This window comes from Wolbachia endosymbiont of Laodelphax striatellus, assembly GCF_007115015.1.
Lineage (GTDB): Bacteria > Pseudomonadota > Alphaproteobacteria > Rickettsiales > Anaplasmataceae > Wolbachia.
In genome coordinates this window covers 1533961-1591631 of sequence record NZ_MUIX01000001.1, presented here as the reverse complement: position 1 = coordinate 1591631, position 57671 = coordinate 1533961, and the positions used below count along the sequence as shown (strand labels likewise).

At 35.0% G+C, this 57671-nt stretch carries 45 protein-coding genes and 4 pseudogenes (2 of these 49 only partly in view); 25 read left to right on the top strand and 24 right to left on the bottom strand.

The annotated features are described in order from the left end of the window. From ltrA (BVG17_RS07670) to BVG17_RS07615, 11 genes are all read left to right on the top strand, one after another. Nucleotides 1-370, top strand: the final stretch of a protein-coding gene (gene ltrA / locus BVG17_RS07670; protein ID WP_143688863.1) for a group II intron reverse transcriptase/maturase. 872 nt of this gene lie to the left of the window's left edge; the window shows 370 of its 1242 coding nt (coding positions 873-1242); the start codon falls outside the window, past its left edge; its stop codon occupies nt 368-370. A gap of 100 nt (nt 371-470) precedes the next feature. Then, complete coding sequence (locus BVG17_RS07665) at nt 471-977, top strand: phage major tail tube protein (RefSeq protein ID WP_143688738.1); 507 nt, start codon at nt 471-473, stop codon at nt 975-977. An 82-nt stretch (nt 978-1059) separates the two neighbouring features. Further along, nucleotides 1060-1317, top strand: a complete 258-nt coding sequence (locus tag BVG17_RS07660; RefSeq protein ID WP_143688737.1) for a phage tail assembly protein — start codon at nt 1060-1062, stop codon at nt 1315-1317. A 109-nt stretch (nt 1318-1426) separates the two neighbouring features. Further along, nucleotides 1427-3733: a phage tail tape measure protein gene (locus tag BVG17_RS07655; RefSeq protein WP_143688736.1), complete on the top strand. Its 2307-nt coding sequence runs from the start codon at nt 1427-1429 to the stop codon at nt 3731-3733. A 1-nt stretch (nt 3734) separates the two neighbouring features. Then, entirely contained in the window at nt 3735-4082 is a 348-nt protein-coding gene (locus tag BVG17_RS07650) for a phage tail protein (RefSeq protein WP_143688735.1), read from the top strand. Beyond that, nucleotides 4079-4288 carry a tail protein X gene (locus tag BVG17_RS07645; protein ID WP_096676762.1) on the top strand — a complete coding sequence of 70 codons (210 nt, stop codon included), beginning with the start codon at nt 4079-4081 and terminating at the stop codon, nt 4286-4288. The genes BVG17_RS07650 and BVG17_RS07645 overlap by 4 nt, the downstream gene beginning before the upstream one ends. Beyond that, on the top strand, nt 4289-4966 hold the full coding sequence (locus BVG17_RS07640; protein WP_241654211.1) for a hypothetical protein: 678 nt from the start codon (nt 4289-4291) through the stop codon (nt 4964-4966). 473 nt (nt 4967-5439) lie between these two features. Continuing rightward, nucleotides 5440-6753: a group II intron reverse transcriptase/maturase gene (gene ltrA / locus BVG17_RS07630; RefSeq protein ID WP_143688734.1), complete on the top strand. Its 1314-nt coding sequence runs from the start codon at nt 5440-5442 to the stop codon at nt 6751-6753. Between the two features lie 242 nt (nt 6754-6995). Then, the gene (locus BVG17_RS09780) at nt 6996-7157 is read left to right on the top strand and encodes a hypothetical protein (RefSeq protein ID WP_241654210.1); all 162 of its coding nucleotides are present in this window, start codon (nt 6996-6998) and stop codon (nt 7155-7157) included. A 12-nt stretch (nt 7158-7169) separates the two neighbouring features. Beyond that, nucleotides 7170-7706 (top strand): ankyrin repeat domain-containing protein, encoded by a 537-nt coding sequence (locus BVG17_RS07620; RefSeq protein ID WP_143688911.1) that lies wholly within the window; start codon nt 7170-7172, stop codon nt 7704-7706. Nucleotides 7707-7920: 214 nt separating this feature from the next. Then, nucleotides 7921-8142: a hypothetical protein gene (locus tag BVG17_RS07615; protein WP_143688910.1), complete on the top strand. Its 222-nt coding sequence runs from the start codon at nt 7921-7923 to the stop codon at nt 8140-8142. On the opposite strand, the pseudogene BVG17_RS07610 reads toward BVG17_RS07615, so the two are convergent. Then, nucleotides 8143-8427: pseudogene (locus tag BVG17_RS07610) on the bottom strand (phospholipase D-like domain-containing protein); the annotation flags it as partial. 346 nt (nt 8428-8773) lie between these two features. On the opposite strand from BVG17_RS07610, the gene BVG17_RS10055 reads away from it, so the two are divergent. Both BVG17_RS10055 and ltrA (BVG17_RS07605) read left to right on the top strand, forming a co-directional pair. Next, complete coding sequence (locus BVG17_RS10055) at nt 8774-8905, top strand: hypothetical protein (RefSeq protein ID WP_255447030.1); 132 nt, start codon at nt 8774-8776, stop codon at nt 8903-8905. Nucleotides 8906-8939: 34 nt separating this feature from the next. Next, nucleotides 8940-10181 (top strand): group II intron reverse transcriptase/maturase, encoded by a 1242-nt coding sequence (ltrA, locus tag BVG17_RS07605; RefSeq protein WP_143688863.1) that lies wholly within the window; start codon nt 8940-8942, stop codon nt 10179-10181. Between the two features lie 28 nt (nt 10182-10209). On the opposite strand, the gene BVG17_RS07600 is transcribed toward ltrA (BVG17_RS07605), so the two are convergent. Beyond that, the gene (locus BVG17_RS07600) at nt 10210-10497 is read right to left on the bottom strand and encodes a phospholipase D-like domain-containing protein (RefSeq protein WP_410543280.1); all 288 of its coding nucleotides are present in this window, start codon (nt 10495-10497) and stop codon (nt 10210-10212) included. On the opposite strand from BVG17_RS07600, the gene BVG17_RS07595 reads away from it, so the two are divergent. Beyond that, the gene (locus BVG17_RS07595) at nt 10496-11410 is read left to right on the top strand and encodes a patatin-like phospholipase family protein (protein ID WP_143688909.1); all 915 of its coding nucleotides are present in this window, start codon (nt 10496-10498) and stop codon (nt 11408-11410) included. The two genes, BVG17_RS07600 and BVG17_RS07595, sit on opposite strands and share 2 nt — an antisense overlap. Before the next feature lie 78 nt (nt 11411-11488). On the opposite strand, the gene BVG17_RS07590 is transcribed toward BVG17_RS07595, so the two are convergent. The 10 genes and pseudogenes from BVG17_RS07590 to rnhA all read right to left on the bottom strand — a co-directional run. Further along, the gene (locus BVG17_RS07590) at nt 11489-11821 is read right to left on the bottom strand and encodes a WD_0736 family protein (protein WP_143688908.1); all 333 of its coding nucleotides are present in this window, start codon (nt 11819-11821) and stop codon (nt 11489-11491) included. Between the two features lie 428 nt (nt 11822-12249). Beyond that, nucleotides 12250-13176, bottom strand: a complete 927-nt coding sequence (gene wmk / locus BVG17_RS07585) for a WO male-killing family protein Wmk (RefSeq protein WP_143688907.1) — start codon at nt 13174-13176, stop codon at nt 12250-12252. A gap of 89 nt (nt 13177-13265) precedes the next feature. Beyond that, nucleotides 13266-14168, bottom strand: a complete 903-nt coding sequence (gene wmk, locus BVG17_RS07580; RefSeq protein ID WP_143688906.1) for a WO male-killing family protein Wmk — start codon at nt 14166-14168, stop codon at nt 13266-13268. A 117-nt stretch (nt 14169-14285) separates the two neighbouring features. Beyond that, complete coding sequence (ltrA, locus tag BVG17_RS07575; protein WP_143688811.1) at nt 14286-15557, bottom strand: group II intron reverse transcriptase/maturase; 1272 nt, start codon at nt 15555-15557, stop codon at nt 14286-14288. 43 nt (nt 15558-15600) lie between these two features. Continuing rightward, nucleotides 15601-15723 carry a hypothetical protein gene (locus BVG17_RS10050; RefSeq protein WP_255446080.1) on the bottom strand — a complete coding sequence of 41 codons (123 nt, stop codon included), beginning with the start codon at nt 15721-15723 and terminating at the stop codon, nt 15601-15603. Between the two features lie 406 nt (nt 15724-16129). Next, nucleotides 16130-17326 (bottom strand): hypothetical protein, encoded by a 1197-nt coding sequence (locus tag BVG17_RS07570; protein ID WP_177429435.1) that lies wholly within the window; start codon nt 17324-17326, stop codon nt 16130-16132. Between the two features lie 170 nt (nt 17327-17496). After that, entirely contained in the window at nt 17497-18162 is a 666-nt protein-coding gene (locus BVG17_RS07565; protein WP_143688905.1) for a JAB domain-containing protein, read from the bottom strand. A gap of 170 nt (nt 18163-18332) precedes the next feature. After that, nucleotides 18333-19271, bottom strand: a complete 939-nt coding sequence (gene wmk, locus BVG17_RS07560; RefSeq protein ID WP_143688904.1) for a WO male-killing family protein Wmk — start codon at nt 19269-19271, stop codon at nt 18333-18335. Nucleotides 19272-19338: 67 nt separating this feature from the next. Continuing rightward, a complete protein-coding gene (gene mutL, locus BVG17_RS07555) occupies nt 19339-21183 on the bottom strand; it encodes a DNA mismatch repair endonuclease MutL (protein ID WP_143688903.1) in 1845 nt (614 codons plus the stop codon). An 88-nt stretch (nt 21184-21271) separates the two neighbouring features. Beyond that, nucleotides 21272-21701, bottom strand: a pseudogene (rnhA, locus tag BVG17_RS07550) (ribonuclease HI); the annotation flags it as partial. 1079 nt (nt 21702-22780) lie between these two features. Between rnhA and ltrA (BVG17_RS07545) the strand changes: the two are divergent. Both ltrA (BVG17_RS07545) and BVG17_RS07540 read left to right on the top strand, forming a co-directional pair. Beyond that, a complete protein-coding gene (gene ltrA, locus BVG17_RS07545) occupies nt 22781-24262 on the top strand; it encodes a group II intron reverse transcriptase/maturase (protein WP_143688845.1) in 1482 nt (493 codons plus the stop codon). Next, complete coding sequence (locus BVG17_RS07540; RefSeq protein ID WP_241654209.1) at nt 24259-25287, top strand: Rpn family recombination-promoting nuclease/putative transposase; 1029 nt, start codon at nt 24259-24261, stop codon at nt 25285-25287. The genes ltrA (BVG17_RS07545) and BVG17_RS07540 overlap by 4 nt, the downstream gene beginning before the upstream one ends. Nucleotides 25288-25609: 322 nt before the next feature. Here BVG17_RS07540 and BVG17_RS07535 read toward each other — a convergent pair whose 3' ends face one another. From BVG17_RS07535 to BVG17_RS07515, 4 genes are all read right to left on the bottom strand, one after another. Further along, entirely contained in the window at nt 25610-28696 is a 3087-nt protein-coding gene (locus BVG17_RS07535; protein ID WP_143688902.1) for an ankyrin repeat domain-containing protein, read from the bottom strand. 341 nt (nt 28697-29037) lie between these two features. Beyond that, complete coding sequence (ltrA, locus tag BVG17_RS07530; RefSeq protein WP_143688734.1) at nt 29038-30351, bottom strand: group II intron reverse transcriptase/maturase; 1314 nt, start codon at nt 30349-30351, stop codon at nt 29038-29040. A gap of 473 nt (nt 30352-30824) precedes the next feature. After that, nucleotides 30825-35192 (bottom strand): hypothetical protein, encoded by a 4368-nt coding sequence (locus BVG17_RS07520; protein ID WP_143688901.1) that lies wholly within the window; start codon nt 35190-35192, stop codon nt 30825-30827. 11 nt (nt 35193-35203) lie between these two features. Continuing rightward, the gene (locus tag BVG17_RS07515; RefSeq protein WP_143688900.1) at nt 35204-36685 is read right to left on the bottom strand and encodes a hypothetical protein; all 1482 of its coding nucleotides are present in this window, start codon (nt 36683-36685) and stop codon (nt 35204-35206) included. Between the two features lie 808 nt (nt 36686-37493). Here BVG17_RS07515 and BVG17_RS07510 point away from each other — a divergent pair. The 3 genes and pseudogenes from BVG17_RS07510 to BVG17_RS07500 form a co-directional block, all read left to right on the top strand. Then, nucleotides 37494-38930: a hypothetical protein gene (locus BVG17_RS07510; RefSeq protein WP_143688899.1), complete on the top strand. Its 1437-nt coding sequence runs from the start codon at nt 37494-37496 to the stop codon at nt 38928-38930. 35 nt (nt 38931-38965) lie between these two features. Next, nucleotides 38966-40585 (top strand): annotated as a pseudogene (locus BVG17_RS07505) (ankyrin repeat domain-containing protein); the annotation flags it as partial. A gap of 45 nt (nt 40586-40630) precedes the next feature. Then, a pseudogene (locus tag BVG17_RS07500) lies at nt 40631-40756 on the top strand (IS256 family transposase); the annotation flags it as partial. Nucleotides 40757-40862: 106 nt separating this feature from the next. Here the strand turns inward: BVG17_RS07500 and ltrA (BVG17_RS07495) are convergent. Continuing rightward, on the bottom strand, nt 40863-42134 hold the full coding sequence (ltrA, locus tag BVG17_RS07495) for a group II intron reverse transcriptase/maturase (protein WP_143688811.1): 1272 nt from the start codon (nt 42132-42134) through the stop codon (nt 40863-40865). A gap of 43 nt (nt 42135-42177) precedes the next feature. Continuing rightward, nucleotides 42178-42300, bottom strand: a complete 123-nt coding sequence (locus BVG17_RS10045; protein ID WP_255446080.1) for a hypothetical protein — start codon at nt 42298-42300, stop codon at nt 42178-42180. 420 nt (nt 42301-42720) lie between these two features. Between BVG17_RS10045 and BVG17_RS07490 the strand changes: the two genes are divergently transcribed. Next, nucleotides 42721-43593, top strand: a complete 873-nt coding sequence (locus BVG17_RS07490) for an IS982 family transposase (protein ID WP_143688897.1) — start codon at nt 42721-42723, stop codon at nt 43591-43593. 45 nt (nt 43594-43638) lie between these two features. Beyond that, entirely contained in the window at nt 43639-44352 is a 714-nt protein-coding gene (locus BVG17_RS07485) for a hypothetical protein (protein ID WP_063630455.1), read from the top strand. Nucleotides 44353-44675: 323 nt separating this feature from the next. On the opposite strand, the gene BVG17_RS07480 is transcribed toward BVG17_RS07485, so the two are convergent. After that, nucleotides 44676-46265 (bottom strand): hypothetical protein, encoded by a 1590-nt coding sequence (locus tag BVG17_RS07480; protein ID WP_063630457.1) that lies wholly within the window; start codon nt 46263-46265, stop codon nt 44676-44678. A gap of 179 nt (nt 46266-46444) precedes the next feature. On the opposite strand from BVG17_RS07480, the gene BVG17_RS07475 reads away from it, so the two are divergent. From BVG17_RS07475 to BVG17_RS07460, 4 genes are all read left to right on the top strand, one after another. Further along, nucleotides 46445-47722: an adenylosuccinate synthase gene (locus BVG17_RS07475; protein ID WP_063630458.1), complete on the top strand. Its 1278-nt coding sequence runs from the start codon at nt 46445-46447 to the stop codon at nt 47720-47722. Between the two features lie 158 nt (nt 47723-47880). Next, on the top strand, nt 47881-49818 hold the full coding sequence (locus BVG17_RS07470; protein ID WP_143688896.1) for a hypothetical protein: 1938 nt from the start codon (nt 47881-47883) through the stop codon (nt 49816-49818). A 102-nt stretch (nt 49819-49920) separates the two neighbouring features. After that, nucleotides 49921-50157: a translation initiation factor IF-1 gene (gene infA / locus BVG17_RS07465; RefSeq protein WP_007302820.1), complete on the top strand. Its 237-nt coding sequence runs from the start codon at nt 49921-49923 to the stop codon at nt 50155-50157. Then, nucleotides 50154-50744, top strand: a complete 591-nt coding sequence (locus BVG17_RS07460) for a Maf family nucleotide pyrophosphatase (protein WP_063630460.1) — start codon at nt 50154-50156, stop codon at nt 50742-50744. Before infA ends, BVG17_RS07460 begins: the two co-directional genes overlap by 4 nt. On the opposite strand, the gene BVG17_RS07455 is transcribed toward BVG17_RS07460, so the two are convergent. The 5 genes from BVG17_RS07455 to BVG17_RS07435 all read right to left on the bottom strand — a co-directional run. Then, nucleotides 50731-52977, bottom strand: a complete 2247-nt coding sequence (locus tag BVG17_RS07455) for a hypothetical protein (RefSeq protein WP_063630462.1) — start codon at nt 52975-52977, stop codon at nt 50731-50733. The two genes, BVG17_RS07460 and BVG17_RS07455, sit on opposite strands and share 14 nt — an antisense overlap. Before the next feature lie 380 nt (nt 52978-53357). Beyond that, on the bottom strand, nt 53358-54695 hold the full coding sequence (locus tag BVG17_RS07450; RefSeq protein WP_063630464.1) for an alanine:cation symporter family protein: 1338 nt from the start codon (nt 54693-54695) through the stop codon (nt 53358-53360). Between the two features lie 259 nt (nt 54696-54954). Next, the gene (locus tag BVG17_RS07445) at nt 54955-55458 is read right to left on the bottom strand and encodes a protein-disulfide reductase DsbD domain-containing protein (RefSeq protein ID WP_063630466.1); all 504 of its coding nucleotides are present in this window, start codon (nt 55456-55458) and stop codon (nt 54955-54957) included. Between the two features lie 287 nt (nt 55459-55745). Continuing rightward, nucleotides 55746-57404 carry a chaperonin GroEL gene (gene groL, locus BVG17_RS07440; protein WP_063630470.1) on the bottom strand — a complete coding sequence of 553 codons (1659 nt, stop codon included), beginning with the start codon at nt 57402-57404 and terminating at the stop codon, nt 55746-55748. 89 nt (nt 57405-57493) lie between these two features. Next, nucleotides 57494-57671 carry the 3' portion of a co-chaperone GroES gene (locus BVG17_RS07435; protein WP_007302813.1) on the bottom strand. The gene runs 113 nt beyond the window's last position, so 178 of the gene's 291 nt are visible here — the last part of the coding sequence; its start codon lies off the right edge, out of view; its stop codon occupies nt 57494-57496.

Sequence of the window (57671 nt, the reverse complement as noted above, 5' to 3'; positions counted from 1 at the left end):
TAGACTAGCAAAGAACAATAAGCTAACAGTCTCATTTTTACCGGCAATTAGCAATAAAGCCAAGAAAAAGATTACTAAAACGATAAGGTCGTGGAGAATACACCGGATTGTATATACAACACTGGAGGAGATATCGAAGAAGATAGATCCAATAGTCAGAGGCTGGTTTCAGTACTATGGCAGGTTTTATAAATCAGAGATGTATCCATCTCTCAGGAATATAGAGAGATACCTAATAAAATGGGCCAGGACAAAATATAAGAGACTTCGAAAACACGGAAGACTAGCAAGGCAATTTCTAGGAAAAGTGAGAAAGAGGTCTCCAAATATTTTCCATCATTGGACGCTTGGGTTAGGGTCAAAAGGCTAAATAATGGAAGCTGTATAAACCGAGAGGTTTACGTGCAGTTTTGCGAGAGACTGGTGGGGAAGTTCCGCCGGTCTACTCTCCCANAAAATGGGAGAAAGAGATGTTACCGAAGATTTTAAAGAATTTTAATGTATTCGTAGATGGTCGGGGTTATGCAGGAAAAATAGATGAAATAACCTTACCGAAGCTTACCATAAAAACTGAAGAATATAGAGCTGGTGGTATGGATATTCCAATAAATATTGACATGGGCATGGAAAAGCTTGAAGCAGATTTTACTTTTGCAGAATATGATTCAGAACTTTTTAGACTTTTTGGTTTGATAGATGGAAATTCAGTAGCTTTGACGCTAAGGGGCGGATTACAAGGCAGTGGCAGCAATGAGGTTGAAGGAGTAATTATCAACCTTAGAGGCATATTCAAAGAATTTGACTTTGGTAGCTGGAAACCTGCTGAAAAAGCCACTCTCAAATGCACTGTCGCTGCTCATTACTATAAACTTACTATAGGTGGTAATGAGTTAATAGAAATCGATGCTGAAAATATGATTAGAAAGATAAATGGTGTTGATCAGATGGCACTACTTCAAACGGTGCTTGGAATATGAAGATTTTTAGAATTCTATTTTTTAGATGTTGATCAAATAGTTACAACATTTTACAAGATTTTATTTTTTATAGGAAAATTTTATGCAAACTATAACACTAAACAACCCAATAACAGTTGATGGTATTTCTGTCTCAGAACTTACCGTTAGACGTCCAAAAGTTAGAGATTATCTAGCTATTGAGAGACTTAATGGTAGTGATCTAAGTAAGGAAGTAACTTTGACTGCCAATTTGACATCAGTTGCAAAAGAAGCGATTGAAGAGTTAGATATTGCTGATTATGTGAAAGTGCAAGAGGTATTAAAGGATTTTTTTTCACCAATTATCCAAAAAACTTGAGATTAGAAATACTAGTGCTTGGCTCTATCATAGGTGGTGGAGTTGAGCACATTCTTGATATGGAGATTAGTGAGTTTATTTTATGGAGCAAATTAGCTAGGGAGTTCAAATGTCAGTATTATCGATAAAAATAGGTGCGGTACTTGATGGCAGTTTTAATACTGTAATAAAGGGAAGCAGTAGTCAACTTACTCGTCTTGGTGAGAATATAAGAAAGCTTGACTCATCTTTAAAATCAGTATCAAAGTTTAAGCAGTTAGGTCATGATGTTTTGACTAGCAAGAGGTCATGGAAAGGCTTTGAAGATCAGGTAAAATCTTTAGCTAAACAAATGAAAGCGATAGAGAAACCAAGCAAAACTTTAAAAGCAGAATTTGACAAGGCTAAAACCTCCGCAATAAAAGCAAAAGAAGCATATTTGAAAAAGAGAGATGCTTTGCATTCATTTAATGAAGAAGTAAGGAAAAGTGGCAGAAATATTAAGTCATTAGTAAGTGACCAATATAAACTTGGTTCATCTGTTGAAGCGCTAAAAGGTAAGTATGGTAAACTTGGGTCTGCAATACGTAGTCACCAAAGTTTTTTAGCAACCAAAGCACATTTTAAGTCACAAATTATAGAGACTATTGGGCTAGGGCTAACGCTTGCAGCGCCAATTAAAGTTGCTGTTGATTTTGAATCGGCTATGGCTGATGTTGCAAAAGTAGTTGAGTTTAACAAAGAAACAAAGGAAGCTGATAAATTTGTTAAGAAGTTAAAAGAGATGTCACGTACTGTACCATTATTTGCTGCAGAATTAGCACAAATAGCTGCAAGCGGTGGTCAACTTGGTATCAAAAAAGAAGATCTTTTCAAATTTACAGAAACGGTGGCAAAAATGTCTACAGCATTTGATATGTCTGCAGAGCAAGCAGGTGATTCCATAGCTAAACTCTCTAACGTTTATGGAATTGATGTTAGTGAAATGGAGCATGTTGGTAATGTAATCAACCACTTATCAGATAACACTGCTGCTAAAGCAAAAGATATGGTTGAAGCTCTAGCAATAGTTGGTGGTACTGCAAAGCAGTTTGGATTAAAGTTTGAACAAACCAGCAGCTTAGTAAATGCTTTTATTAGTTTAGGTAAACAACCAGCAAAAGCTGCAACTGCTATAAATGCACTGCTTAGCAAACTTCAAACTGCTGAAGGTCAAGGAAAAGAATTCAAAGCAGCACTAGAAGAAATGGGCATAACCGCGGAAGAAATGGTACAAAGGATCAGTGAAAGCGGAGAAGAAACACTACTTCACTTTTTTCAAACTCTAAAGAAAATGGATAATCAGGAACGTTCTACAATCCTTATGAAACTTTTCGGTCAGGAATATCAAGATGATATTGCATTATTAGCTGGAAGTTTTAATAAGTATGAGGATGCAATAAAGTTATTGGCTAATACAGAAAAGTACGGAAGCTCTCTGCAAAAAGAATTCAAAAATCGTGCAGACACTACAGCCAATAAATTAAGACTCCTTCGAAATGCAATAGCTGAAGTTGGTATGAACCTGGGCTCGGTGATGCTGCCTACTTTAAAATTTATAGCTGAATTTTTACAAGAAAAAACTAGATATATAGCAGAGTTTGCAGAAAAATATCCAACCTTAACTACAGCAATCATGGGAACTATAGCAGCTTTAATAAGTTTAAAAATTGTAGCAGTAGGACTAGGATACGGATTTACATTGCTAGGAAGTACGATTTTTAGTCTGAAAGCAAACCTACTTGGAGTATTTTCATTTTTATCAGCTACAGTTTTTCCTGCAGTAGTAACAGGACTAAGAGCAATAACACTCGCTATAATGAGTAACCCGATTGGATTTTTAATAGCAAGTCTTGTTACTGGTGCAGCTCTTGTTGTGACTAACTGGCAAAAGGTGAAAGACTTTTTTTCTAGCTTTTTGGAATACATAAAATCACTCATTAAACCTATAGGAGAAGCCTTTTCATGGATAGAAAATACAGTTAGTAGCATATTTGCTAAAAATAGTCCACTGAAAGAATTTGAAAAAAGAAAAAGTATTGTTACTGAAATAAAAGCAGTACATAGTCCCCTAAAGAGTAATATTCTCAACAGTGGAAATCCTTTGCTAGGTAACAGTATAATTAAAGAATTTTCCAATAGAAATCAGAATAGCTTCAGAATCAAAAGCCTTATTGAGGAGAAAAAGTTTACAGAGAGTGATAATGATAAGATATTTGCAAAGAGTAAATTTGAAAATAAAGAACAAAATAAAACTCAGAACATCACTAATAATTATACTATCAGCATTAAAGCAGAGCCAAATCAAGATGTTCATAGTCTTGCAGATGAAGTAATAAAAAGGATAAGAGAAAAGTCACGTGATGTTTTATTTGATACCATAGACTCCGTTTATTAAAATGTTGTCTCTTGGCCCTTATAAATTTGCTCCAACAAGTTTAAAGTATAATAGAGAAAATCGTTGGAGTACAATTGAGTGTATTGAAAATATACCACTATTACAAAATATCGGTCAAGGTACAGAAAATATAGATTTAGAAGGAACGATTTATCTACATAATCTCAACGGGCTAAATCAATTAAAGAATATGAAAGAAGCTGAAAACCCACATGTTTTAGTAGATAGTTTAGGTAATATTTTAGGACAATTCGTAATTACCAAGTTAGAAGAAAAGCAGATGTATTTTTTACCTAATGGACTACCAAGAAAAGTTGAATTTAGTTTGAGTTTGAAGAGCTATAGATGACTATATATTATTTAGCCAAAGAAGGAGAAATGCTAGATCTGATTTGCTGGAAACATTACGGATTTACGGATGGAGTAGTGGAATTAGTACTAGCAGAGAACTTAGGTTTGGCAGAATACGGAAGCTTTTTACCGGCAGGATTAAAGATAAAGCTCCCTACTATTCAAAAAACAATACAAAAGTCAAAATTGAAGATCTGGGAATAAATGCAGCCAGATTTTATAATAGATAAATGTGAATCAATTAAAGATAGAGTTATATCATTACGCCTTACCGATGAATCTGGGACAATAGACGATGTAGTTGAAGTGTGTGTTGATTACAGAGATGAAAACTTAAATATCCCAGATGAATTGGATATTTCTTTAGGGTATAGGGAAATCGGAGTGACGCCCATGGGTATATATACAGTTAATGAAATTACGGTACAGAGTCCACCTAAAACCTTACTAATAAAGGCTCATGCAACAAATTTAAGACTATCATTAAAGGAGAAAGTATCTAAAGAATGGCATCAAATTACTCTAGGTAACTTGGTTAAGGAAATAGCAGAAAAGCACGGATATGGATGCAAAGTTGCAGAAGAATTTGAAAATGTGTTGATTCCACATATTAACCAAACAGAAGAAAGTGATATAAGTTTATTAACAAAAATAGCAATAGAACGTGAGGCAATGGCAAAGTTAGCTGGCGGATACATACTTTTTATTCCAAAAGGCAGAGCAAAGTCGGCAACTGGAAAAGCTTTAGGAACAACAGCTATTAGACCTCAAGACACGATAAATTGGAAAGTGCATTTTACTGTGAGTAGGTACAACTCAGTGGTTGCAAAATGGCATAGCTATGAAAGAGGTGAAACTATGTGTGCGCCAAGAAGTGCGTAAGGAACAGTTGGTGAAAATCCAACACGGGTAAAGCTTAGCCAGCAGCCTGGAACAAACCATTATGCTGCGTAAGGTAACGAGCGTAGTAAAGCTAATGGAATGGACAACATAGGGTGCAACGAAAGTGAAGGTATTGAGTCCCGTAATTCACGCGTCATGGGGGCCGACACTTTACATTTGGTGGAAGGCAGCATGGGTAATAACGCTAAGGCAAGGTATTACTCACCCCGTCGGGATCGAAGGCCGCGTCATGTGTTGAGAGGGACCTTACGTGAACTTGGGAGATCCTTTGTATTCCTGTAAGGGTACTCTGGAACAAGTCAATAAAGGCGAGGACTGGAGGAAGATGCAAAGGAAGTCGGACTAACTGATAGTACTCGGAGTGTGGGAAAGCCACATACAAGGGGAAGCGGTTAGCAATATAGTGACTGGTATAGGGATTGCTATACCAATACAACAGAGATTGGAGGAGTATGCAAGGAAAACTAAACCAGATAGCAGTAAGGGCTAAGCAAGATAAGCGAGTAAAATTTACATCGCTAGTTCATTTGATTAATGAAGAGAATCTTGCAGAGTGTTACAAGGAACTAAAACGCAACAAGGCTTGTGGTATAGATCGTGTGACAGTGGAAGCTTATGGAGAAAATCTAGAAGAGAAACTTAAAACACTAGTGGATAGTATGAAGAGAAAACAATATCAACCGCAACCAGTGAAAAGGGTATACATACCCAAAGCCGGGAGCAAAGAGAAGCGCGGCCTCGGAATACCATCAACTGAAGATAAGTTGGTACAGGTAATGCTAAAGAAGATATTAGAAAATATTTATGAAGCAAACTTTATGGACAGCTCGTATGGATTTCGACCAGGAAGAAATTGTCATCAGGCGATAAACGCTCTAGATAAAGCAGTTATGCACAAACCAATTAACTATATTGTAGAAGTGGATATCAAGAAGTTCTTTGATAATGTTCAACATAAATGGCTAATGAATTGTCTAAGGGAACGAATAGCTGACCCAAATTTATTGTGGTTAATAAAACGATTTCTAAAGGCAGGAATAGTCGAAGTTGGATGTTATAAAGCAACCGATCAAGGCACACCACAAGGTGGTATAGTAAGTCCTGTATTAGCTAATATATACTTACACTATGTGCTGGACTTATGGTTTGAAAAGAAATTTAAGCCAAAAGCCAGAGGATATATACAGCTAATAAGGTTTTGCGACGATTTTGTAGTTGGCTGCGAGAGGGAAGAAGACACAAAAGAATTTCTAGAATTACTGAAACAAAGACTAAGTAAATTTGGGTTGGAAATAGCTGAAAATAAAACAAAAATAGTAAAGTTTGGTAAGAAAGAATGGTATCAAGCAGAAAGAGAGAAACGTAGGACGGCTAGCTTCAACTTTCTAGGATTTACACATTATTGTGGAAAAAGTCGTAATGGTAAACTTATGATGAAGCAGAAAACTTCAAAAATAAGCCTAGCCAGAAAGATTAAAGAAATCAAAGAGTGGTTGAAGATGGTACGAAGTCGTATCTGTCTCAAAGATTGGTGGCAGAAACTTAAAGCCAAAGTAACAGGACACTATAGCTACTTCGGAGTTAGCGGAAATTATCGGTGTTTGATTCAATTCTATCGACCGATAACAAAGCTAGCATTTAAGTGGATAAACCGACGTAGTCACAAGAAAAGTATGGATTGGGAACAGTTTACATACTATTTAAAAATAAATCCACTACCAAAGCCAAAGATATATGCTTCTTTGTACACAGGAGCACTAGTGTGAACGCTGTATTGTGGAGCCGTGTGCGGGAAATCCGCAAGCACGGTTCTTTTGGGGGGACTATGATTAAGAGACCAAATCGCTGGTTTTCAAGGTCATAAGTCTCTACCAGACCAGAAACAGTTGGCTTTGGTAGCCCAAGTTATACTATACAAACGCTTTACTCTAATGTAGAATCAGCACTAAGTGCAGCAAATGCTAAGTTAAAACAATTAAAGCGAAATAATGCAGTATTGGATGTTACTATGCCTGGTAATCCAGAACTATTTGCAGAGGCAAAACTCAGTTTATTAGGGTTTCATCAAGATATAGACGGTGAATGGATAATTGACAGAGCGGAACATGTGTTAAATAGTTCAGGTTATCGCACTGTGTTGTCAGCATCAACGTTAAAGGAAAATCAGTAAAACAAATGTTTAATGTTGAAAAAAGTATTGAATATGAATAGAGACTCAAGAAATAAGCTACATTTTTGGTGGTTTATAGTAACAGTAGTATGTGTTATTATTACCTATTGCTATACGAAAGCAAAAGCTACAGATAATTATAAAACAATATTGCGGATTGCATCTGAAAATTGTAACTTAGAAATTGCGAAGTTTTCAGTAAAAAATTTATTAGATATAGATACGCAAATTTTTAAACTTACTACACTACATTATGCTGCAGGAGAAGGATGCTTAGAAGTTGTCAAATTTCTGATAGACGAAGGAATTAATGTAAATATTATCAACGGGTATGGAAGTACAGCACTTCACAATGCTGCGTATCGAGGGGATTTAGAAATCATAAGGTTTTTATTGGAGAAAGGTGCAAATCCTACAATCAGAAATAAAGATGGAAAAAACCCAAGAGATGTAGCTGTGCTAAGATCACGGCACAATAAAGATAAACCATACGATGAAATTATACACTTGCTCTATAATGCTGAAAAGGAACACAAATCTGAGCAGTAATATTTCGTAACTGGGAAACAATAGGAAATATTTATACATGTCAAGTTTAAGATAATTTTTTTAGATTGATCCATAAATTACTAACCTTATTACTCAATTTCTAAAATAGTTTTTTCCATTTTCCTTCTTATGCCGCTTGCACTTAACTTGACGCTTATGAACACTACCAAACAAGAAATAATTGAAAGTCTTTTATTATACAATCAGGAAAAGCATGCAAAAACAAAAAATCCCAATCACAGTAATAATAACGATGGTAATACAGACCATAGCAACAATTTGGTGGCTCGCCAAGCTAGACTTACGGGTACACATGCATGATAAATTTATAGAGCAGAACAATGGATTGGCCGTTACGGTATATCGTCTGGAAGAACGGGTAAAGAATCTTTCTGAGGAATTAGATGAATTCAAAGCTAATTTGAAGTACAAGTAATTATTCTTCTACTTTTGGTGTGTAAGCATCAGATTGAGATTGACGATCCTTCCAGTTTTTGATGTATTGCTCGACTAATGGAGGATCTCCTGTTATAATTAGTAGATTCTCAGCGTTTTTTTTCTGTGCGGCGTCAGAGAAATTGAAAGACCCAGTTATGATTTTTTGGTTATCAATAACCATGACTTTATTGTGAGCGATTGCTGGTTTGAAATCAATATAAATCTTAATACCTTGCTCGAATAACTCATTGATGACACTATATTTTGAATGAATTTGCGACTTATGTGTGCCGTAGAAACAAAAGCTACGCAATAGATGAGGGTGGGCCCCTCGGAGCCGGTTTACAAGAGCAGGCTTCAAACAACCATAAGCTGCTTTGGTAAAGAGCCAAGGTAGTGAGCGTTATGGAAAAGGCGCAATTATGCGTCATGTGTGAAACAGAGAGATGAACGTAAGTGAACCATTGAGAAAGTGTCGAAAGGATTTGAAGATGTCAAAACCAGGGACTATGAGTTGACCTGGGAAGAATCTATCGGGAGCTTGTTTACTGGATAGATGGCATCCGGCATAGAGATGGCATGAAGCTGTTTTAGGCTATTGTGTGGAACTACGGGAACCTGTCATTTCGATGATAAGGGAAAAGTTCAAGGAGCTGATCTCTGAGGATGAAAGTACCGATGCGGAAAACAGGGGCGGACCAGCTCGTAGTAGTAAGGAAATTTCTGTAATGGAAATGGAGCGAAGGGGCTGGATTATTTAGTTTTAATTATTTATCAACCGAAAGGGAGGAGTTAATGAATAAAACAAAGTCTTTTGATATACCAAAGCAACTTATTTGGAGAGCTTATAAACAAGTATCGAAAAATAAAGGAGCTGCTGGTGTAGATGATATTTCGATAACAAAGTTTCAAGAGAATCTAAAAGATAATCTGTATAAATTATGGAATCGAATGTCATCCGGAAGTTATTTTCCGGAGTCTGTAAAGACTGTTGCAATACCAAAAGGTACTGAAGGAGGACAAAGAATTTTAGGCATTCCTTCAGTATTTGATAGGATAGCGCAAACAGCCGTTACAATGTATCTTGAACCGTTAGTAGAACCGTATTTTCATAAAGATTCATATGGTTATAGACCAAACAAATCTGCACTGGATGCGGTAGAAACGGCACGAAAAAGATGCTGGTGGTATGACTGGACGATAGATCTTGACATATCAGGATTTTTCGACAATTTGGACCACGAGTTAGCATTGCAAGCTATCAAAAAGTATACAGACTGTAAATGGGTCATACTATACGTTGAAAGGTGGATGAAATCCCCTATACAACTTGCAGATGGCAGTAAGGTAGTTAGGGATAAGGGAGTTCCGCAAGGAGGTTCAGTTAGCCCAATCATTTCAAACATATTTATGCATCATGCATTTGATGAGTGGATGAGACAAAAACACCCAACAATACCATTTGAGAGGTATGTAGATGATGTGATAGTGCACTGCAAAACTAAGAAGCAGGCAGATTTTATGCGAATAGTAATTAAGGAAAGACTGGCACAATTTAAGCTAAGGTTGCATCCTGAAAAGACGCAAATTGTGTACTGTAAGGATGATAGTAGGAAAGGTGAGTTTTCAGCTCAAAGTTTTGATTTTCTAGGATATACGTTTAGACCTAGACTAGCAAAGAACAATAAGCTAACAGTCTCATTTTTACCGGCAATTAGCAATAAAGCCAAGAAAAAGATTACTAAAACGATAAGGTCGTGGAGAATACACCGGATTGTATATACAACACTGGAGGAGATATCGAAGAAGATAGATCCAATAGTCAGAGGCTGGTTTCAGTACTATGGCAGGTTTTATAAATCAGAGATGTATCCATCTCTCAGGAATATAGAGAGATACCTAATAAAATGGGCCAGGACAAAATATAAGAGACTTCGAAAACACGGAAGACTAGCAAGGCAATTTCTAGGAAAAGTGAGAAAGAGGTCTCCAAATATTTTCCATCATTGGACGCTTGGGTTAGGGTCAAAAGGCTAAATAATGGAAGCTGTATAAACCGAGAGGTTTACGTGCAGTTTTGCGAGAGACTGGTGGGGAAGTTCCGCCGGTCTACTCTCCCAAGAATTATCTTAACTTCTACACCTCGTTTTTTGGCTTGAATCAAGGACTCAGCAATAGGCTTTGAGGTAAATTGGTATGCTTGAACTAACACAGACCCTTTAGCATGCTCTACGGAATCAATTATTAGATTGGTGCAATTTTCCCCAGGAGTGAAACATACAGTAGTACTAGGACAAGAAACACAACCTGATAAAAGAGAACAAGTTAATAAAATTATTAAATATCTAAACATGATTAAATATATCCTTTCAGTTGATGGCGGAGGCATAAGGGGCATAATACCAGCCATCATTCTAGCAGAAATAGAAAAAAGAACAAGAAAGAGAGTAGCTGAAATCTTTGATCTTATGGCAGGAACCTCAACTGGTGGAATTGTTATAGCAGGATTATGTAAAAAAGATAAACCTCAATATTCTACTAATGATTTAGTCGAGTTCTATCGGGAATATGGACCATATATTTTTAAGTCTTCATTTTTTAGGCGATCAATACTATCTTGGTTTAACTGCGCACAATATCCACATAAAAATATTGAATCTGTACTGGATAAATATTTTGGAGAGGATATTCTAAAAAACACTTTAAGTAATGTGTTGATTACGAGTTACGATATTCAGAATAATTGCCCATTTTTCTTCAAAAGCTGGAAAGAAGGTAATATTAAGCTGAAAGATGCACTCAGAGCTACAACTGCAGCACCTACTTACTTTGCACCTAAATATCTTAAAATCAACCAAAAGAAAATGGTACTAGTGGATGGAGGGGTGTTTGCCAATAATCCAGCGGCTTGCGCATATGCAAGTGGTAAGAGGTTATTTCCAAATGATGATATTCTACTATTATCGATAGGTACTGGTAGAACAGATAGAAGCATAGAGTATGCCAATTCAAAGAGATTTGGAAAAATAGGCTGGATAAAACCACTATTACATGTGATGTTTGCTTCAAGTTTAGATGCAGTAAACTACCAACTTGATCAAGTTATAGCTGATAAATATATACGCATACAATCGCAATTAAAAATAGCATCACCCGACATGGATAATATTACATCAAAAAATATCAAATCTCTTCAGCAAGAGGCAAAGGCAATGGTAGAAGGCAATCAAAAAGTAATCGATAAATTTTGTGACATTGTATCTTAATTTACATCAAGTAAAATCTAAAGCTTTAGTTGAGCCAGAAAAGTAAAATAAGCAAATTTGCCTTGTTGAGAAATCTTATTATCTTTGTGTACTACTTTCTTTTTCACTACTAAAAAATCCACATAAATGGTTAAAAACCTTTTCAATAAAAAGCTCGCTTTCCTTTCCTGTAAAAGCTTCTTTTATTTCATGCAAACTACTTGTTGCCTTATTGCTATTTTTTATGACTGAGTAGCTTTCAATAGCTTGGCAAGCAGACAAAATAGTTATTGCCCCTATTATAGTTGAAACAATTATGGCAATTAAAGGTGCTATTGTTGTAAGTACTGCTGCAATTAATGAGATGCCAACACAAAACGCAATAGCTGAAATGCAAAATGCTACTGTATGTTTCTTTTCATGACTAACCATACACACCTTCTTAATAAATCTATTAAAAGGATAACTTATTTTTTTAGTACCGTCAATATTTTTAGAAAAATTGGCATACTCAAGATAATCATTTGTGATACCAATGAATTACATTAAGCAAATTTCTGGTACCTAATTTAGTTAATTCACTTCAATCTATTTGAACATTATATATTAAATACACAAGCACAAGAATTTCATTCAGTAATTTAGATATATTAAATATATAATTATTTTTTATTGATATTTTAATGTATTATTTATGAGTAAGTAAACTACTGAAATCTTTAATCCAGGTTAAGTTTTGAAAGCATGATTTTCAAGCTCCTCGATAGAAATGTCCAGCATAAGTAGATTATTTGCAACCTTTATCTATATTAAGTATATAACTACTTTTACTTGTATCTTAATATATTATTTAACACAATTCAATTTTCACACTCATCAGCAGTTAGGCCACTTGCTCGCACGATAATATCAATAGCAATACCTTCCTTAACTAGATCTTTTGCAATCTTGATTTTCTCTGCTTTTTTAACCTTTTCTTTACCAGTTTGCATTCCTTCAGATAAAGATCTAGCTACCGTATCCAGTAATTCTTGATCCTCAATTTTTTCGCATTTACCTACAAACCGCAAAATTGGCTCATTTTCATATTCTGTTAGTCCAAGAGCTTTAATGTTAACTGATAATGTCTTTGCTATCTTATATAATATTTCAATTGGAATGTCTGTATATCCTCGTTCATAGTCGTGTATTTCTTTAGGTGTTGAACCGATTTTATTTGCCAAGTCCTCCTGAGTGTATTCCCGTATTAATCTCTGCTCTTTTATCCTTTTCCCCACTTTGTAGAGTATAGAATCAGTACAAATTTCTTCCTCTATATCATCATATTCGTAAGTAGATAAGCGAGTCACTTGGGAAATAATATCAACTGAAACTCCTTCTTTCACTAGATTCTTTGCTACTTCTATTTTTGCTTCTTCTTGGCTAATTTTCTCGCTAATATATACAAACCTTACTAATGGATACAGCTTCTTGCGTAATTCCTGATCCTTAATTTCTCTATGTATTTTTGTTAGATAGACTATTTCTTTATCCTCATCTTCATACCAACTGTTTTCTCTTAGTACTGTTGGTCCTGGAAGTAGATCTACAACATTGACTGACAATGCTCCTGCTATTATATACGATTCTTTGATTGTGATAGCCTTGCACCCTAGTTCAAAGTTATGTATTTCCTTATGTGTTAAACCAATTTTGCTTGCTAATTTTGCCTGAGTATACCCTTGTACTATCCTATAACCTTCTATTTTTTTCCCTAGCTCGTAGCTCAATATGCTCTGAATTATCATAGATAAATCCTCTAAAAGCTGTTTTTCCTACAGAAGCAAACATATATTCTATCACAAAAAAATCCACTATTGGCTAAGTTTTTATGAAATCACAAAAATTTCTCAATCATATAATTTGATAAGCCTGTCGTTTGCAAGATAATATCAACAGAAATTCCTTCTTTCACTAAATTCCTTGCAACTTCAATCTTCTTTTCCTCTCTGACCTTTTCTCTACAAACATGTATACCTTTAAATAAAGACTTGATTAGCATATCGCGTAATTCCCGACTCTCAATCTTTTTGTATTCTTCTATCAAATTTGATAGCTTTTCTTCCACTTCTTCATCTGATTCGGGAAGTAGATCTATGATACTGATTGATAATACCTTTGCTATTTCATCTAACATTTCAAGTGAAACAGCAGCTCTCCCTTGTTCATACTCGTATATTCCTTGATTTGTTATACCAACTTTATTCGCTAAATCTTTTTGTGTATATCCTCGTATCAATCTCCACTCTTTTATCCTTTGCCCTACTTTGTATGGAACCGAAATTTTGTTCTCCTCATACTCACCAATAGATAGGTTAGTTGTTCGAGAGATAACATGAGCAGAAACTCCTACTTTCATCAAACCCCTTGCTACTTCTATTTTTACCGCTTTTCTGCTTCTTTCCTCATTCAAACGAATAAATTTGGTTAATAAATAAAATACCTCGCTTAATTCTTTATCTTTATATCCCTTTACTAAATTTAATATTTCTTCATCTTCAAAATATCTTTTTTCATTTGGTAGTGTCTCTCCACAAACTAGACCTTTAACATTCACTGATAATGCTTCTGCTATGGCATATAACTTCTTAATTGGAATTTTACGACTCCCTTTTTCATATTGCAGTATTGCCCAGTACTTTACACCAACCTTCTCCGCTAAATCCTTTTGAGTATACCCTCTCTCTAACCTCCAACTTTTCACTTTTTGCCCTACTTCACAGTCTAGACTTTTTTCCATACAAAGAACCATACATATAATATTTTCTACTATAGCTCAAAGGCTCCAGATATAATGGGGAGAGTAGACCAGTGGAACTTCCCCTACCAGTCTCTCGCAGAACTGTACATAAACCTCTCAGCTTATACAGCTCCCATTATTTAGCCTTTTTGACCCTAAACCTAGTGTCCAATGATAGAAAATATTTGGAGACCTATCTCTCACCTTTCCTAGAAATTGTCTTGCTAGTCTTCCGTGACTCCTGAGTCTCTTATATTTCCTTTTGACCCACTTTTCTAGATGCCGCTCTACATTCTTTAGAGATTTGTAGACCTCAGTTCTGTAAAATTTGCCATAGTACTGATACCAGCCTCTGACTATTGGATTTACTTTTCCTGATATCTCCTCTAATGTTATATGCGTATTTCGTAGCATTTTCCATGATCTTATGGTTGTAGTAATCTTTTTCTTGGCCTTGTTGCTAATTGCTGGGAGAAATGAAACAAAATGCTTCCCTATTTTATTTCTTGCTAACCTGGGTCTGAATGTGTAACCCAGAAAATCAAAACTTTGTTTAGGAAATTCATCTCTCCTATTGTCATCCTTACAGTACACTATCTGTGTCTTTTTAGGATGTAATTTCAACCTATACTCAGCCAATCTCTCTTCGATCATTACTTTCACAAATCCTGTCTGTTTCTCTGTTCTGCAGTGCACTATCGCATCGTCCACATATCTCTCAAATGGTACCGTCGGATAGTTCTTTTTCATCCATATATCAAACACATGATGCATGAATATATTAGAGATGATTGGGCTAACTGAACCTCCTTGCGGAACTCCTTTATCCCTAACTACTTTACTGCCATCTGCAAGTTGTATAGGGGATTTCATCCACCTTTCAACATATAGTATGACCCATTTGCAGTCTGTGTGTTTCTTGATAGCTTGCAAAACTAATTCGTGATCCAGATTGTCGAAGAACCCTGATATATCAAGGTCTACCACCCAATCGTACTTCCAGCATCTCTTACGCGCTGTATCTACCGCATCCAATGCTGATTTATTCGATCTATAACCATATGAATCCTCATGGAATTTTGGCTCCACTAACGGTTCGAGATACATTGTTGCTGCTGTTTGCGCTATCCTATCTGATACTGAAGGAACACATAAAATTCTTTGTCCTCCTCCCATATCTTTCGGTATTGCTACAGCTTTTACAGGCTCTGGAAAATAACTTCCGGATGACATACGATTCCATAGTTTGTATAGATTATCTTTTAGATTTTCCTCAAACTTTGTTATCGAAACCCCATCTACACCAGCAGCACCTCTATTTTTCGATACTTGTTTATAAGCTCTCCAAATAAGTTTCTTTGGTATATCACAAGACTTTGTTTTATTCATTAACTCCTCCCTTTCGGTTGATAAATAACTAAAACTAAATAACTCAGCTCCTTCGCTCCATTTCCATTACAGAAACTTCTTCACTACTACGAGCTGATCCGCCCCTGTTTTCCGCATCGGTACTCTCATCCTCAGAGATCAGCTCCTTGGATTTCTCCCTTATCATCGAAACGACAGGTTCCCGCAGTTCCACGCAATAGCCCAAAATAGATTCATGCCACCTCTATGCCGGACGCCATCTATCCAGTAAACAAGCTCCCGATAGATTTATCCCAGGTTAAGTCTAACCCCTGGTTTTGACATCATCCAATTCCTTTCGACACTTTATCAGTGGTTCATTTTCATTCATCTCTCTATTTTACACATGACGCATATTTGCGCCTTTTCCATAACGCTCACTACCTTAGCTTTTTACCAAAGCAGCTTATGGTTGTTTGAAGCCTGCTCTTGTAAGCCGGCTCCGAGGGGCCCACCCCCATCTATTGCGTAGCTTTTGCACTTAGTTTGCTCTTACTTGAACATTCCTTGTGTCTCTACGGCACACTAGACTCTGGAACCTTAAAATAAATGAATTAAAGCCCCCTACAAGTTTCTTTACTATTTTCACGTACTTTATCTACCCATGAAGACAATTTTTCACTTGGGCTATCAACCTCCTTCATAAGCTGCTTGCTATTCCATATGCCACATCTCATAAAACTTCCCTTTTCTACTGCTTCTTGAAGTTTCACTCCTCCAAAAAGGCAGTTTTTTCCTATTTCTTCGCCTCTTTTTTGTAACTCAGCCCACATTTCTTTGTTTTCTACTCTCACTTGCACTTGATCATATTTTTTTACATCGTGGTACAATATAATATTTAGCTTACCAATGCTTGTAGGAAATTCTAATATAATAGAGCTTTCATCTGACATATCGATATAGTTTCTTATACCTCCCTTCTCACTTTTAACCTCAACTGCATCATTACCAATTTTTAAAATATTACTTCCTAACTTTCTGTTTGCTTCCAGTATTTTGGCTACCTCTACCTTGCTATTATCAGAAAATTCTATATATGATGTTGTATTGTCTATCTCGAGATCTATTAAGGATCCTTCTTGAACAGCACTTTCGCCAGCTTTTTCTAGTTCTTCTAGTTGCTTATCTATCTGTGGCTGAACTTCTGGTTGTAGCTCATCATAGATTTCACCTATCAGTTTATTCTGTAGTAGAGTATCATGAAACTCTGCACCGCTTAACATTAATTTACGTATTACCTTTTTACGATCAACCTTATCAAATTTATGAAAATGTGTACCTAACACTACATACTCTGAGAAACTCCATTCCCCATCATTACATGCATTTAGCCTTGTTCCATCACCTATTACTTCATCTATAACTTTGTTCATCTCTTTTGGGGTTTTTGCTTTTACCACTCCACTCTTAAACCAGCTCAACTTTTCACTTTCGCTTATACTTGGCTTTATTTTTTGCAAGGCGGAGGTAAATGGATTTTTATCTTCTTGATCACTTGCAGGTTTTGTGCCATAAACATAGTCAAATCCTTTCCCACAGTTGATTTTGTTTTCGCGAACTTCTCTACCAGGGAAAGGTGCTATTTCCTCAGGCTTTTTAGCCTTATTAATTTTGCTTACAAAGGTGTTAGTACGACCTATTCCTACAATAGCATTTAACACCTCACCTTTTGATAATCTATCAAGATCAATGTTTAACTCGTAAGTACCTCCTTCTTGATCATCAAAAGGTACAATTATTTTATTACTCATATTAGCCTCCGCTATTAAATATATTTAACTAAGTCTATAACCGACTTTATTACTTTATTATTAATTTAATATATACCTTCTCATTAATTGTAAGCAATAATTAATGCACTTGCAAATACTTTCTTCATTCAAGTAGTTAAACAACTCATGAAAATCTTCAAATATCTGCTTTATAACAGTCCTTGCTCTTTAAAGCTAAAATACCCAACACTTGTGATGATAATGTGATCCAGTAACCTAATCCCTATAGTCTGACAAGCTTTAGCCAAGTCTTTAGTTACAGCTTCATCCTCATCAGATGGCTTTAACCTTCCTTCTGGGTGGTTATGCGATATTATTATTGACGTCGCTTTTCTTATTAATGCCTTTCTTGTTACTTCTCTTATGTAAAAAGGTACCTTATCCACTGTACCAGTGAACACTTCTTCCCCCTTTAAACGGCACTTTTGATCAAAATATATTATTTTCATCTTTTCCTCCTCTGAATAACCAATACTCACCCTTAAATATTTTACGATGGTTTCCAAGTTATCCATTACAGGTCCTTTCTTTAACTCTTCTCTTGGTACTCTCTTTGCAGCTTCCTTTAGGCATAAAATTACTGCTACTGTAGAGTCAGTTATCCCTTCTATAGTTTTCAAGTCATCTATTTCCTGGCCTAAAATTCCTCCTATTCCAAAACTATCTATTAGCTTTCTAGCAATAACTCGAGCTTCTTCCCTGTCATGCACTGCACTTAGAAACGTTTCTATTACTTCACGATCAAGTAGAGCTTTACCGTTGCTTTCTAATGCTCTGAACTCTATTTCTTCTCTACGATCTTTCTTATTATTCATAAAAATTACCCTTCACTAATAACAAAATGTTTTTATATATTTACTGCTGTTTTTTTGTCAGCATTGGCATAAAGCCATAGCTTTTGAGTGAAGTCAAATCAATTTCTCAATCTTTTTTACTTATTTTTTCATGAATAGGTAAAGATATTAATATATACTGATTTTTTATTTTAAATTTGTTGAATTTCGTTCAAGGAGAGGCCTACTGTTTTTAAAATAATATTGATAGAAATTCCTTCCTTAACTAAATTCTTTGCAATTCTCATCTTTTCTACTTTCTTCACTTTCTCTTTGCAAATTTGTATGCTTTCAAACAGAGATTTTATTAGTACATGACGTAGTTCTTTGCTTTTGATCTTTTTGTATTCTTCTATTAACCTTGATAGCTCTGCTTCACTATTCTCATTTTCTCTTGTTTCTGGAAGCAGATCTGTAATATTAATTAATAGTACCTTTGCTATTTCATCTAACATTTCAAGTGAAACAGCAGCTCGTCCTTGTTCATATTCATATATTCTTTGATTTATTATACCCACTTTACTTGCTAAATCTTCCTGAGTGTATCCTCTTCTCAACCTCCATTCTTTTATTCTTCGACCTACTTTATACGGAATAGAAATTTTTTTTTCATCATTATCATATTCACCAATAGATAAATTAGTTGTTCGAGAGATAACATGAGTAGAAACTCCTTCCTTAACTAAACCCTTTGCTACTTCTATTTTTACCGCCTTTCCACTTTCTTCCTCACTAATACGGATGAATTTAGTTAATAAATAAAACGTTTCGCGTAATTCTTGATCCTTAATCTCTTTATGTCTTCTTACTAGATTCAGTACCTCCTCTTCCTCATACCTTCCCTCATTTGATACTTCTTGTACGCAAGCTAGATCTCTAGCAGTTGTTGATAATGCTTCTGCTAATTCATATAACTTCTTAATTGAAATTCTGCGCGTTCCTTTTTCATATAGCAGTATTACCTGATATGTTGTTCCGATTTTTTTTGCTAAATCTTTTTGAGTATACCCCTTTGCTATCCTATAACTTCTTACTTTCTGTCCTACTACTTTATAATATAAAAAATTAGAGTAATTATTCTCTTTTTTCACATTTTATACTCATAATCAGAAGAGCCGTTACGTATACCTAATTGGGAACCTTTGTGACAAACTGAACTCATCTCCTTTCAAACAATTTTTCTATATCACTTAGTTTCATTTCTATATAAGTTAGCTTTCCGTGGTCAGAATATGGAGTTTTCTCAATTTGTCTTAGTATCTCATTCATCTCTTCCAATTTCATTTTTCTTCCTGCTCCATGGCAAGCGATTGTGGCTGATATTTTATTCACCTTATCCTCTATTGACAACGTATCTTCCATTTCCGTTAACTTATCTACTATATCAACTAGCATCTCTTTTATATCTATTGTTCCCAAGATTGAAGGTATTTCTTTCACCATTATTTTATCTTCTGATTCTATTTCAATACCAAAACCCATTTCAAAAAGCTTATCTTTATAAGTTTTAACCATCTCCATTCCAGCTTGGTTTTTAATTTCAACTATTTCAGGAATGAGAAGTTTTTGTCTTTTTATGCTTGTTAAGCACTCGTATATCAACCTCTCATAGGCTGCATGTTGATCTACTATAATCAGCCTATCTCCAGCCTCAGCAATAATGTAAGTATTGTGGACCTGACAACGTGCATATCCTAGGGGATGATCCTCTACCAAATCAATTTGCTTCCTTTCTAAAACCATCGTTCCCTTTTGGGCTGGGGATTCTCCATATTTAAACATTTCTGGTAAGCTTTGCCTTCTTTCATCTGGTGCACTGAATTCTTTCATTAGACGATTTTCTAAAAGACTTGGCCTCCTTTCGTAAAATTCTTTTTGACCCTTTACTTCTCTGCTTTTTCCATTATTAACACGCTCATTATTCCTTTGACTTTCACTAACATCAAAAGGCGAACCACCCAGTTCTTCTCCAGTACCTTGACACCTAGATCCATCAATATCACTCACTGAAGAGGTACCTATTCTCATTGACAACGCTTTTATTAGCCCTCTTCTCACTATTTCATATACTAGCCTCTTGTTCTGAAATCTTACTTCCGATTTATTTGGATGCACATTTACATCTACTTGGTCATATGGTATTTCTAAATGCAACACTGCAAAAGGATACCTATTGTTTGGAATAAAATCGTGATACGCATATCTAATTGCACCAACAAGTAGATTGTCTTTTATTGGCCTTCCATTAACAAACGTATAAATCTGAGTTGAGTTGCCACGATTGACATTAGGTTTACAGATGTGTCCCTTAAGTTTGATGCCTTCTTCTTCCTCTTTAACTTCCAGTGAATTGCTTTGAAATTCTTCTTCTATTTCACATAATCTGTTGAACAGCGAAGTTTGCTTAACATATTTTAAGAGCTTTTTATTACCAGAAGTGAGAGTAAACCCAATACTATAATTAATCATCGCTAAGTTATTCACAATATCAACAATACTTTGTGTTTCTGCCCTTTCGGTTTTTAGAAACTTTAGTCTATTTGGTGTAGCAAAAAATAAGTCACGAACTTCAATATATGTACCTTGCAACAAAGAACAAGGGGTAATCTCTCTTATTTTTTCTCCTCCCTCATACCTTATAGACCATGCTTCCTTTGCTCCACTTGCCTTAGACGATAATTTCATTCTGCTTACTGCTGCAATTGAAGGTAAAGCTTCTCCCCTAAACCCAAGGTGCTTGATTTCTATTAACTCACTATCGCTTAATTTTGAAGTGGCATGCCTCATAAATGCTAGTTCTAAGTCGTCCTTTTCTATTCCATTTCCATCATCTGTCACAGTTATAAGGTTACGTCCACCACTTTCTATTTTGATCTCTATCTCTGAACTTCCAGCATCTATTGCATTTTCTACTAATTCCTTTACTACACTCGCTGGCCTTTCTATTACCTCTCCCGCTGCTATATGATTTATAGTTTTTGTGTCTAAAAGAATTATTGCCATAATACCCCACCCAATCTATGAAACTTAGAGTTCCCTCTATTTTTGGTGATTTTTTGACCTCACAATCTCTATATTTTAGCTTTTTAGATTCCTTTCTAGCAAGTCTATCTGCCTCCTCATTGTACATATTACCGTTGTGAGCTCTAACCCACTTCCAATTAATATCATGCTGCAAAGCAACTTCATCTAGTTCCTGCCATAATTCTCTGTTCTTCACTGGCTTTTTATCGGCTGTCTTCCAACCATTTACCTTCCATTTATTGATCCACTCTGTTATACCTTGTTTAATATACTGACTATCAGTGTGTAAAACAACTTCGCAAGAAACTTTCAACATCTTTAGCCCGTTAATCACAGCCTTTAACTCCATTTTGTTATTCGTTGTGTTTTCTTCACCTCCAGAGATACGTTTTTTCACTTTTATTTTCATACATCATCACAGCTGCCCATCCACCAGGCCCTGGATTTCCAGAACATGCTCCATCTGTATATATTATAACCTTCTTTTTTTTGCCCATACTTACAGGATATAGATTCAACGTAAATTTGCTACCGAAATATGTTGATATTGTTTTTTGAATATTTTAAAATGTAAGGTGTGAGAGATTGATAAACCTGTCCTCTCGATATTAGGTAAATCGTAATTGAGCTTTTGGGCTCGTATTTTTATTAGGAGGTTAATCTCTCACACTGAAAATAAATATTTTTAAGCTCTTCATAGCTTATCAATTCATTTGCTGGGGTTTTAAGGTGCTTTATAAGGCAGTTATAGAAAGATGATCAAAACTACTTACATCTAAAGCCTAAAATGCAATTTTCGGATGATCTCTGACAGCCGTTTTTTCTTTAACATATCCTAAAGTTAAAAAAAGTAAGGTTTTATAAACTGAATGTAAAAAACTTGAATATTTTCTCAAAATTGTGTATAATTATTAATACTTTTTAAGTGGATTTCCTATGGCTTTGTCTAAATTTCTTGATGCGCGCAATGATTATGCCTTCGTGCGACGTGAAAGTCGTCTATTGAACTGTTTAGCTCTGACTAAACCGAGTGTTTTGCCACTCGTACCCTACTAAACTGTATAAGTACAGTAATGTCTTATGCAAAGCGTTTAGGACAATGAACCCGCCTGAAAAGGAGAAGTTCGGTCTGTGAAGAAGGACGATGCTATTAGTGTCAAGTTGGCACGGGGGCTAGGGTGAACGGTATGGATAACAGAAGTGAATGATCGTAAGCATCGTTAAGTCGAACAAGCCAAAGACACTGACAGGCTTGGACCAAAAGGTATGTGGTAGGTTATCGGAGTGAACGCATCTGATACGCAAACATAAACACCACCGGTGTATAGATCAATCCTAACCCGCTCGTTGTTTGATAGGTGGAACACGGAAATCCCATATATCCCTAGGAATTCAGTAAGGTTGATCGTGAGAAAGACCGATGGATATGTGGGTTTGGGAGTGTGGAAAAAGTGAACGCTCATCTGTAACGGATGAGATACAGGTTTAAACGTTACCTGGCTCGAAAGAGAACTGACGTCCACTACGGTCATCTTGAACAAGATTGTTTGTAAAACCTTTTAAGTGAGGAAAGCAGATGGTTACAGGTAAAATTGTAAGTGCACCTTCCGGTACGGCAGAACACTGGAATCAAATTAGCTGGTTTCAGTGCAGAAAAAATACTAGAAGGCTACAAGCTCGTATTGTTCAGGCAACAAAAGCTAGGAGATGGAATAAAGTGAAAACTTTACAACGCCTCCTAACACGTAGTTTTAGTGCTAAAGCATTAGCAGTCAAACGCGTAACTTCAAATAAAGGAAAATGCACAGCAGGTGTTGATAACCAGTTGTGGCAAAGCCCTTCAGCAAAATCTCAAGGAATTGCAAGCCTGAGGCAACGAGGATACCGCTCTCAACCTTTGAGGCGAATCTATATTCCTAAACCTACAGGCAGCAAGCGACCTCTTAGTATTCCCACTATGAAAGATCGAGCGATGCAAGCATTATATCTTATGGGACTTGACCCTATTGCAGAAACAATGGGAGACATTCACTCATATGGATTCAGAAAGTATCGCTCAGCGGCTGATGCAGTAAGTCAAATACACACAACTTTGGCAGGACGTAGCAGACCGCAATGGATCCTAGAGGCGGATATTAAGAAGTGTTTTGATGAAATAGACCACTGCTGGTTAGAAAACTCAATCCCAATGGAAAAGAGTATTCTCAGCAAGTGGTTAAAATCTGGATTCGTAGAAAAGCAAATGTTCCGTTCTACAATAGCAGGAACTCCACAAGGGGGAATTATCTCTCCTGTACTTGCCAACTTGACCCTTGATGGTCTCGAAAATGTTATCAGTAAACATTTCGGGAAGAAGGGTACAAGAAAACGCAAGAAATATGGTGTGCACGTGATCCGCTACGCGGACGACCTTATAGTAACTGGAAAATCAAAAGAAATCCTAGAGACTAAAGTCAAGCAGCTAGTAGAGGATTTCCTCAGCGACAGAGGGTTAACTCTATCCACAGGAAAAACCAAGATCACACACGTAGAACAGGGATTTGATTTTCTAGGTCAGACAGTACGTAAGTACAAAAAGAAGATAATCATCAAACCTTCAGCAGAAAGTACAAACCGACTTCTGAAGCGCATCCGGTGCTTGATTCGTAAGAACTGCGCAGCAACCCAAGAAAAAGTAATAGAACTGCTCACACCTCAAATTCGAGGTTGGGTATATTACCACAGGGGAATATGCGCAAGAAAAGCTTATGAGAAAGTGGATTCTGAGATTTTTAGAGCCTTATGGCAATGGTCAAAACGCAGACACCCTAACAAAGGCTTACGTTGGATTAAAGAGAAATACTTTAAAACCAAAGAAGCCAGAAGATGGTGCTTTGCAACATTAACTAATAAGGAAGGTACAGTTGAGTGGAAGGAACTCTTTCAAGCAACAAGCGTACCAATTCGTCGCCATAAGAAAATTCAAGCTGAGGCAAATCCCTACGATAAAGAATGGTATGCCTACTTTGAAAAACGTAGATCAAATAATCCTTCTCTTCATGAGGATGATAAGATATGATTAACGTTAATCCTAGTAAGGAATTTGAAATGCCAGAATATTTGAAGGAAAATGTTGCCGGTTCTCAAGAAAAGGACTTAAGATGGCTCGAGCCGTATGAAGGGAAACTTTCAAGTACGGTTCCTAGAGGAGGGTTTAGTGGAAGATATCTTAGTCCACTAAACTCTTACTCGTTCAAAAGAATATTTGGCACCGAGAAGAATAAAGATATCCTCATTCATTTCTTGAACGATATTTTAGGCTTTACTGGCTTAGCTGCTATTCACGATGTTGAATTCTTAGCTACCATTTTAGACCCTGAGATTGCCGCTAAAAAGCAAAGTATTGTCGATGTTCTTTGTAAAGACTCTCAAGGTTCAAGATACATTATAGAGATGCAGTTCACTAAGACCAAAGGCTTCGAAAAGCGTGCTCAGTATTATGCTGCTAAAGCCTACTCAAGTCAAGCAGATCAAGGTGATAATTATCATAATCTCAAGGAAATTATCTTCATAGCCGTTGCTGATTGTATTATTTTTCCAGATAAAGCTGAGTACAAATCTAATCATGTCATTTTAGATCAAAATAGCTTTGAACATGACTTGAAGGATTTTTACTTCGTATTCATAGAACTACCAAAATTTACAAAGACAAAAGAAGACCAACTAGAAAATATAGTAGAAAAATGGTGTTACTTTTTTCGCTATGCAGGAGAAACAAGGGAAGAGGATCTAGATAAGATAGTTGGTAGTGACGTAATAATAAAACGAGCTTATGAAGAGATGAATAAGTTTAATTGGTCAGAAGAAGAGTTACTAGCATATGAACAAATGAAAAAACGCATAATGGATGAGGTAGCTGCTTTTGCTCAAAAATTTGATGAGGGTCTTAGAGTTGGTCAAGAAAAAGGTAGACAAGAAGGTAGGCAAGAAGAAAAAATCGAAGTTGCAAAAAACTCACTCAAGGCCGGTGTCTCTATTGATGTTATCGCTCAAATTACCGGTCTCTCTCATTCTGAAATTTCACAACTCAAAGAAAAAACATAATTATTCACTTTAACATTTATAAAAACCTTCTCTAAGTTAGACATATCACCTAATTAAGAATCTAGTGAACTGTCTAAAATGGCTATAAAGATTGCACATAGAATTATATAAATTACTATCATAACGTTACTCAAACTTCTATATCAAAGCTACGTGCTGTAAGTTCAATATGGAAAACACATTAACCACTTAGCATTTAATGTCTACTTCATCCATTTTAGTATTAAGACTATCAAACTTGCTACTGGTTCCCCTAATTATTTTGGCTACCCTCACTTTAAATTTTCCACTACTTGGCATATTATACCTTCCATATTCTCATCTACTTACTCAAAGTATTTCCAAGCTTGGTTACTCCTACATCAGAAAGACAAGTTGATATTTTGTCCTTTGAATGGCTGTGAACTGAAGCATTACTTAAATAACTTTGAGGCTCTAAACTCATCTGCTGTTTTTTTGTACCATCAACTTCTAATCTACCATCTCTGTTGTGTAATATCTGCTCTATTGATTGATTTAGCAGACCCTTATTAAATTGAGCTATAAACTTGTCAAACTTTTTCGGACTTAACTTACCAGGGCATCCTGCTTCTCTACCAGGACATGCTTCTTCTAGGTATGAGTTTAAAACTCCCGAAATCTCATCAAATTTACCACTCATGATTTTTCCTGTAACTTCTTTCTGTATTCCCACAAAATCAATATTTAGTCGATGCACTGATATTTTGCTATCCTTTGCAGCTTGCTCTACTACTTTCTCAAATCCCTCTGTAATATTTAATGCATAGCCCTGTGCTTCTAGTGGGGATATAGACTGATCTACTGTAGAAATATACTTCTGACGTGTAACTTTTCTAATTAATAAATCAAGTAATATTATTGTACCATTAAAATCAACCTGTGATAGATAGTGATCTCCCATTTCTAGTATTGTATTTCCGCCACTCGGTTTAAATTTAACAGGTGTTTGCCTTTCACGCATTTGTTTTATATTTGCATTTACATAACCAATATTATCTCGGGAAAAACCCCCATTTGTAAAATAATTACTTTCTTGTTTTTTATCTGTACCATCAGATGATAGTGTGGTACTTGTTGAGCTACTATTACTTACCGAAGCTTTGGCAAATTGCCCATCAACTTGTGAGATTGAATCCTTAGTGCTTGATATTCCCACAGGTTTAGAACTTAACAATCCACCTATAGAGCTCTTTACCCAACCAAATAAATCATTTATCCATGAAGATGGTCTTGTACTACCACTTACTGCTATCTCAGGTTGATTACTTGAATCTATAGCAAGAAGTTTTCTTGACATATGATGACGAGCATGATCTCCATGGTGATGACGGCGTTTGCGTTGTCTTACACTATCATCAGCTGGGATAACATGATAAATCAACGCTGAAGATGGAACTGCAGACTTGCTCCTTAAATATTCCTTAATTTCTCTATAATTCTGATTGATAGCCAAATCATAGGGTGTTCTACCGTCAGCAGTTAAGGCATTAACATCAGCACCTCTTTCAACAAGACGCTTAACGACGTCTAATGAACCCAACTGCACAGCCCAATGAATAGGTGTCCAACCTTCATCATCTTTGACCTTAATATCAGCATTGTTATCTAAAAGAAGTTCAACTATATTAAAATTGTTCTTTTGAATGGCCCAGAACACAGGAGTCCAACCCTGCCTACCCTGAACATTAACGTTAACACCTTGTCTGATACCGTCTCTAACTTTTTCAAGATCTCCTTTTTCTGTAGAAATTAATAATTCTTTATCTAGATCCAATTGTTTTTGTTTCAAAACTTCTACTATATCTTCGTAACCCTTTTGAATAGCTAGGTCTAAAGATGTCTTGCCGTACATTTCTGTAGCCTTTAAATTAGCACCCCTGTCAAGAAGTAGATTTACTACATTCAACCTGTTTGCGTCAACAGCAATATGCAAAGGTTTCCTATTGTATGCATCTTGAGCCTCAATATTAGCACCTTTATCAAGAAGAAATTGAACCATATTTGAATTACCTTCTTGAGCCGCAAAGTGCAAGGGTGTTCCTTGATATGTGATCTCATTATTAAACTTGGCACCCTGAGCTATAAGGAACTTGACCGCATCCCATTTACTTCCCCGAGCGGCATAGATTATAGGTGTCCAACCATTATTACTATCTTGAGTATCTAAGCTAGCACCTCGAACTACAAAATCCTTAACTTCATTAAGATTACCACCTTGTACTGCAGTTAACAACTGCCTATCTAGACCTAATTGTGTTTGTTGTAAGTATTCTACAACATTATTATGTCCTTTATCTCTAGCAAGATCTAGCGGTGTTTTACCATCATTATCTTTAATAGAAAGATTAGCACCTTTCTCTATAAGATGTTGTACTATACTTAAGTGACCATTTCTGGCAGCCCAATGCAGAGGAGTCCGACCAATATTATCTTTAGCATCAATGTTAGCACCTTTATTAATAAGGAGATGAACTATATGCCATTTACCTAAGTAAATAGCAAAAAGCACAGGTGTTCTACCCTTATTATCTTTAGCTTCAATGTCAGCACCTTCATTAATCATAAGATTAGTCATATCAAAACTACCTAATTCTATAGAACTAAACAGCTGCTCTTTTAATAATAAAGTGCTCTTTTCTCTATTAAATTCCACTATAACATCTTCTGAGTTACAAATAGAAGCTATACACTTTGAGTTAGAAACTATTGCATCATTAAAAGCAAGCATCATTTCTCTTGCTGGTTGGTAAGTATTCCAATTTTCTATTTTTACAAGAGTGTTATTTTTATGTGATAGCAATAAGGTATCATTCATAACTTTCATATCGAAATCTAATATAGACTTACCTTTCAAATCAACCAAACCAATATCATTCTTATTAATGGGCTGATTATGATAAATCTGTAACCCTTGCTCATCTGGCTTATAATACCTGAAAGAACTAAAGTCATCAGCTCTTTCTCCAAATTCTTCTGGTTCCATAATTTTGTCGCTCAACTCTATGGATAAATCCCAGTTTTTATGAACAGAAGAATAGTAATCCGATATTGATAATGCTCCTCTATCTGATAACAATAGCAAATCATTATTTAGTTTCAAGAAAAGTACTTTGTCTGAGTCAAATGTGAAACAATTATGGTGATTTAATAAGTCAGTACCATTAACACTAAACCTTCCATCTATTTTCAAGCTATGAGAACAATAATCTCGCTCTAATTCTCCATTCTGAAGTTTGTAGTACTCTTGCCCGTCAAATGTAACTGTAACATCTTTATAATTCGGCAACAGGGCTACGTGCAAGCTATTTCTGTTAATCTTTATTTCTCCTTTATTATTTTCTATAAATGGTATATCATCTAACGTACAATTTAATTGGCTAAAATCCAATATGCCATTTGCTTGAGCAATCGTAATATTAGCGTCCCTGTTCTCGAAAAGATAAAGATGACTTATATTACTTGGAGCTTCCCAGTAAAAATTATGATGTTCTTTATCAGGATAAAAAATATGATTGCTAGAACCGCCTATAGTGCTATGATAATTGGCACTTGATAATTGCTTTGTAATATTAAAGCTTGAATTGTCTATCTTTCGTAAATTATCTAATTCATCATCTAGTCTGGTAGAGACTTATGACCTTGAAAACCAGCGATTTGGTCTCTTAATCATAGTCCCCCCAAAAGAACCGTGCTTGCGGATTTCCCGCACACGGCTCCACAATACAGCGTTCACACTAGTGCTCCTGTGTACAAAGAAGCATATATCTTTGGCTTTGGTAGTGGATTTATTTTTAAATAGTATGTAAACTGTTCCCAATCCATACTTTTCTTGTGACTACGTCGGTTTATCCACTTAAATGCTAGCTTTGTTATCGGTCGATAGAATTGAATCAAACACCGATAATTTCCGCTAACTCCGAAGTAGCTATAGTGTCCTGTTACTTTGGCTTTAAGTTTCTGCCACCAATCTTTGAGACAGATACGACTTCGTACCATCTTCAACCACTCTTTGATTTCTTTAATCTTTCTGGCTAGGCTTATTTTTGAAGTTTTCTGCTTCATCATAAGTTTACCATTACGACTTTTTCCACAATAATGTGTAAATCCTAGAAAGTTGAAGCTAGCCGTCCTACGTTTCTCTCTTTCTGCTTGATACCATTCTTTCTTACCAAACTTTACTATTTTTGTTTTATTTTCAGCTATTTCCAACCCAAATTTACTTAGTCTTTGTTTCAGTAATTCTAGAAATTCTTTTGTGTCTTCTTCCCTCTCGCAGCCAACTACAAAATCGTCGCAAAACCTTATTAGCTGTATATATCCTCTGGCTTTTGGCTTAAATTTCTTTTCAAACCATAAGTCCAGCACATAGTGTAAGTATATATTAGCTAATACAGGACTTACTATACCACCTTGTGGTGTGCCTTGATCGGTTGCTTTATAACATCCAACTTCGACTATTCCTGCCTTTAGAAATCGTTTTATTAACCACAATAAATTTGGGTCAGCTATTCGTTCCCTTAGACAATTCATTAGCCATTTATGTTGAACATTATCAAAGAACTTCTTGATATCCACTTCTACAATATAGTTAATTGGTTTGTGCATAACTGCTTTATCTAGAGCGTTTATCGCCTGATGACAATTTCTTCCTGGTCGAAATCCATACGAGCTGTCCATAAAGTTTGCTTCATAAATATTTTCTAATATCTTCTTTAGCATTACCTGTACCAACTTATCTTCAGTTGATGGTATTCCGAGGCCGCGCTTCTCTTTGCTCCCGGCTTTGGGTATGTATACCCTTTTCACTGGTTGCGGTTGATATTGTTTTCTCTTCATACTATCCACTAGTGTTTTAAGTTTCTCTTCTAGATTTTCTCCATAAGCTTCCACTGTCACACGATCTATACCACAAGCCTTGTTGCGTTTTAGTTCCTTGTAACACTCTGCAAGATTCTCTTCATTAATCAAATGAACTAGCGATGTAAATTTTACTCGCTTATCTTGCTTAGCCCTTACTGCTATCTGGTTTAGTTTTCCTTGCATACTCCTCCAATCTCTGTTGTATTGGTATAGCAATCCCTATACCAGTCACTATATTGCTAACCGCTTCCCCTTGTATGTGGCTTTCCCACACTCCGAGTACTATCAGTTAGTCCGACTTCCTTTGCATCTTCCTCCAGTCCTCGCCTTTATTGACTTGTTCCAGAGTACCCTTACAGGAATACAAAGGATCTCCCAAGTTCACGTAAGGTCCCTCTCAACACATGACGCGGCCTTCGATCCCGACGGGGTGAGTAATACCTTGCCTTAGCGTTATTACCCATGCTGCCTTCCACCAAATGTAAAGTGTCGGCCCCCATGACGCGTGAATTACGGGACTCAATACCTTCACTTTCGTTGCACCCTATGTTGTCCATTCCATTAGCTTTACTACGCTCGTTACCTTACGCAGCATAATGGTTTGTTCCAGGCTGCTGGCTAAGCTTTACCCGTGTTGGATTTTCACCAACTGTTCCTTACGCACTTCTTGGCGCACACACAATATCACCTCTCAAGCTTTTTATCACATGCAAGTTTGTTACTACGCCAGTCTTATCATCTATTTTCGTTGGTGTTACAAATAAACCATCTGCTGTTTTTACCGATGTTTGTTTATCTACACTTATAGAAGCCCCACTTTTATTATAGATGGTTGTTATGTTATTAACGTGGGTTATGTTATATATATCATTAAAATTTATCGGTAATAATACTAAACCTTTTCCATGAATGGAATCACCAAAATAACCCTTTATTGTAGTAAAGTTTTTTGCTGTTATTACATCATTTCCACCTTTACCATCTACATAATCTACATTGAAGAACTCTAGGTAATTAGTTCTATTACTGCCAATAATAGAATGTATGTTTATTGAATCTGTAGTAAGATTACCTTGTGTTATGACTATGTTCTTTTGTCCATCTGCTCCTAAATCACAAGAAAACTTTCCTGCTATGTGAAAGAAATTTTTACCTGGACTATATACCTTACAACTATCTAATGACTTTTCAAAATAGTACCTATTTTCTATATTATCTCTTCTATCCCGATCACCATTTAAAATATCCTTTTCTTGAAAAACAATATTAACATTAGCATTTTGAGCCGGTATGTAATATATGCTTCCATACCCACGGGAATTCTTATTTCTGTATATAACTGCATTATAACAGTCGCCAGAATGTTCTTGCAAGGACCACTTTTCTAATACTCTATTTAATATCCTACCCCTATGTGGTGATGAATCTCCACATGAAGCTTGACTTGGCAACGTATACAGAATTTCCCTGTTTTTTTCATGTATTGTAATATCATCATCACGTGGTCCACAAGTGACACTATAATTTTCAATAGTACTCGGAACAATTCTAGAATAGTAATTCATATCATCAGCATAAAGAAAGTGCGTAATATTCGTACCTAAGTCAAAACCAAGCCTATTACTAATCACCCTAGTTTGGGTACTACACTTAAATCCGCCTAAAAGTTCTACAATTCCTTTACCAACATCCGATGGCATCATATGCCCCTGTCTTTTATCTCGAAAGTGTTTACTAGTAGCATATTCTTCTTTTGTAACCAGTATAGAAGGCAGTGAAATAGCTATTGTATCGTAGTTACTCTTAAATTGATTTAAGATCTTTGATATATACTGTTTATATATCTCTTCTGCTTGCAGATCATTTCCTATATAATCTGGTACTTTTTTACCAAGAAAGAAATCCCAATACAAGTCATGTTTCTCTTGATCTGTAAGTTTTATATGTTCTCCTAATTTTTCTACTTCAAGTCCCGCTTCTACAAATTGTGCTATAATGATTACAGCAACTGAAATAGCAGCACCAACCGGACCTGCAAATTCTCCTATTATTCCTGCTTCCATACCTATAGCTGACATTGTTTCCGTAACAACCGCAGGGACATCTGCAGCTATAAAGATAGAATTAGTTGCTATGTTTAGATCGGCAATCTTTATGTCTGCAGGATCTGTTGCATTTTGTCTTGCTTTAATCGATTCTGCTAGCCCTAAAAATGCCGCAAAATTACCTATAGCACGTCCCATAACTGGAGCAAACCCCTTCAACATCTGAGAATCAAGCTTTGTTCCTAACTCTAACATTTTTTCAGAGATTTTTTCACCAATCTTTGGCATTACCCAGAGATTTAATGCATCGTAGCCTAACCCCTCTATGTCTCCATTTGCTATATGTTTACCAACCAAAAATGCTGTAAAGGCAAGACCTGCACCTTCTGCTACTTTTCCTATTTTTTCTGCTACTCCGGATCTTCTCAGAATATTTTTCACTTCTTCTTTGTTCTCTATATTATCCTTCATTTCTTTCACAATATCCCTAATCTCTGGGTCTATTGAATCCAGATCTATGTCTTTAATCTTTGCTACAAATGCTTCTTCAACATTTTTGTCTATAATTTCACCTTTAGATATCTTCTGAGAAACCTTGAAAAGCTGATCATAAAACTCAATATTCTTTACTTTTTCCACTACCTTGTCAGTGTTAAATAACTCTCTAATAAGTTGTTTTTTTTCTTCCTCTGTAATCTTTTCTTCATCACGTGAATCCACGCAGGCCATATTTATATTACGTTTTTTTCTATTTCCATTACATTGCTGATTAAAAATATCCCTTGACTGCTCTAAAATATCTTCTGGTTGAAGATGAGGTATGACATGCATTGAGCTATGTACTACCTGAAAAACATCAAACTTGTCACGCGTTTCAATTAATGATTCAGGCGTGCTAGCACCTTTATGGAATACCGCCCAAAACATCTTTGCCCTTTCGCTATCTGTCAAAGATTTAACATTATTTGGTTGTTTCTTATAGCGATCTAACTGGCTTTCAGCCTCTTTAGCTTTTGTTGTTAATCCATCTGCTATACCCTGGGTTTCACTAAACTTCAACTCTATACCAGTAAATTCTTCCCCTCCAATTACCCCAATATCAATACGTTTACCACCTCCAGATTGAACTTCCGGAATAACACCTATACGTTTCTTGCTACCTCCAGACATTTGCGAATCACTATAATACATAAATAAACCATGCAGTATAGCTTGAAAATCTATTTCATTCTTAATCATCTCCTTGACGGGAAATAAAGTATCACTTACTTCTGTAAACAATCTCCTAAAGTGTTCTACGCCAGCTCTTTCATTATCAATTACATCACCAAATATTCTATTCCAGCTATTAACATCAACATTTAATTGAGTACACCTTCCATTAAGACTTTGGGTCTTTCTTTGATTGTAGTCATCTAAATTACTATAAGAATTCACTTGAACTTTCCGACACCAATTCTCAAATTTACCTGCTCTTGCCTTTTCTGTTTCTAATAATAAATTAACCTCTCTTATTTCTAAGCTCCTACTTTTCCTAATCGATTCATGCATATCAAGCTTTACATTAACTTCTGCATCTTCCTCAATTACTTTATCTATATTAATTTTTTTACTTCTTGGATTAACTCTAATGATATTTAGCAATACCAATTCATTTTTACCTGAATTCACGAACCCAAATGACGTGATATCATTAGAAACACCCCTATCGTGTTGAAAAATATACTTATTCCATACTTCTCTTGTTGTTCTTACAGGTATCAATTCTCCCAACAGCACCTCACTAGTATACCTATAATAGTTTTCAGCTAAATTTGGTATGGAGTAGTAAGTATACTTCAGTTGTTCGCGTATTTGCGCTGGATCAGCAGATTCTAACACTGATTGCAAAAAAGGCTTAGGATGTTGTTTATCTCTAGCCGCTTTATCTATTTTAATTCTATTGTTAGGCAAGTCAGGATTATATACTGCATAAATAACATTATCGTTATTTGTTATCATCCGCTGTGGACCATACTTAAATGCCTCAGCATATTTTTCTGCTTGATCAAAAGGGGTACCTTGAATGGTTAGCGTCTTACCAGCTTTAAGCTCTATTATTATAGGAATGGCATTATCTGACCTTTCAGGCGATCGGACCAGCACAACAATATCACTAAAACCTTCTCCTAAAGACAATTCAAGGTAGGACTTAAGGTTATAACGATACTTAAATAGCATTACAAAAAAGCCAGCAAGTAAGCCATGGTAATCAGATTCACGTTTAAAATTTCCACTTTTTTCGATTATATACTTTTGAGCTATCGAATCGAAATAATTAGATACTTCTTTAATACCATTTTGAACTTTTTCTTCGTTAGAAGAAGAGCATTCAGAAATTAAGTTTTCTAAATCTTCACCCACTTTTCTTATCCTGTTCTTTAAAAGGAGGAAGTCCTTTCCAGTATCGATTGAAACTCTCTTTTGTGTGAAAGTTTGACGATCAATACCCTTTATTTTTCCTATTTTTACATTACTGTGGTACTCCGTTGGAGAGGGATGTTCTATTGGAATGGAATAACCTATTTTACTAAAACTATCATAACGATCATGACCCAACTTAGATCTCATGTAACTTATTTCTTCTGGTGTAAACTGAATGTGTGGATTTTCAGAAACTACAACAAACAGCAATTTCTTGTTATCTTGTTTTTCTATCGGAATAACAAATTTAACTCCAGAAATATAACCTACTGTATTCTTTTCAACGTGGTAATATACTTGTTTAACTCCTAAATCCCTTCCCAATTTAGTATCCGGCAAAGCTAGAAACCCACCTAACACAAACAGAGGAAAAAACCCTTTTTTATTTGCAGAACGCTTGTTATCTGGAAGCTGATCAACAAATGACTGTAATCTTTCCTGAAAGGTTTGAGTATCACTACTTAATAACATTTCAATTAATTCAGGATATTGTTCCTCATTCACTGCACCTTGCATATTGATATCTCCTAATTTAAATTAATTGTATTAATATCTTTCTGTAATTGCTTAAAAATGAAACACTCACTTAACATGGTGTTTAGCATACACTCTTCGTTGCCCTGCACTGCAGAAGTACTATTTATATCCACACTTACGCTCGAAGTTTCTATATCTTGAGTGTTTTGATCAAGAACTTCAATTAATCCTGGTAACGTCTTTTTAATTTTACCAAATACTATTCTGTCACGATTAAGTGCATCTAAGTTAGCATCGGCAGTTGGCACATATCTATTAAAGGCACTATCCAAGTTATCAATAAAGTTATCAATATCTTCTAATACCATTTCATTACTACTAGCATAGTAAAATAGAAACTCTTTCAATAGCTCTTGATTGTCACCAATATAAAGTAAACCACAAATAATCTCACCTGTTCCAGATAAAAAAACATGCTGACGTTCCTCGCTGCTATAAGCTTGCCAGAGTTCTTTGAAAGCTTCACTACAGCTATTTTCTGCAAACGCTCTCAGTAAATGACTAAAATTATTACAATCAAATGAAGGTAACTTTTCCCAGAACTTTTCTTTTCCTAGTTCAAGAACACTGTAGAGTAACTTTGTATGAAATTTGTTAAACTTACAGCTAATAACTGATAGTAGTGTACTATAGTTCCTTACAGAATAGAATTGACCTTGTATTGGAAATAACTGACAAACTGAATCAAAATAACCTTCTCTCATTAACGTATATAGAACATCGCACTTCTTAAGAAATATTTCCAAGTACTGTTCATTACCCATTACCTTTTGTAAACAAAAGATAGTAGTATCCACATCATTAGTTCCACTCATAGAATACAAAGCAGCTTCTATCAATAAGTTTAGTTTAACTTCTTCTGGTATGTTTTGTTTCTCTAACTTTTCATAGAAAAAAGCAACGGCTTCACGTTCACAATCCTGATAAGCTACCTTGAACCCATAAATGTCAAAGTTAGGATCATAACATTCGGTATACTCCTCCTTTATCTGTTCCAGTTTACCAGTAATAAAATGGCCCCAAAATTTCTCTAACCACCTAGAGCTTTCTTCTAGTACTTCATCTTCAGATAGATTATGCACCCTTTTTGCTTGTTCCTTACATAACTTAAATAAATCGCAAATCAAATTTTCATCTAAACCGTTTAAACAAGCTAATGTATAACAATCACTAACGCCCAGCGAATTATCATAATTACTCTCTGAGCAAACACCTATTAACTTTTTAATAAATATTCGCCAATCTAGTCTTTTTCCATAAATAGTATCATCAACCCAGCAATCATCTTGAGAGAGAATACTTGAGGCTATATCATACTTCACATAATAGATTATCCTACTATTACTGTTAATGTGCCTTCTTAATTGTTTTGCCTTAGAATGTTTAAAAGGGTCATCATGTTTTATGACTCTTTCTAAGATTTCTTTGCAGTAATATGAATCATCTAGTTTGATTAAGCTTTCTTGCTCCATTATAATTTACCCATTGAAAATTAAATACACTATCTTAAAAACCCTATTACTGTAATAAGGACCACCTTACTAATAGAACTTCTGAATATTTTGATGCTTCATAATTATCCCCTCCTTAATAAATAAATGAAAAAATATTGTACCCTCTTACATACCATAATGAATCGGCTTCTATTATACTTTAGGTATATTACTCCACCTTTAAAACTTGTCAATCACTATTTTAGAAAATTTTCTAGCCCAAAGTAGTTTTAGGCAAAAAGCTCTCAACAGGCTCAATATAAGATCTTTTGTTCACTTTTTAATTCTGTTTTTTATAAGTCTACCTTAATTATTATTCTAAAATAAACTAGTATTAATTTAGCAAAACATATTATTAATATTTCAAGTGAAATAGCCATTTCCAGCACTCAAAACTAAGGGCGGTGAGAGCTTTTTGTTTTGGGATGGGTTGGTCTACCATTGGATTCGTGCAAACTTTTTTATATGGTGATTTCATTATACGCTAAAATTAGCTATATTGGCTTACTTTTGCTAAAATTACATACGAACTCATCTCCTGATCTTGTTGCAAAGATTTCAAGCTTACATTTTTATAACTCTATTTTCACGTGGCTTGTTCTCACAAATGTACTTACTCTTTGAAAGAGTAAATAATTCAATTCTTTATAACACTAGTTAGCATGTTACTTTCACTAAAGTTATTCTTCCAAAAAGACTACGCATTGCTTTAATGGTATCATAATGTTTTGCATATAAACCTATTCTATAAAAACTCATAATGTTTATTTTAGTAGGGGGTATAGTTATGCTTAATTCAAATCAGATAGCACATGGTAGTAATGGTTTTGAAGACACTACGTCTCGTGGATTTGAAGATTTGCCTGAAGAAGTATTTGAGATTAGCAGTGAAGAAAATCAAGTAATAGATAGTTCGGAAAGTAAAATAGAAAATCTACAACAAGAAAATTTTGATCTTAAAAAAAATCTAGAGTTACAAAAACACTATAAGAAAATAGCAGAAGAGTATTACGAAGAAGTAATTGAACTGACCAGAGAAATACAAACCCTAGAAGGGAAAATTAAAAGGCTTGAAGTTACAATGGAGAAACAGGAAAGAAAGGCACGTAACATCTGTGAAGAAAATGAAAGATTAGAACAACAGGTAGAAAAGCTCAAGAAAGATCTGGAAGATGAATCTCGTACTAAGAATTCTACAATTAACCCCTTGAATGAGGAGTTAAAGAATAAAAAATATGACATTTATTACATGAATAAAGAGATAAATCAAGATTTGGATCAAGCTAAGGCTTTAATAAATCGGTTAAAAGAGCGGTTGGAAGAGAAGGAAAAGCAGTTAGAAGATTTAACAAAGGAATTAGCAAATGCTCAGAGGTGTTCACTAGACATTAACCATCTAAGAAGTGCTTTTGACCAAAAGGTAACAGAAAATCATTATTTGACTGGGGAGTTAAGCATATTACAGAAGAGATATAATTTGTTAAAATTACAACTTCAACAATCTCAATCATCAAGATCACTCTTAGATGAGCTCAGTGAGACAAATATCAAAGCAGACAAATTGACTCAAACGGAAAATGATTGTGATAAAGGTGAGTGTAGTCAGGAATCAGATTTAGGTTACGCTTCTTTTTTTGATGGAATAAAACCAGAGTCGAGTTCTGAGCAAAAGTGTCTAGAACCAAATGAGCCATTGAATTCAGAAAAGCAGAATTTAACTAGAGAGTTGAGTACATTACAAAAAGAAAATGAAGATCAAAAGTCTAAACTTCTATGCTTTCAGCCTAAAATGTTGCTTTCAGATGAGCTCAGTGAGGTAAAGATCAAAGCAGACAAATTGACTCAAACGGAAATTAGTTATGATAGAGGTAGTTGTAACCAGAAAGAAATTCATTATGAAGATGAGTTTTTAGATGAAGGTTATCGTAGTTTATTTGAGCAAGGAAAAGAATTAAGTCCTAAGCAAGAGTGGTTAGAAGCAAACAAACTATTGGAAGAAGAGTATGAGTTAATTAAAAAATATTTATGGATTCCATCTGAATTCAGTAGAGGTAGATCTCTAATGGCTAGTAAATACTCATTTGAGGAGCTAGTGTGTATCTGGCTTGCTTGTACAACGAATTTGACCAAAAATCAAAAAAAGTTAAATAAAGAATTATTAAAGACTCTTAAGGGTATAGGTGTTTTTATCAGTACGATACTGATAAACTCGAAAAGTTCTTAAAAGATAACAAGAACGATCAAGATTTAAAAGTTGTTCTTAATCTTAAAAGAGGAGAGTCTGGATTAACATTATTACATGCTGCTTCAAAACTCAATCATGACGGTTCTATTTTAGTAGATTTACTTTTACAAGCAGGAGCTGATCCTAATATAAAAAGCAATGAAGGGAAAATACCTTTACATTATGCTGCTAATAGAAATTATGCTTATCCTATTATAGATCTACTCTTAGAGGGAAAAGCTAATCCTAACATACAAGACAATACAGGAAAAACCCCTTTACAAACTGTGATTGATAATAATAATGTCAACAGTTTAGAATGCTTCTTAACTAAAAATCAGAAGAAGTTGAGTAAGGAACTATATGATATACTCCTAGGTACAGTATTATCTAAAGATAGTAAAAAACCTTATATGATAGGTAAATCTTCTAACGCTCGAGCTATTGAAAATTTAGAAAAATTTCTTAATAAACACAATAATAGTCAGGATCTGAAAATGATTTTCACTATTCAAAATAGAGCAGGTATGTCGAAAGTACTTAGTTATGCTAAGGCTGCGTGCAAAGAAGCAGAGGATTTACTTCTAAAAGCAGGAGCAACTCATCCTGAAAAAAAGGACTCAAAAATCCACAGTAAGGAGAGAAAGTGTTTACCTCAACCAAGTACTTTATGGAACATACAAAATCAAAAGATAGTACTAGACAGATTTTTAAATGAAATATCTCAAGTTAAAGATATGGAACAGCTAGAAAAATTAGTCAATAAGGCTATAGTTTCTGGGATAGTGCTAAATTTTGCTAAAAAATCTTCTAAAAATAAAAAATACAACTTTCTAGATTATGTAACAAAAAAAATTAATAGATTAGAAAAGAATTCTAAAGTTGCCAATGATATAATATATAAATTGGTAGCAAGAGGAGCTGTCTTCTATTCTCAGGATAGCATGGAAGTAATGACTACATTGGAATCGGAATTCAAAGACCACAAAACTAATATTATAAAAGCATATAAAGATTATATTAGAAAGACTCATAAGTTTATTGAAGTTGCAAAAAGTGCAACCAATTGTGAGCTGAACGACATAAGAATAGACAACTCTAATTTCTACTTGGAATATTCAGAAGATAGTATAATAGATGTTGCAAAAGTAACAAATAAAGTAAGAGATCTAGTACTAACTCAGAAAGAAATAGAGCATGCAAGAAGTATAATAAAGATCGGTAAAAGTGAAGTAGAGATTATCGCACAGGATAGTACAAGAAATTATACAGACCTTGCAGATGGTAGTGATATAGTACTGACTTTCGATACTAGTTTTGGAGAGTTAGAAGTGAGATTATATCCTAATAAGGAAAATGAAAATTTGGTAATAGTAGAAGTGAATGATGAAGATCTACTAGAGGAAATAGAAAATTATGACGAAAAAATAGGCAAGAATTGTTTGCTAGGAGGGTTATCAGTAAGTGAAGCTATAAACCGAGGTTCTTTCAAGAGATCTAGAGCATTAATTCATCCTGAAAAGATCGGTCAATCTGATGAGACGAAAGTCAATCTTTGGAAAGATCCTGCAAAGATGATAGTAGTCTCCAATCTCCAAGAAACGCAAGCTACTCTCCATAATAAAGGAACAGGAACGTTCAAAAAAGTGAGTTAAACCAAAAAAAAGTAATAAATTGATATAAAAAAATGTAGGTTTGACATGAGTCAAGCAAACAGAACTACAGGTTTAGTAGACTATAAAGAACTAGAAACAAATATTTTATCATCTATCAGAGAAGGTAAGCCGCTAACAGGAAGAGATGGAGCATTAACACCATTTATAAAAACCCCAGTTGGGGATTAGAAGTCAGTGAAAAAGCCAGGAAAATAGGGGGAGAGTAGACCAGTGGAACTTCCCCTACCAGTCTCTCGCAGAACTGTACATAAACCTCTCAGCTTATACAGCTCCCATTATTTAGCCTTTTTGACCCTAAACCTAGTGTCCAATGATAGAAAATATTTGGAGACCTATCTCTCACCTTTCCTAGAAATTGTCTTGCTAGTCTTCCGTGACTCCTGAGTCTCTTATATTTCCTTTTGACCCACTTTTCTAGATGCCGCTCTACATTCTTTAGAGATTTGTAGACCTCAGTTCTGTAAAATTTGCCATAGTACTGATACCAGCCTCTGACTATTGGATTTACTTTTCCTGATATCTCCTCTAATGTTATATGCGTATTTCGTAGCATTTTCCATGATCTTATGGTTGTAGTAATCTTTTTCTTGGCCTTGTTGCTAATTGCTGGGAGAAATGAAACAAAATGCTTCCCTATTTTATTTCTTGCTAACCTGGGTCTGAATGTGTAACCCAGAAAATCAAAACTTTGTTTAGGAAATTCATCTCTCCTATTGTCATCCTTACAGTACACTATCTGTGTCTTTTTAGGATGTAATTTCAACCTATACTCAGCCAATCTCTCTTCGATCATTACTTTCACAAATCCTGTCTGTTTCTCTGTTCTGCAGTGCACTATCGCATCGTCCACATATCTCTCAAATGGTACCGTCGGATAGTTCTTTTTCATCCATATATCAAACACATGATGCATGAATATATTAGAGATGATTGGGCTAACTGAACCTCCTTGCGGAACTCCTTTATCCCTAACTACTTTACTGCCATCTGCAAGTTGTATAGGGGATTTCATCCACCTTTCAACATATAGTATGACCCATTTGCAGTCTGTGTGTTTCTTGATAGCTTGCAAAACTAATTCGTGATCCAGATTGTCGAAGAACCCTGATATATCAAGGTCTACCACCCAATCGTACTTCCAGCATCTCTTACGCGCTGTATCTACCGCATCCAATGCTGATTTATTCGATCTATAACCATATGAATCCTCATGGAATTTTGGCTCCACTAACGGTTCGAGATACATTGTTGCTGCTGTTTGCGCTATCCTATCTGATACTGAAGGAACACATAAAATTCTTTGTCCTCCTCCCATATCTTTCGGTATTGCTACAGCTTTTACAGGCTCTGGAAAATAACTTCCGGATGACATACGATTCCATAGTTTGTATAGATTATCTTTTAGATTTTCCTCAAACTTTGTTATCGAAACCCCATCTACACCAGCAGCACCTCTATTTTTCGATACTTGTTTATAAGCTCTCCAAATAAGTTTCTTTGGTATATCACAAGACTTTGTTTTATTCATTAACTCCTCCCTTTCGGTTGATAAATAACTAAAACTAAATAACTCAGCTCCTTCGCTCCATTTCCATTACAGAAACTTCTTCACTACTACGAGCTGATCCGCCCCTGTTTTCCGCATCGGTACTCTCATCCTCAGAGATCAGCTCCTTGGATTTCTCCCTTATCATCGAAACGACAGGTTCCCGCAGTTCCACGCAATAGCCCAAAATAGATTCATGCCACCTCTATGCCGGACGCCATCTATCCAGTAAACAAGCTCCCGATAGATTTATCCCAGGTTAAGTCTAACCCCTGGTTTTGACATCATCCAATTCCTTTCGACACTTTATCAGTGGTTCATTTTCATTCATCTCTCTATTTTACACATGACGCATATTTGCGCCTTTTCCATAACGCTCACTACCTTAGCTTTTTACCAAAGCAGCTTATGGTTGTTTGAAGCCTGCTCTTGTAAGCCGGCTCCGAGGGGCCCACCCCCATCTATTGCGTAGCTTTTGCACTTAGTTTGCTCTTACTTGAACATTCCTTGTGTCTCTACGGCACACTAAACTCCGGAAACATATTATCAAAAAATAGAGAGGTTACCCATGAATAAAAATGTAACAGAATTATTTTGCTTTGTAGACGATTTTTGCAAGGCTATAAACAAAAATTTCGCAGAAAAACTCCTGCCAAACAGTAAAAAACCTACCAGAACGCCAGGGATTACGCATTCTGAAATTCTTACTATAATTTTACTTTATCAACAATCTAGATGTGAGGACTTTAAATCTTTCTATACATATTATTTGAAAGCACTACATGGATCTGAGTTTCAAAATTTGCCAACATATAGTAGATTTATTAGGCTAAAATCTAGGGTTTTATGGTATTTAGTGCTCTTGTTAAAGTGGCTTTGTGAGCACTCAAAAATGACCGGAATTTCGTACATAGATGCAACTTCTATCGCTGTTTGCCATCCAAAAAAAATCTCAAGAAACAAAGTTTTCAAAGGATTGGCAAAGCTTGGAAAGACTACATATGGCTGGTTTTTGGGTTTTAAATTGCATATGGTAATTAATGAAAAAGGTGAAATTCAAGGAGTTACAATGACTAAAGGTAACGTTGACGACAGAAAACCAGTACCAAAATTAACTGAAAAACTGACTGGTCTTTTGTTTGGTGATAAGGACTATATAAAGAAAGAGCTCTTTGCAAAACTCTTCGATAGAGGAATAAAACTCGTTACCAAAGTAAAAAAAGGTATGAAAAACACATTAATGCTTCTTGAAGAAAAGATTTTTTTAAGAAAAAGGTCGATTATTGAAACAGTTTTTGGTTACCTCAAAAACAGACTTGATCTTGAGCATTCAAGACACAGGTCTCCAATAAATTTCTTGGTGCACATCTTTTCCACATTAGTTTCATATTCTATGAAGCCTAAAAAGCCCTCTATTTCTAGATTTTACTGTATTGATTAATCCGCAACTGGGGTTAGCTAGAGTAGGAAAAACTCAGGTATGACCATGCATGGAATGATGGCTAAAAACGTCTTGGCTGACTTTTTAAATCGAGATTATCAAGGTGTAGCAATCTTTATACAATCACTTTTAAGTAATGAGGCAGTGGTCATAGGAAGTGGAAATCATGAAGTAATACGTAACTATCCTGTACATAAGAGTCATTTAACAGGCAATGGTGGTGAAAATGTATATGTAATTGATTCTGAAGCTGATAACATTCCGGAGGTTATTATTCATGATATTGATGAAGAGAATTCAATAGATACGGTTGATTTAAGAAATGTAGTAAGAAAAGCAAAAGATAATTTTGAATTACAAGTAATTAGATTTGAAAATGATTTATTATTAAGAGCAACAGTGGGAAAGCATGAGTATTTTACCGTGAGGTTAAAAGATGAGGCTCAGAGGTATAACAAGACTCATGTAATAGTAGAAAATGCTCCTATGATAATCAGCGTTGACAATAATGAATGGAGTTTAAAACCACAACCTTTGATGTTTGAAAAGGATAAAGAAGTTATTGTTATAACGGATCAAGATGTAGAGAAAGATACTGAGCTTGCTACGCCTAGAAAAGGAGGAAATTATAAGTTTGTTCGTAGTAACAGCAATGATCTAATGATAACGAATGCTTTTGATTCGACTATTACTAAAGACAAATATAGAAAAACAAGAATATCAACTTTGAGTGCACTAAATTTGCTCATTTTCTCTTAATTTGACGCGTATGCTTTTTTGAACATTCCCAAAATTTGGGAATAGCTTATGTCAAATTTCTATTCTCTTTTCCAGTTTTTTAGGAGTTTTTTTCTTGCAAGCATAATAGTTTCGTATACATAATGAAACCAAATGGTATTTTTAGCTTGATAACAGAGGAGAATAAAGAGGGCTTAGGTGTAACACTCAAATAATGATTTACCTTATGGATACCGCTAGAAAAGTTGATTAAGGTATATAATTCTCTCTGCGTCAAGTTACTGAAGATATCGAATCTACAAACGCTTTGGATTTAGTATACTACGCCTCTGTACACAGTATCTTTAATGTAAATGCCCATGTGATTCCATAGATAATCTCTGTTTTTTTATTTTGTCTGTCCATTTATCATTTTCTATATCTTGTTTGTTGGTTGCTTTTTCTTCTTGCTCAACAATTGCCTTATCTATCTTCTGATGAATTGCATTAATTGCATTTTTTTCTTTGTATACTTCGCTTTTTCCTTCAATAATTAAATTGGTAAAAATATTTACAACAAACTGCACTTGATTATGATTAACCTGACCTTTTATCAAAAAAGGTAAAGATCTTAATTCTATTATATATTGACCTATGTTATTCTCTATGCCTTCTGTATGCATTAATATTTCATTATCAAACTCTCTCAATATTTCTGATGCTATTTTACCTTGAAAGAAAAGCCCTAAATTATCTGCTACTTCACTTATTAATAACTCTCTGTTTTCTTTATTATCTTCCAATTTAGTATAATCACGCAGTAGATCCATAACTGCAGATACTCTGACTTCAATAATATCATCAACATCTTCACCTCCTAGAGCAACTCCTGATCCCAATAACCTCTCTCTGAGATTTTTCTTTAAAAGATTGGTAAATTTTTCATTTGCATCCGATCCTGTAGTAGATATTGTACCATCTAAATAGTTGTTTACTTTGATTTGAGTACCTAAGCTATGCTCTATTTGTATTTTTATCTCAGGTTTAAATCCTAATTTTGTACAGAATTTCTGAAAATATTCTTTAATAATGTCAAACAAGCTCTTGCCATTATCTTTATAATTCTTTAACTCTTCAGGAATAGTGAGTGATAATTTACCTTCTTTATATATTATATCATCTTTGTCATTTTGAGATTCGAGTATGAATTCTAATGAGCTGGATAGGTCACATATTTTCTCTTCCGGATTGTCAACCGTGGTTATAGACATTGCCATATCAGACGTCACTTTTATGCAGTTGTGGTCGGTGCAGTAAATGTTTAGCGCTTTTTTAGGACTGTGTGGAGTTAAATTACAACTACTGAGTGCGGCATGAGATTCATTAAATATACCAGCCCCATACCCTGCTTGATTACAATTGGTGACTAACTCTTCTAAAATAGCATCACTTGGAACCTTTGCTTCAGCGTATCTAAACATTTCCTTGAAAATTTCCTTTGCTAATGCACGGTAATCTTTTTTGGAGAATAGATGATAAGAGCTTCTCCCTGCGTTATAAAATCTCTCAAATTCCTTTCTATATTCATCAATTTTTTTCTCATCAGCAACTGTAGGGCTATTACAATGATTTTCCCAAACTTCAGATAGTCTATCTTGATCAAGCTCCCTAAGTACTGGTTCCATAAAAGCTTTACCTTCTTCAGAGAGGTTATCAAAATTATCACGGTTAAAAATCTCATTTTTATAATCTTTAGCTCCTTCCTTAAATGCAATAATAAAATTTTTATCTATTTCTTTTTCATTAATAATAAAATTCATTCTTTGAAAATCTAAGAACATTGTTTCACCGGAATTCGCTAATTTATTATCTTGATCTGCTCTTAATTTACTAAAATTGAATTCTTTAGCTGTGGCCTTTAATCTAACTACCGGACTCTTCTTTGCCTCTTTCATAATTAACACCTTACTATAAATATGCTGTAAGTTGTACCATATAATGATGAATAATTTTATAATATATAAAAAAGTCGATAGTCTATTTCTTTATTTTAGGGATATAGGAAAGGCGTAGATTTCTCTTTTCATTTGTAGCATGCTGCATTAATATTTACGTATTAATCTAGAAAATAGTGATGAATAATATTGTAATTGTTGGTCTGCAATGGGGTGATGAAGGTAAGGGTAAAATAGTAGATTATCTTTCTGAGAATGCAGATGTAGTTGTGAGGTTTCAGGGGGGAAATAATGCAGGGCATACTATAGTAGTAGGTGATAAGGTGTATAAATTAAATTTACTGCCCTCTGCTGTTTTGAGACCAGGCAGAATATCTATCATAGGAAATGGCGTTGCTCTCGATTCACACGCTTTAATCTCAGAAATAGAGTCATTGAAAGTTAAAGGGGTAGACGTAAATCATAACAATTTGATGATATCTGAAAGTTGCCCATTAATACTCAGTGTACATAAAGACAAGGAAAAGCTATTTGAAGATTTAAACGGAAATTGCAAAATTGGCACAACAAACAAAGGGATAGGACCATGTTATGAAGATAAAGTTGGAAGGAGAGCTATACGCCTTTGTGACTTAGAAAACACAGATGAGCTCAATCAAAGAGTGGGCGCTCTCCTGAGTTACCATAATGCTATCAGAAAAGGACTTAACTACCAGGTAGTTAAAAAAGAAGAAATATTAAAGGAAATTGAAGAGATTTCAGAAAAAATTCTTTTATATAAAAAACCTGTGTGGAAGATACTAAATGATTTTATGAAAGAAGGTAAGAAAATAATATTTGAAGGCGCTCAAGGCGCATTTTTAGATATCGACCACGGAACTTACCCTTTTGTTACTTCAAGTAATACCGTAGCATCGCAAGCGATAACAGGCTCAGGATTATCCTACAATGCTCACATTATTGGTGTAGCAAAAGCGTATACAACAAGAGTGGGTAATGGTCCATTTCCTACTGAACAAAATAACGAGATTGGAGACAGCTTATTTTCTATAGGTAAGGAACTTGGAACAGTAAGCAATAGAAGAAGGCGCTGCGGATGGTTTGACGCAGTTTTAGTGCGCCAGGCCGTACAACTCTCTGGAGTTTCAAGCATTGTATTAACCAAATTAGATATTCTTGATTCTTTTGATACTATTAAAATAGGCACTGGTTATAAGTATGGCGGAAAAATGTATGATTATTTACCCGCATCACATTCAATACAAAAAGAATTAGAGCCAATATATGAAGAATTTCCTGGTTGGAAAGAGAAAACTCAAGGCAAAAGGTCAGTTAAGGAATTACCTGCAAATTTGATGAAATATGTGAGAAAAATAGAAGAATTAATAGGTGTACCAATTCATCTAATTTCAACTAGTCCCAATAGAGAGGATGTTATTAAGCTTAAAAATCTATGAAAACGTCTTGTTAACTTTTATCTAATAAAAAACGATACTTGTGTGACTTCAAGCAATCTATTATGCAAAGTAGCAGCGTAAACGTACAGTGAGCAGTGTGATTTTTCTTAAATACATGTTGATTGTTATAATATAAACATAGTTAAAGGAGGCGTATTATGATTGCAGGTTTGACTAAGGGAGACAAAGCAGTAAAAGCGGAAAAAACAAGTGATCAGCTGAGAGAATTGTCAGTTGCAGAATATGTAGTTAAGTCAATACATGACTTGCAAAAATTGCATAATAGATTATGTTCATCACAGGGCAACAATTGTGTTAATGATAGAGAGAAGTTTGTCCAAGATAGTGATGGGCTTGGTATATTTCAATTTCTCAAAAGCTATATTAATGATGCAGAAAAAAATGAGCCTTCCATTAAGAACCTTACTATAATGAAATTTCTTCGCTCAATTATAGAAGATAGGGAACTGTATAAAAAGTTATGCAGTTTCGATGATTTTCTCGATTGTGAGTTAGAAAATTTGAGAGATAAGATAAGCTTATTAGCGCTTTTGAGAGAAAAGATGGACTTTACTGATATACAAAAAGCTTATGGTAATTGGCGTTTTAGTAATCTAATAGGTGATAATGATTTTAAGCGAATGTATGTGGATGAAGCAGTAAAAGAAAGAGAAAAGCCTGTTAATGAGGACTTTGAGAAAAATATAGGTAAATACATAGAGTTAGTAAAGGAAGGAAAAGAAGTTGCAAGTAGGTATTTTGGAAAATGGAAAGAGGACTTTCAAGTTTACTGTGAAGAAATTGACAATAATAATAAAGTTTTGAATATTAACCTTACTCATTACGACAATAGTGAGCCAACAAAGATTAGTGACGTTTTACAGCAAGAGAAAGATATTAAAGAACTGAATATCTATTGCAATAAAAAACATGAAATACACGCTCATAAAAAAGATAAGAAAAGATATTATGAATTTAAAGAAGGTGCATATTATGAAATGACAAGCACTTGGGCTGCAAAAGATGGATCAGGAATGTGTACCATGATTATGAATGTGAGTAGCGATGGCATAACTGAAATACTAAAATTTAATGGTGAAGATTTTGTTTCATCGAAGGAGATTCTAGAATTAATAAGGCAAAACGATGAATTATATATTCAAGGTCTCTCCTTATATGATGCTGTAATGGAATCACTAGAAGAGAATAGGGCTACTCCTATTAATCTTTACAATGAATCTATGGTGGCTTATCAAGGTAAGGAACCAGAGGGGAAGTTAGATCATAAAGTTGATGCTGATAATAGCCTTCCTTCTTCTCCTTCTATTAATAGCAATGCATTGGAAGCCAATTTACAGCACACTAAAACTCAACTAGAAATTGCTTCACAACAAATCCGAACTCAAGAGGAAACTAACTCACAACGAATGGATGAATTGATTCCAGATAATCAAATATCGTCTAAAGAAAATGTCGAATTAAAGCAAGAAATGTCAAGCTTGAAAAAAGGAGCTACTGAATTGAAGCAAGAAATAGAAGCAGAAACAATTGTAAAGTTAGAGAGGCATGATAGCAATTTAAAAGATGAACTTGAAGAAGAAGTAAAGTTCGACATCGAAGATCCAGAAATCGAGTACGAGGAATTTCCAGAAGATATACTTGAACTCATTGAAGACGAAGATAGTATTGATGAATTACAAGAGAACTACAGCGACATCATTGCAGATCAAATTCAGACAATTGAAGAAATGAAAGAAGAAATAGAAAACTTAAATAATCAAGTTAAATACTTAGAGGATCAACAAGATCAAGTTACTGATAAACAAAAAATTAGCAAGACCATAAGTGGTTATGCAAAACAATATTATAGTCTAATGGGAGAAGTTTTTAGTGAACCTGATAATGAGTCTGATGTTCCACTGAAAGAAAAGACAACATTGCACAAATCTCCAAGCCTTGATAGTGGACTTGATAGCGATGAGGAAAATTGTGATAATGATTTATCTTCTAACATAAGTTCTATAAGTTCTGTTGAGAAGGTGGCAGAGAGTAGAAACGTAGGTAACTTGCTTTCCTCTTGTATTATATGGAGATAAGTTGCAAGAGGAATACTCACGTAGAGTATAAAAATCTCCTGTATTGATAATAATTTAAAATCTATAGTAGACTGAAAAAGATTATTAAATTATAATACGACAATGATAAAAGAAGACAAATCAAAAACAATTTTTGAAGTGGAAGGGGCAGTAACTGCTTTACTACCTGCAGCAGAATTTAGAGTGAAGCTGGACAATGAACATGAGATTATCTGTCATGTATCAGGGAGAGTGAGAAGAAGTAAAATACGTATTATTATAGGCGATAGAGTGTTAGTTGAGATGAGTATTTATGATAGGAATGCAAGAAAGGGTAGGATAATAAAAAGGCTCAAGTGATAGAACAATCTCTAGATAATCTTATTCTTGCTTCATCATCAGAAAGGCGAGTAGCCTTACTAAAACAAATAAATATTAAGCCAGGTTTGGTTTTGCCAGCAGATACAGATGAATCGCCTTTGGAGAAAGAGCTGCCAAAAGATTACTCAATCCGTATGGCAAAAAGTAAAGCCGAGAAAATACAAAGTGCAAATCCAAATTACTTTGTGCTTGGTGTTGATACAGTTGTTGCTTGTGGTAGAAGGATACTGCTCAAAGCTGAAAACGTTGAGCAAGCAGAAAAATGCGTTCGCTTGTTATCAGGAAGAAGGCATAGAGTATACACCAGTGTGTGTTTATTAACTCCTGATCAATCTAAACAGCATATTAGGACTGTAGTTACAATAGTGAAATTTAAGCGTCTCAGCGAACAAGAAATTAAATATTATTTAGCATCAGAAGAGTGGAAAAACAGGGCAGGGGGGTGCAACATACAAGGTCTTGCAGGAATGTTTGTATTATTTTTACGTGGCTCATACTCTTCTGTAATAGGGTTACCATTACATGAAACCCATTGCTTGCTAAGTAATTACTTTAACCTATACTAATACCATTGTCCTTTTTTTGTTTTTCTTCAGCAATAAGTTTAGCCCAGATTCTATTTCTATTTGCTAATGCAATTCTATTGCGATCAGGACTATCATTGCGTTCTGTTAAAGTATCTTTTCTTTCCTCTTCTACTATTCCAGCTTTCAGTTGTGCTGCATCTTTTTCTAGCAATTTATATAGTTCGCTATTTTTGTCTATAGTCAGATTAGTATTATCATTTTCTTGTTCTGCTTCTTGTTCTGCCACTTTTCTTTCTAATAACTTACGTACAGGGTCATATTTTTTACCTTCTTTTATTTCTTTCAACATACTTTCTGAGAATAAATCTTTAGTAGCCTGGTCTCTCAATCCTTTATTCAATTTTTCCAATGTATCTTTTGGTTCAATGGTTTCTAATTTCCTCTCTAATTGCTCAGGATTTACCTGAAAATTATCGTGGCTAGTGTAAGTTGGAGATGAGTAACCTGAGTCGTTTATTTCTTCCTCCGCTGCATTGTCTTTTAGCAATCCAGCTGCTAATAAATGTTCTTTTGTTTGCCCACTCATTTTCTTTTGATTTACTGGTTTTAGCAGGAATTTCTGAGTTTCTTTATCCAACTTACTGGTAAATTCCGTAAGTAGGGTATCATCTCTTTGTTCAACATTCATTAGGCTCGCTTTTAACTGTCCAGAATTTACTCGAGATTTTTCATGATTAGAGTGAGTTGGAGATGAATAGCCCGAATCGTTTGTTTTTATGTCTGTTGAGCTGTATTCTAGAGATTCATTTTCTTGTTCGGTTTCTTTTTGTTCATCGTTTCCTCTTTCTTCGTTTTCCTTAGTGCTAAGATAATCTTTTTCTTGTTTATCTGATTGAGAATTTGAAAGCGTTATATACTCATCTTCGTTATCGCTCCAACCATCTTCGAAGTCAGAAAATTCTTCATCATACTCACTTTCACTACGTAATAACTCATTTTTTGCTTTCCATGCAAGAATCGAAGCTACATCATTTAGTGGTTGCTTATTTCCAGTATTGCGTGATTCTTTAGCGTTTTCATACTTAAATGCATCTTTAACTTTTTTGAATGCAACGTCTTGTGCTGGTGCAGCGCTTTCAGTAGTTGTAGGATCAAAAATTGCACCTTTTTGCCGATTATTAGATATTTGCTCACTTTCATCTGATTTTCGGCTTCCAGGTGCAGCATGTCCAAATGTAGCAAATGTAGGATTGTCATACCGTTCATCCTCTTGTGTATTATCTTGATTGTAGATTACAGACTTGGTGAAAATAGTACTGCTTGAAGAAGCATCAGAATATGGAGAATTGTAGTTATTTCTACTATTAATCCGTATTGGCTGATACTCATCTTTTTTCTGATTATTAGGTAATGAACTAGCTCTAGGTGGCAGTGACGGTGGAATCTTTTTAGCAGATGCGTTATTAGAATTTGTAGTGCTAGTCGTTGCATGCTTAAACTCAACTTCTTGATCTTGAGTAGCTTGAACGCCAACACCTTTACTAATATCACTTTCTATGAAAGTTTCAGATGATTGTTGATTCTCTTGTTCTTGTCCTTTCTCCTTGAATTGTATTTGATATAGGAATAAGCCACCTATTTTTACATCTGTATTTGCTTTTAATTGTTCCTCAGTAACACCATTACGTTCAGTGAGATCTACACCATCTTTATCAATCTTGATTTTGATAGTACATTTTTTTCCATTTTTGTCATACCAATTCAAAGTCATTTCATATGAACCATCGGTTACAACATAATGCCTTATTCTTTTTTCTCCTTCTTCGGCAACAAAACCGTGCATTCCGCTCTTTCCATCACTATGCAGCGTTGAAAATCCCGAAATTCCTTTCTTCTGACAAAAGTCACTATTTAAAAACTCGCTGATTTTAAACTCTTTTTTGTCATCTACCAGTGTAATACTTGCGTGATCGCCATATATTGAAACTCCTACGATATCATCAACATACTCTTTTAACCTTGCTTTAACTTCACTTTCAAGCTTTTGTTCAGCTTTCTTTATCTTGTTCTGCTCTGGAAGAATAACTTCATAAGCTTTATTTTTGTCTTCATCTGTCTCCAAATTCCAGATGGGGTGCTTTATTAGAAACTTTACTGCATTAAAACCGACTCTGGAATTATAAATTGGGTCGTCTTCCTTTTTTATTTCATCGAATAAAGTAAAAAATCCTCGAATGAATTCATGATATTGTTGTGTGCTTTGAGTATTCATATTTTCCCTCACTAATAACCCTCTGCCTTTTAGCCTTAGCTAGTACAATTATTACGGGAATTGATTTAGTTTTTATTAAAGAAGTTGTATTGATAACGTGATGACATGAGCTATTTTATGTTCACATCAAGCAATTTAAGTTGTCATCCCAGTCTGGAATCTAGATTTTTCTAGACTTGATCCTATAGTTAAATTCATAACTACAAACGTTGTAATATAAGAGTAATTTTCACCAAAAAGTATGTCATTTGAGTAGCTGACACTGGGATCCAGTGGCACTCAGTTAGTGAGCATAAAAGTATTATGTTAAAACATAACATTTTTGATGAAGTTCATGAAAGGCTGGATTACAGACTGGGATGACAACTTAAAATATTGCTTTAGCTCTGTTTTTGCAACTTCAAGTATTTGCTACTCATAGTAAATACTTCTGGGTCTTGAGAAGTGAGCTTGAGTATAGCAAGTATGTTTATGAGCAGCAAAGCAGCAATTGAAATATCAGCGATATCCCAGAGTAACTTAACTCCACCGATTGCACCAAGTGGAATGATTAAGGTAAAAACTACAGTCCAGATTTTAGTGTATTTATTATCCATAGATACATAGCGTATTGTTTGTTTTGAACAAAAAAACCAAGTAAAGATAGTAGTAAAGGCAAAACAAAACATTATAGCCATAATTAAATAGTCAGTATAGGGCCAATTCATAGCTTTTCTAAAAGCAAAAATGCACATGTTAGTGCTCTCTAAATCAGTAATCCAAGAATCCGTGACAAGCAGTACCATTGTTGTAATGAACACTATAAGTGCAACTATAAAAGGAGATATTATTGTAATGAGGCTCTGTTCAATGATAAATTTATTGTTGTTTTTCTTAGGAACAATTGAAGAGTGCACAATCCCTTCAAGACCAAGCCCTATATCTGTTGCAAAAATACCTCGCAAAGTTCCTACTTGAATAATAGTCAACATTTCTAAAATAAAACCTAAAGATAAACCAGATGTAAAGCTACTAGTTGTAAAAAAACTGCTTGTTATTAGTTTTAGAGAAGGAAGAATATTTTCGCTAAACTTAAATAATATGATACCACAAAGTGTAAGGTAACTTACCGTCATTATCGGTATCATAGCCGATATAAAAATTTTAATTTTTTTTAAGCTAAGAGCTGCAACAACAAAAAATATTATGGCCATTACAATGCCGCCGATGACTACAGGTATATCTACCATGCTGAGTGGTATTGATAGAGAGTTTACCTGAACAAGGTTACCAACTGTTATTGAAGCCATGATCATAATCGCTAGAAACACAATTGTAGCTTTTCTAGAGTTAAATGCATCAGTCATGTAGGCTACAGGCCCACCTATAAACCTTCCATTTTTTTCTTTTCTAGCTTTTATACTTAGGAAACAAGTAACATATTTTATTACAGAAGTGATAACAATAATTATTGCCATCCATAAAATAGAGCCCGGTCCTCCGGTTTTTAGAGCAACAGCAGTGCCTGAAACGTTTCCTACTCCTAAATTTCCTCCTAAGATTGTAAACAGGGCGGCTATAGAAGAAAATTTATTTTCTCCTCTTTTAGCTCCAATAAGTGAAACGGCATACGGTAGTCTAAACACCTGTAACCATTTTAGTTTAACCGATAGGTAAACACCAGCAACTAGTATGAGTAGTATTGTTGGCAGTAATAAAACAAACTTTACTGTATCCATCTGTAAAAGAGAGATTTTTACTCGAGTATATAGCAAAAGTTGAAAATACCTAACCTATTTTCTATGTATGACTTCGTTTCCGTCATCCTAGCACCCCTTTCTGTCATCCTAGCGCTCCTTTCTTGTCATCCCAGTGCGTGACACTGGGATCTAAATTTTTTATGCGAAACCATTATACTTGTAGGCCCAAGTTCCTCACATAGTGAACAAAAAAGTAAATGAGATTCCAGACTGGAATGACACCTACCCCATGAGAACCCTATTTTTCATACCACTCATTTATGAGTTTATTGATATCGGGATCTATAAAATCCTTTAGTGGTCGACTGGTTTTTATCTCGGCATTTTTAGGGATACACCTATCTTTACATATTGCGTACTTTATATGAAAGTTAATATCAACAAATTCTTTATTTGGAATGATATTAGTTTTAAGGGGAAATAACACCATATCTTCATATATGTTACTAACAAATGTAACTTCCCCAACTTTATCTTCATGTTCCTTGGGAGTAGGCCAATGAATATCTATATTTGATATGTTACCCTGACAGTCAAAGGAAGTAGGAAGGCCGAAATCTCCAGGGTCTTTGTAATATATATGCCAACCTGGTTTTATTGTAACCTTTATTGCGCCTTCAATGGTAAGATTTGCTTTATTTACCTTACCAATGAGCAGATCAAATTTTGCAACTTCTTCTTCAGCGCACAATTGAGTGCAAGAAAAAAGTAAAAGTAGGATTGAGTATATACGTATTTTCATAAATACTCTATTTATGAAGAAAATAATTTAAGTTCTATCTATTATAATAAAAATATTATATAAATCATTTGTTAATATAATATTATGCTAATACAAATATACTAGCAATTATAACTTTCATATATTATTTTTTTATTTTTAAGCAGTTATAATATTAAAGAGACGTAACAAATATAAATAGTAGTGGCTTTGCATAGAAAATCACAAATTTATTTCCTTTATAAATGTAAGACTTTTTAGAACTAGAAAGATACCTTGGAGCAACTTGCTCCAAGGCTCTTGTTTACTTAGAATCCACCCATTCCGCCCATTGCTCCTGCACCCATAGGTGATGAAGCATTTTCTTCTTTGTTTGGTAGATCAACTATCATAGATTCAGTAGTAATAAGTGCGCTGGCTACAGACACTGCCGTTTCAAAAGCAATACGAACTACTTTTGCCGGATCAATTACACCAGCTGTTGATGCATTAGCGTAGTTCATAGCCTCAACGTTGTATATAAGCTCTTTATCATTCTGCTTAATCAAATAGTCAATTATAACAGCAGATTCAAGACCAGCATTTTTAACCAATCTTTTGATTGGAGCACTGAGAACTTTTTTGACAATGTTGATACCTATTTGCTCTTCATCGCTTGAAGCTTTTAGCTTATCAAGAGTAGATGCAGCATAAAGAAGTGCAACTCCTCCACCTGGAACTATCCCTTCTTCAATTGCAGCTCTTGTTGCATGAAGTGCATCTTCAACTCTATCTCTGCGTTCTTTTACTTCTACTTCGGTTGCTCCACCAACTTTGAGCACAGCAACGCCGCCTGATAATTTCGCTAAACGCTCTCTCAGCTTTTCTTTATCATAATCAGAGGTTGAAGTTTCAATCTGAGATTTAATCTGGTTAATTCTAGCATCCACTCTGTTTTGTTTATCAGAGTCGCTGTCTTCACTAACAATTGTAGTATTGTCTTTAGTGATTTTAACATTTTTAGCAGTACCAAGATCTTCGAGAGTTAAATCCTCCATCTTGATTCCAAGCTCATCTTTTATGACATACTTAGCACCTGTTAAAGCTGCTATGTCTTCGAGCATTTCCTTTCTCCTATCACCAAAGCCTGGAGCTTTTACTGCAGCAACTTTTAGACCACGTAATTTGTTGATCACTAAAGTGCTTAATGCTTCACCTTCAACATCTTCTGCAATGATAAACAAAGGTTTACCAGACTTAAAAATAGCCTCAAGAATAGGAAGTAAAGGTTGAATAATATTAAGTTTTTTTTCTGTAATCAGCAAGTATGGATCATCAAGCTCCACGCTCATCTTTTCATTATTTGTAACAAAGTATGGAGAGAGATAACCACGATCAAACTGCATACCAGTTGTAAGTTCAACTTCTAATTCTTTTGAACCTTTACTCTCTTCAACAGTGATGACGCCTTCTTTTCCAACCTTTTTAACAGCATCAGCAATGCTATTACCAATATCTTTATCACCATTTGCAGAAATTATTGCAACTTGTGCAACTTCATCCATTTTCTCTAAAGAAATTGTGCGAGACATTGATGTAATTTCCTTTAATATCACATCTTTTGCCTTCTGTATTCCATTTTTGATACAAATACGATCATTTCCAGCTGCAATTGACTTTGAAGCTTCCATTATCATATTGCTAGTCAGTATTGAGCATGTTGTGGTACCATCACCAACTTTGTCATTACACTGAGAAGCACTTTGAGCAATGGTGCTTACTATCGCAGAGTGTAATGGTTTTTCAGGCTTTATACCTTTCATTACCTTATAGCCATCCTTTGTGACCTCTGGTCCACCATACGGCTTGCTAATTCCTACTGTATTTCCCCTAGGCCCTGCAGTTGCTCCCACCGTTGAGTCAACCATTGCTGCAACTTCACGAAATGCTTCTTGCAACTGTTCGCCTGATACTACTATGTTAGCCATTTTTATCACTCCTTAAATTAATAAAAAATTTAGAATATTAAAATACATAATGCACTATGTAGCGCATTAGTTTAGTAAAATAGGAATACCTACTTGATAACAGCAAGTAGGTCTGACTCCTTCATCACGACATACTTTTCATTATCATGCTCTACTTCTGTTCCAGCCCACTGCCTGTAGAAAACCTTATCACCAGTTTTTACAGTTAAAGCTATGCGCTCTCCGCTTGAGTTGCGTGAACCACTACCAATTGCTATAACTTCACCT

What these genes read in the sequence shown, in the direction of transcription:
- ltrA (WP_143688811.1), bottom strand. Translation starts at nt 42,134, where the DNA reads ATGAATAAAACAAAGTCTTGTGATATACCAAAGAAACTTATTTGGAGA.
- BVG17_RS07595 (WP_143688909.1), top strand. Translation starts at nt 10,496, where the DNA reads ATGATTAAATATATCCTTTCAGTTGATGGCGGAGGCATAAGGGGCATA.
- BVG17_RS07665 (WP_143688738.1), top strand. Translation starts at nt 471, where the DNA reads ATGTTACCGAAGATTTTAAAGAATTTTAATGTATTCGTAGATGGTCGG.
- BVG17_RS07470 (WP_143688896.1), top strand. Translation starts at nt 47,881, where the DNA reads ATGATTGCAGGTTTGACTAAGGGAGACAAAGCAGTAAAAGCGGAAAAA.
- BVG17_RS07520 (WP_143688901.1), bottom strand. Translation starts at nt 35,192, where the DNA reads ATGCAAGGTGCAGTGAATGAGGAACAATATCCTGAATTAATTGAAATG.
- BVG17_RS07650 (WP_143688735.1), top strand. Translation starts at nt 3,735, where the DNA reads ATGTTGTCTCTTGGCCCTTATAAATTTGCTCCAACAAGTTTAAAGTAT.
- ltrA (WP_143688734.1), bottom strand. Translation starts at nt 30,351, where the DNA reads ATGCAAGGAAAACTAAACCAGATAGCAGTAAGGGCTAAGCAAGATAAG.
- BVG17_RS07540 (WP_241654209.1), top strand. Translation starts at nt 24,259, where the DNA reads ATGATTAACGTTAATCCTAGTAAGGAATTTGAAATGCCAGAATATTTG.
- BVG17_RS07570 (WP_177429435.1), bottom strand. Translation starts at nt 17,326, where the DNA reads ATGAGTAATAAAATAATTGTACCTTTTGATGATCAAGAAGGAGGTACT.
- BVG17_RS07485 (WP_063630455.1), top strand. Translation starts at nt 43,639, where the DNA reads ATGCATGGAATGATGGCTAAAAACGTCTTGGCTGACTTTTTAAATCGA.
- ltrA (WP_143688734.1), top strand. Translation starts at nt 5,440, where the DNA reads ATGCAAGGAAAACTAAACCAGATAGCAGTAAGGGCTAAGCAAGATAAG.
- BVG17_RS07445 (WP_063630466.1), bottom strand. Translation starts at nt 55,458, where the DNA reads ATGAAAATACGTATATACTCAATCCTACTTTTACTTTTTTCTTGCACT.
- groL (WP_063630470.1), bottom strand. Translation starts at nt 57,404, where the DNA reads ATGGCTAACATAGTAGTATCAGGCGAACAGTTGCAAGAAGCATTTCGT.
- BVG17_RS07450 (WP_063630464.1), bottom strand. Translation starts at nt 54,695, where the DNA reads ATGGATACAGTAAAGTTTGTTTTATTACTGCCAACAATACTACTCATA.
- BVG17_RS10045 (WP_255446080.1), bottom strand. Translation starts at nt 42,300, where the DNA reads ATGATAAGGGAGAAATCCAAGGAGCTGATCTCTGAGGATGAGAGTACC.
- BVG17_RS07565 (WP_143688905.1), bottom strand. Translation starts at nt 18,162, where the DNA reads ATGAATAATAAGAAAGATCGTAGAGAAGAAATAGAGTTCAGAGCATTA.
- wmk (WP_143688907.1), bottom strand. Translation starts at nt 13,176, where the DNA reads ATGATAATTCAGAGCATATTGAGCTACGAGCTAGGGAAAAAAATAGAA.
- BVG17_RS07615 (WP_143688910.1), top strand. Translation starts at nt 7,921, where the DNA reads ATGCAAAAACAAAAAATCCCAATCACAGTAATAATAACGATGGTAATA.
- BVG17_RS07655 (WP_143688736.1), top strand. Translation starts at nt 1,427, where the DNA reads ATGTCAGTATTATCGATAAAAATAGGTGCGGTACTTGATGGCAGTTTT.
- BVG17_RS07660 (WP_143688737.1), top strand. Translation starts at nt 1,060, where the DNA reads ATGCAAACTATAACACTAAACAACCCAATAACAGTTGATGGTATTTCT.
- wmk (WP_143688906.1), bottom strand. Translation starts at nt 14,168, where the DNA reads ATGGAAAAAAGTCTAGACTGTGAAGTAGGGCAAAAAGTGAAAAGTTGG.
- BVG17_RS07640 (WP_241654211.1), top strand. Translation starts at nt 4,289, where the DNA reads ATGCAGCCAGATTTTATAATAGATAAATGTGAATCAATTAAAGATAGA.
- mutL (WP_143688903.1), bottom strand. Translation starts at nt 21,183, where the DNA reads ATGGCAATAATTCTTTTAGACACAAAAACTATAAATCATATAGCAGCG.
- BVG17_RS07455 (WP_063630462.1), bottom strand. Translation starts at nt 52,977, where the DNA reads ATGAATACTCAAAGCACACAACAATATCATGAATTCATTCGAGGATTT.
- ltrA (WP_143688863.1), top strand. Translation starts at nt 8,940, where the DNA reads ATGAATAAAACAAAGTCTTTTGATATACCAAAGCAACTTATTTGGAGA.
- BVG17_RS07645 (WP_096676762.1), top strand. Translation starts at nt 4,079, where the DNA reads ATGACTATATATTATTTAGCCAAAGAAGGAGAAATGCTAGATCTGATT.
- BVG17_RS07480 (WP_063630457.1), bottom strand. Translation starts at nt 46,265, where the DNA reads ATGAAAGAGGCAAAGAAGAGTCCGGTAGTTAGATTAAAGGCCACAGCT.
- BVG17_RS07510 (WP_143688899.1), top strand. Translation starts at nt 37,494, where the DNA reads ATGCTTAATTCAAATCAGATAGCACATGGTAGTAATGGTTTTGAAGAC.
- BVG17_RS07515 (WP_143688900.1), bottom strand. Translation starts at nt 36,685, where the DNA reads ATGGAGCAAGAAAGCTTAATCAAACTAGATGATTCATATTACTGCAAA.
- BVG17_RS09780 (WP_241654210.1), top strand. Translation starts at nt 6,996, where the DNA reads ATGCCTGGTAATCCAGAACTATTTGCAGAGGCAAAACTCAGTTTATTA.
- BVG17_RS07490 (WP_143688897.1), top strand. Translation starts at nt 42,721, where the DNA reads ATGAATAAAAATGTAACAGAATTATTTTGCTTTGTAGACGATTTTTGC.
- BVG17_RS07600 (WP_410543280.1), bottom strand. Translation starts at nt 10,497, where the DNA reads ATGTTTAGATATTTAATAATTTTATTAACTTGTTCTCTTTTATCAGGT.
- BVG17_RS07475 (WP_063630458.1), top strand. Translation starts at nt 46,445, where the DNA reads ATGAATAATATTGTAATTGTTGGTCTGCAATGGGGTGATGAAGGTAAG.
- ltrA (WP_143688845.1), top strand. Translation starts at nt 22,781, where the DNA reads ATGGTTACAGGTAAAATTGTAAGTGCACCTTCCGGTACGGCAGAACAC.
- BVG17_RS10050 (WP_255446080.1), bottom strand. Translation starts at nt 15,723, where the DNA reads ATGATAAGGGAGAAATCCAAGGAGCTGATCTCTGAGGATGAGAGTACC.
- BVG17_RS10055 (WP_255447030.1), top strand. Translation starts at nt 8,774, where the DNA reads ATGATAAGGGAAAAGTTCAAGGAGCTGATCTCTGAGGATGAAAGTACC.
- ltrA (WP_143688811.1), bottom strand. Translation starts at nt 15,557, where the DNA reads ATGAATAAAACAAAGTCTTGTGATATACCAAAGAAACTTATTTGGAGA.
- BVG17_RS07590 (WP_143688908.1), bottom strand. Translation starts at nt 11,821, where the DNA reads ATGGTTAGTCATGAAAAGAAACATACAGTAGCATTTTGCATTTCAGCT.
- infA (WP_007302820.1), top strand. Translation starts at nt 49,921, where the DNA reads ATGATAAAAGAAGACAAATCAAAAACAATTTTTGAAGTGGAAGGGGCA.
- BVG17_RS07620 (WP_143688911.1), top strand. Translation starts at nt 7,170, where the DNA reads ATGTTGAAAAAAGTATTGAATATGAATAGAGACTCAAGAAATAAGCTA.